60 protein-coding genes and 1 tRNA gene (2 of these 61 cut by a window edge) are annotated in these 56,298 nt (G+C 47.0%); 17 read left to right on the forward strand and 44 right to left on the reverse strand.

Features of this window, described 5'->3' with window-relative positions; translation table 11 throughout:
- Positions 1-650, reverse strand: partial view of a glycerol-3-phosphate dehydrogenase/oxidase gene (locus tag B5D42_RS06450; RefSeq protein ID WP_245825590.1) — the beginning only. The gene continues 934 nt to the left of window position 1, outside the view; only the first 650 of its 1,584 coding nucleotides appear in the window; the start codon lies at positions 648-650; its stop codon lies off the left edge, out of view.
- Positions 651-907: 257 nt separating this feature from the next.
- On the opposite strand from B5D42_RS06450, the gene B5D42_RS06455 reads away from it, so the two are divergent.
- From B5D42_RS06455 to B5D42_RS06470, 4 genes are all read left to right on the forward strand, one after another.
- Positions 908-1,672: a DeoR/GlpR family DNA-binding transcription regulator gene (locus B5D42_RS06455; RefSeq protein ID WP_078830645.1), complete on the forward strand. Its 765-nt coding sequence runs from the start codon at positions 908-910 to the stop codon at positions 1,670-1,672.
- A gap of 15 nt (positions 1,673-1,687) precedes the next feature.
- Entirely contained in the window at positions 1,688-2,131 is a 444-nt protein-coding gene (locus B5D42_RS06460; protein ID WP_078830646.1) for a nucleoside deaminase, read from the forward strand.
- Positions 2,132-2,256: 125 nt separating this feature from the next.
- The gene (locus tag B5D42_RS06465; RefSeq protein ID WP_078830647.1) at positions 2,257-2,862 is read left to right on the forward strand and encodes a superoxide dismutase; all 606 of its coding nucleotides are present in this window, start codon (positions 2,257-2,259) and stop codon (positions 2,860-2,862) included.
- 90 nt (positions 2,863-2,952) lie between these two features.
- Positions 2,953-3,552 carry a hypothetical protein gene (locus B5D42_RS06470; RefSeq protein WP_078830648.1) on the forward strand — a complete coding sequence of 200 codons (600 nt, stop codon included), beginning with the start codon at positions 2,953-2,955 and terminating at the stop codon, positions 3,550-3,552.
- 53 nt (positions 3,553-3,605) lie between these two features.
- On the opposite strand, the gene yidD is transcribed toward B5D42_RS06470, so the two are convergent.
- The 19 genes from yidD to B5D42_RS06565 all read right to left on the reverse strand — a co-directional run bounded on the left by yidD (position 3,606) and on the right by B5D42_RS06565 (position 20,700).
- Positions 3,606-3,836 (reverse strand): membrane protein insertion efficiency factor YidD, encoded by a 231-nt coding sequence (gene yidD / locus B5D42_RS06475; protein ID WP_078830649.1) that lies wholly within the window; start codon positions 3,834-3,836, stop codon positions 3,606-3,608.
- On the reverse strand, positions 3,820-4,212 hold the full coding sequence (gene rnpA / locus B5D42_RS06480; protein WP_078830650.1) for a ribonuclease P protein component: 393 nt from the start codon (positions 4,210-4,212) through the stop codon (positions 3,820-3,822). The genes yidD and rnpA overlap by 17 nt, the downstream gene beginning before the upstream one ends.
- Before the next feature lie 90 nt (positions 4,213-4,302).
- Positions 4,303-4,458, reverse strand: coding sequence for a 50S ribosomal protein L34 (gene rpmH / locus B5D42_RS06485; RefSeq protein WP_078830651.1), 156 nt, complete (start codon positions 4,456-4,458; stop codon positions 4,303-4,305).
- Positions 4,459-4,632: 174 nt separating this feature from the next.
- Positions 4,633-5,493: a glutamate racemase gene (murI, locus tag B5D42_RS06490; RefSeq protein ID WP_078830974.1), complete on the reverse strand. Its 861-nt coding sequence runs from the start codon at positions 5,491-5,493 to the stop codon at positions 4,633-4,635.
- 70 nt (positions 5,494-5,563) lie between these two features.
- A complete protein-coding gene (locus B5D42_RS06495; protein ID WP_078830652.1) occupies positions 5,564-6,181 on the reverse strand; it encodes an OmpH/Skp family outer membrane protein in 618 nt (205 codons plus the stop codon).
- A gap of 33 nt (positions 6,182-6,214) precedes the next feature.
- Complete coding sequence (locus B5D42_RS06500; protein ID WP_078830653.1) at positions 6,215-6,730, reverse strand: OmpH/Skp family outer membrane protein; 516 nt, start codon at positions 6,728-6,730, stop codon at positions 6,215-6,217.
- Positions 6,731-6,751: 21 nt separating this feature from the next.
- Positions 6,752-9,475: a BamA/OMP85 family outer membrane protein gene (locus B5D42_RS06505; protein WP_245825607.1), complete on the reverse strand. Its 2,724-nt coding sequence runs from the start codon at positions 9,473-9,475 to the stop codon at positions 6,752-6,754.
- A 173-nt stretch (positions 9,476-9,648) separates the two neighbouring features.
- Positions 9,649-10,416 (reverse strand): undecaprenyl pyrophosphate synthase, encoded by a 768-nt coding sequence (uppS, locus tag B5D42_RS06510; protein ID WP_078830655.1) that lies wholly within the window; start codon positions 10,414-10,416, stop codon positions 9,649-9,651.
- Between the two features lie 94 nt (positions 10,417-10,510).
- A complete protein-coding gene (gene porG, locus B5D42_RS06515; RefSeq protein ID WP_245825591.1) occupies positions 10,511-11,299 on the reverse strand; it encodes a type IX secretion system protein PorG in 789 nt (262 codons plus the stop codon).
- A gap of 130 nt (positions 11,300-11,429) precedes the next feature.
- Positions 11,430-12,308, reverse strand: coding sequence for an NAD kinase (locus B5D42_RS06520; RefSeq protein ID WP_078830657.1), 879 nt, complete (start codon positions 12,306-12,308; stop codon positions 11,430-11,432).
- 37 nt (positions 12,309-12,345) lie between these two features.
- The gene (locus tag B5D42_RS06525; protein ID WP_078830658.1) at positions 12,346-13,794 is read right to left on the reverse strand and encodes a POTRA domain-containing protein; all 1,449 of its coding nucleotides are present in this window, start codon (positions 13,792-13,794) and stop codon (positions 12,346-12,348) included.
- Positions 13,795-13,828: 34 nt separating this feature from the next.
- Positions 13,829-14,488 (reverse strand): CBS domain-containing protein, encoded by a 660-nt coding sequence (locus B5D42_RS06530; RefSeq protein ID WP_078830659.1) that lies wholly within the window; start codon positions 14,486-14,488, stop codon positions 13,829-13,831.
- Positions 14,489-14,517: 29 nt separating this feature from the next.
- Positions 14,518-15,297 carry an alpha/beta fold hydrolase gene (locus tag B5D42_RS06535; protein ID WP_078830660.1) on the reverse strand — a complete coding sequence of 260 codons (780 nt, stop codon included), beginning with the start codon at positions 15,295-15,297 and terminating at the stop codon, positions 14,518-14,520.
- Positions 15,298-15,451: 154 nt separating this feature from the next.
- Positions 15,452-15,979: a CvpA family protein gene (locus tag B5D42_RS06540; RefSeq protein ID WP_078830661.1), complete on the reverse strand. Its 528-nt coding sequence runs from the start codon at positions 15,977-15,979 to the stop codon at positions 15,452-15,454.
- A 13-nt stretch (positions 15,980-15,992) separates the two neighbouring features.
- Positions 15,993-16,445, reverse strand: a complete 453-nt coding sequence (locus B5D42_RS06545) for a GatB/YqeY domain-containing protein (protein WP_078830662.1) — start codon at positions 16,443-16,445, stop codon at positions 15,993-15,995.
- A 7-nt stretch (positions 16,446-16,452) separates the two neighbouring features.
- The gene (gene gldC / locus B5D42_RS06550) at positions 16,453-16,797 is read right to left on the reverse strand and encodes a gliding motility protein GldC (RefSeq protein ID WP_078830663.1); all 345 of its coding nucleotides are present in this window, start codon (positions 16,795-16,797) and stop codon (positions 16,453-16,455) included.
- A 59-nt stretch (positions 16,798-16,856) separates the two neighbouring features.
- Positions 16,857-17,978 carry a glycosyltransferase gene (locus B5D42_RS06555; protein ID WP_078830664.1) on the reverse strand — a complete coding sequence of 374 codons (1,122 nt, stop codon included), beginning with the start codon at positions 17,976-17,978 and terminating at the stop codon, positions 16,857-16,859.
- Positions 17,979-18,010: 32 nt separating this feature from the next.
- The gene (locus B5D42_RS06560) at positions 18,011-19,798 is read right to left on the reverse strand and encodes a DUF885 domain-containing protein (protein WP_245825592.1); all 1,788 of its coding nucleotides are present in this window, start codon (positions 19,796-19,798) and stop codon (positions 18,011-18,013) included.
- A gap of 35 nt (positions 19,799-19,833) precedes the next feature.
- The gene (locus tag B5D42_RS06565) at positions 19,834-20,700 is read right to left on the reverse strand and encodes a 3-hydroxyacyl-CoA dehydrogenase family protein (RefSeq protein ID WP_078830665.1); all 867 of its coding nucleotides are present in this window, start codon (positions 20,698-20,700) and stop codon (positions 19,834-19,836) included.
- A 96-nt stretch (positions 20,701-20,796) separates the two neighbouring features.
- Here B5D42_RS06565 and B5D42_RS06570 point away from each other — a divergent pair, with 96 nt between their 5' ends.
- Both B5D42_RS06570 and B5D42_RS06575 read left to right on the forward strand, forming a co-directional pair.
- A complete protein-coding gene (locus B5D42_RS06570) occupies positions 20,797-21,537 on the forward strand; it encodes a MerR family transcriptional regulator (RefSeq protein WP_078830666.1) in 741 nt (246 codons plus the stop codon).
- A 16-nt stretch (positions 21,538-21,553) separates the two neighbouring features.
- Positions 21,554-22,087, forward strand: a complete 534-nt coding sequence (locus tag B5D42_RS06575; protein WP_078830667.1) for a thioredoxin family protein — start codon at positions 21,554-21,556, stop codon at positions 22,085-22,087.
- Here the strand turns inward: B5D42_RS06575 and B5D42_RS06580 are convergent.
- From B5D42_RS06580 to rsfS, 5 genes are all read right to left on the reverse strand, one after another.
- Positions 22,084-23,193 carry a mechanosensitive ion channel family protein gene (locus B5D42_RS06580; RefSeq protein WP_078830668.1) on the reverse strand — a complete coding sequence of 370 codons (1,110 nt, stop codon included), beginning with the start codon at positions 23,191-23,193 and terminating at the stop codon, positions 22,084-22,086. The genes B5D42_RS06575 and B5D42_RS06580 overlap by 4 nt on opposite strands.
- Positions 23,194-23,214: 21 nt before the next feature.
- Positions 23,215-23,967: a UDP-2,3-diacylglucosamine diphosphatase gene (locus B5D42_RS06585; RefSeq protein WP_078830669.1), complete on the reverse strand. Its 753-nt coding sequence runs from the start codon at positions 23,965-23,967 to the stop codon at positions 23,215-23,217.
- Positions 23,968-23,985: 18 nt separating this feature from the next.
- Entirely contained in the window at positions 23,986-24,609 is a 624-nt protein-coding gene (locus B5D42_RS06590) for a LutC/YkgG family protein (protein WP_078830670.1), read from the reverse strand.
- Between the two features lie 2 nt (positions 24,610-24,611).
- The gene (gene ftsH / locus B5D42_RS06595) at positions 24,612-26,621 is read right to left on the reverse strand and encodes an ATP-dependent zinc metalloprotease FtsH (protein WP_245825593.1); all 2,010 of its coding nucleotides are present in this window, start codon (positions 26,619-26,621) and stop codon (positions 24,612-24,614) included.
- A 103-nt stretch (positions 26,622-26,724) separates the two neighbouring features.
- Entirely contained in the window at positions 26,725-27,129 is a 405-nt protein-coding gene (gene rsfS / locus B5D42_RS06600; protein ID WP_078830672.1) for a ribosome silencing factor, read from the reverse strand.
- A 132-nt stretch (positions 27,130-27,261) separates the two neighbouring features.
- Between rsfS and B5D42_RS06605 the strand changes: the two genes are divergently transcribed.
- The gene (locus B5D42_RS06605) at positions 27,262-28,020 is read left to right on the forward strand and encodes a biotin--[acetyl-CoA-carboxylase] ligase (protein WP_245825594.1); all 759 of its coding nucleotides are present in this window, start codon (positions 27,262-27,264) and stop codon (positions 28,018-28,020) included.
- A gap of 17 nt (positions 28,021-28,037) precedes the next feature.
- On the opposite strand, the gene B5D42_RS06610 is transcribed toward B5D42_RS06605, so the two are convergent.
- From B5D42_RS06610 to B5D42_RS06620, 3 genes are read right to left on the reverse strand one after another with little or no spacing between them, the layout of a single operon-like run.
- Positions 28,038-28,268 (reverse strand): 4a-hydroxytetrahydrobiopterin dehydratase, encoded by a 231-nt coding sequence (locus tag B5D42_RS06610; RefSeq protein WP_078830673.1) that lies wholly within the window; start codon positions 28,266-28,268, stop codon positions 28,038-28,040.
- Positions 28,269-28,302: 34 nt separating this feature from the next.
- Positions 28,303-28,737 carry an IPExxxVDY family protein gene (locus tag B5D42_RS06615; RefSeq protein WP_078830674.1) on the reverse strand — a complete coding sequence of 145 codons (435 nt, stop codon included), beginning with the start codon at positions 28,735-28,737 and terminating at the stop codon, positions 28,303-28,305.
- A 24-nt stretch (positions 28,738-28,761) separates the two neighbouring features.
- Positions 28,762-30,405, reverse strand: a complete 1,644-nt coding sequence (locus B5D42_RS06620) for a M28 family peptidase (RefSeq protein WP_078830675.1) — start codon at positions 30,403-30,405, stop codon at positions 28,762-28,764.
- Between the two features lie 139 nt (positions 30,406-30,544).
- Here B5D42_RS06620 and feoB point away from each other — a divergent pair, with 139 nt between their 5' ends.
- Positions 30,545-32,752 (forward strand): ferrous iron transport protein B, encoded by a 2,208-nt coding sequence (gene feoB / locus B5D42_RS06625; RefSeq protein WP_245825596.1) that lies wholly within the window; start codon positions 30,545-30,547, stop codon positions 32,750-32,752.
- 47 nt (positions 32,753-32,799) lie between these two features.
- On the opposite strand, the gene B5D42_RS06630 is transcribed toward feoB, so the two are convergent.
- Positions 32,800-32,961: a hypothetical protein gene (locus tag B5D42_RS06630; protein ID WP_176112926.1), complete on the reverse strand. Its 162-nt coding sequence runs from the start codon at positions 32,959-32,961 to the stop codon at positions 32,800-32,802.
- Between the two features lie 450 nt (positions 32,962-33,411).
- Between B5D42_RS06630 and B5D42_RS06635 the strand changes: the two genes are divergently transcribed.
- The 3 genes from B5D42_RS06635 to B5D42_RS06645 are packed head-to-tail and all read left to right on the forward strand — an operon-like array spanning position 33,412 to position 35,325.
- On the forward strand, positions 33,412-34,725 hold the full coding sequence (locus B5D42_RS06635) for an AAA family ATPase (RefSeq protein WP_078830676.1): 1,314 nt from the start codon (positions 33,412-33,414) through the stop codon (positions 34,723-34,725).
- Positions 34,725-35,024 carry a hypothetical protein gene (locus tag B5D42_RS06640; RefSeq protein WP_078830677.1) on the forward strand — a complete coding sequence of 100 codons (300 nt, stop codon included), beginning with the start codon at positions 34,725-34,727 and terminating at the stop codon, positions 35,022-35,024. The genes B5D42_RS06635 and B5D42_RS06640 overlap by 1 nt, the downstream gene beginning before the upstream one ends.
- 43 nt (positions 35,025-35,067) lie before the next feature.
- Positions 35,068-35,325 (forward strand): hypothetical protein, encoded by a 258-nt coding sequence (locus B5D42_RS06645; RefSeq protein ID WP_078830678.1) that lies wholly within the window; start codon positions 35,068-35,070, stop codon positions 35,323-35,325.
- A gap of 11 nt (positions 35,326-35,336) precedes the next feature.
- Here the strand turns inward: B5D42_RS06645 and B5D42_RS06650 are convergent, their stop codons facing one another.
- Positions 35,337-36,200: a serine hydrolase gene (locus B5D42_RS06650; protein ID WP_078830679.1), complete on the reverse strand. Its 864-nt coding sequence runs from the start codon at positions 36,198-36,200 to the stop codon at positions 35,337-35,339.
- 102 nt (positions 36,201-36,302) lie between these two features.
- Here B5D42_RS06650 and B5D42_RS06655 point away from each other — a divergent pair, with 102 nt between their 5' ends.
- Entirely contained in the window at positions 36,303-37,010 is a 708-nt protein-coding gene (locus B5D42_RS06655; protein ID WP_176112927.1) for a DUF4197 domain-containing protein, read from the forward strand.
- On the opposite strand, the gene bcp is transcribed toward B5D42_RS06655, so the two are convergent.
- A complete protein-coding gene (gene bcp / locus B5D42_RS06660; RefSeq protein WP_078830681.1) occupies positions 37,011-37,475 on the reverse strand; it encodes a thioredoxin-dependent thiol peroxidase in 465 nt (154 codons plus the stop codon).
- Positions 37,476-37,646: 171 nt separating this feature from the next.
- Between bcp and carB the strand changes: the two genes are divergently transcribed.
- The 3 genes from carB to B5D42_RS06675 all read left to right on the forward strand — a co-directional run bounded on the left by carB (position 37,647) and on the right by B5D42_RS06675 (position 41,213).
- Entirely contained in the window at positions 37,647-39,293 is a 1,647-nt protein-coding gene (carB, locus tag B5D42_RS06665) for a carbamoyl-phosphate synthase large subunit (protein WP_078830682.1), read from the forward strand.
- 131 nt (positions 39,294-39,424) lie between these two features.
- Complete coding sequence (locus B5D42_RS06670; RefSeq protein ID WP_078830978.1) at positions 39,425-40,084, forward strand: (4Fe-4S)-binding protein; 660 nt, start codon at positions 39,425-39,427, stop codon at positions 40,082-40,084.
- A gap of 49 nt (positions 40,085-40,133) precedes the next feature.
- On the forward strand, positions 40,134-41,213 hold the full coding sequence (locus B5D42_RS06675) for a 3-oxoacyl-ACP synthase III family protein (protein WP_078830683.1): 1,080 nt from the start codon (positions 40,134-40,136) through the stop codon (positions 41,211-41,213).
- A 75-nt stretch (positions 41,214-41,288) separates the two neighbouring features.
- On the opposite strand, the gene B5D42_RS06680 is transcribed toward B5D42_RS06675, so the two are convergent.
- The 10 genes from B5D42_RS06680 to B5D42_RS06725 all read right to left on the reverse strand — a co-directional run bounded on the left by B5D42_RS06680 (position 41,289) and on the right by B5D42_RS06725 (position 52,998).
- The gene (locus B5D42_RS06680; RefSeq protein ID WP_078830684.1) at positions 41,289-43,136 is read right to left on the reverse strand and encodes an amidophosphoribosyltransferase; all 1,848 of its coding nucleotides are present in this window, start codon (positions 43,134-43,136) and stop codon (positions 41,289-41,291) included.
- Positions 43,137-43,190: 54 nt separating this feature from the next.
- Positions 43,191-43,754, reverse strand: a complete 564-nt coding sequence (locus B5D42_RS06685) for an NADPH-dependent FMN reductase (protein ID WP_078830685.1) — start codon at positions 43,752-43,754, stop codon at positions 43,191-43,193.
- Positions 43,755-43,789: 35 nt separating this feature from the next.
- Positions 43,790-44,317 (reverse strand): YceI family protein, encoded by a 528-nt coding sequence (locus B5D42_RS06690; protein ID WP_078830686.1) that lies wholly within the window; start codon positions 44,315-44,317, stop codon positions 43,790-43,792.
- 57 nt (positions 44,318-44,374) lie between these two features.
- Positions 44,375-45,244: a pirin family protein gene (locus B5D42_RS06695; protein ID WP_078830687.1), complete on the reverse strand. Its 870-nt coding sequence runs from the start codon at positions 45,242-45,244 to the stop codon at positions 44,375-44,377.
- A gap of 1 nt (position 45,245) precedes the next feature.
- Positions 45,246-45,965 carry a pirin family protein gene (locus tag B5D42_RS06700; RefSeq protein ID WP_078830688.1) on the reverse strand — a complete coding sequence of 240 codons (720 nt, stop codon included), beginning with the start codon at positions 45,963-45,965 and terminating at the stop codon, positions 45,246-45,248.
- A 54-nt stretch (positions 45,966-46,019) separates the two neighbouring features.
- Positions 46,020-46,478, reverse strand: coding sequence for a MarR family winged helix-turn-helix transcriptional regulator (locus B5D42_RS06705; RefSeq protein WP_176112928.1), 459 nt, complete (start codon positions 46,476-46,478; stop codon positions 46,020-46,022).
- A 99-nt stretch (positions 46,479-46,577) separates the two neighbouring features.
- Positions 46,578-47,969 (reverse strand): peptidylprolyl isomerase, encoded by a 1,392-nt coding sequence (locus B5D42_RS06710; protein ID WP_078830690.1) that lies wholly within the window; start codon positions 47,967-47,969, stop codon positions 46,578-46,580.
- Between the two features lie 145 nt (positions 47,970-48,114).
- Positions 48,115-51,075: a translation initiation factor IF-2 gene (gene infB / locus B5D42_RS06715; RefSeq protein ID WP_078830691.1), complete on the reverse strand. Its 2,961-nt coding sequence runs from the start codon at positions 51,073-51,075 to the stop codon at positions 48,115-48,117.
- Between the two features lie 150 nt (positions 51,076-51,225).
- Positions 51,226-52,476, reverse strand: coding sequence for a transcription termination factor NusA (gene nusA / locus B5D42_RS06720; protein ID WP_078830692.1), 1,251 nt, complete (start codon positions 52,474-52,476; stop codon positions 51,226-51,228).
- 51 nt (positions 52,477-52,527) lie between these two features.
- Positions 52,528-52,998 carry an LSm family protein gene (locus tag B5D42_RS06725; RefSeq protein ID WP_078830693.1) on the reverse strand — a complete coding sequence of 157 codons (471 nt, stop codon included), beginning with the start codon at positions 52,996-52,998 and terminating at the stop codon, positions 52,528-52,530.
- Positions 52,999-53,200: 202 nt separating this feature from the next.
- Here B5D42_RS06725 and B5D42_RS06730 point away from each other — a divergent pair, with 202 nt between their 5' ends.
- Positions 53,201-53,455: a DUF4834 family protein gene (locus B5D42_RS06730; protein WP_078830694.1), complete on the forward strand. Its 255-nt coding sequence runs from the start codon at positions 53,201-53,203 to the stop codon at positions 53,453-53,455.
- Between the two features lie 20 nt (positions 53,456-53,475).
- Here the strand turns inward: B5D42_RS06730 and B5D42_RS06735 are convergent, their stop codons facing one another.
- Positions 53,476-54,090 (reverse strand): HAD family hydrolase, encoded by a 615-nt coding sequence (locus B5D42_RS06735; protein ID WP_078830695.1) that lies wholly within the window; start codon positions 54,088-54,090, stop codon positions 53,476-53,478.
- Between the two features lie 101 nt (positions 54,091-54,191).
- On the opposite strand from B5D42_RS06735, the gene B5D42_RS06740 reads away from it, so the two are divergent.
- Positions 54,192-54,265: transfer RNA gene (locus B5D42_RS06740), tRNA-Ile, on the forward strand.
- A gap of 160 nt (positions 54,266-54,425) precedes the next feature.
- Here B5D42_RS06740 and B5D42_RS06745 read toward each other — a convergent pair.
- Together B5D42_RS06745 and B5D42_RS06750 are read right to left on the reverse strand one after the other, a co-directional pair.
- Complete coding sequence (locus B5D42_RS06745; protein WP_078830696.1) at positions 54,426-55,859, reverse strand: AAA family ATPase; 1,434 nt, start codon at positions 55,857-55,859, stop codon at positions 54,426-54,428.
- A gap of 289 nt (positions 55,860-56,148) precedes the next feature.
- Positions 56,149-56,298: the final stretch of a VOC family protein gene (locus B5D42_RS06750; RefSeq protein WP_078830697.1), read on the reverse strand. Its footprint extends 282 nt past the window's final position; the window shows 150 of its 432 coding nt (coding positions 283-432); the start codon falls outside the window, past its right edge; the stop codon is at positions 56,149-56,151.

Raw genomic sequence — 56,298 nt, forward strand, 5'->3', positions numbered from 1 at the left:
TCCGTGTCCTGCGCTTTAACGCCTGTGATCTTATCACCGGTTTTGAGCAGGCCGGTTACTTTTATATAATTAATGGCATAACCCCCTTTTTCAAAAATGGTCTGGGCAAGGTTGATAGCCAGTCGCGAGTCATCAAATTGCCCGTCGTGATAAAGCACCCCGCCTACCAAACCCTGTTGTTTGATGCTCGGAAGTCTTTCAATGGTTTCTTTGCGGGAAATGAATATGGAAGAACCCAGGCTTAACCTGCCCGAGATCCAATCGTATAATTTAAGACCGATGGTGTACTTGATCTTGTCGAAAAAACTGTAGACAGGAATAACGAACGACTGGTTACGAACCAGGTGCGGTGCATTTTTATACAGCAATCCGCGCTCTACGCTTGCTTCACGCACCAGTGCAATATCGCCCTGGGCAAGATAACGCACACCACCGTGTACCAGTTTGGTGCTTTTGCTGGAAGTGGATTTTGCAAAGTCTGACTGTTCGAGCAATAAAACCTTGTAACCTCTTGAAGCGGCTTCCAGTGCAGCTCCCAGCCCGGTAGCCCCACCGCCGATCACAATAATATCCCATTCTGTACCGGTGTTCTCCAGTACAGGGATGCATTCCTTACGAATCATTCTTTCTCCCTGCAGCAATCTTGTCATTACCTTTCGTTTATTTCACTTCGTTTCGATAAATCACAAATCGAAACAAATAAAAAGTAGAATGAAAGTAAAAACAATTATTCAAAACAAATAGAAAAACAAAAAAATAATATTACGAAGCACGACAAAAAGAATTTTCCAGGACTATTATTGTATGTTTTCATATTGATAATCAATTAATTAACAGACAATTATTACCCGCAATTCGCCTTTTTCGGAATATATAGCTAAGTTTGACGGGTTAACGAGTGCCGCTTATGAGTAATCTTACGACCCGTCACCAGCACATTCTTGCGAAACTTAAAAAAGTAGGCAGTGTGGAAGTGCTGGATCTCTGCGAAGAACTGAAAGTCTCTTCAGTAACCATCCGAAAGGACCTGAAACTGCTGGAAGACAAGAACCTCCTCTACAGGACCCATGGCGGCGGCACTTTAAAAAACCCTTATGCCGGAGATCGCTCCGTAAATGAAAAGGAAAAGATCAATGCTTCCGAAAAGGAAAATATCGGCAAGGCAGCAGCCGCACTGATAGAGCAGAACGACTGTATTGTGATCGGTTCCGGAACCACCGTGCAGGCACTGGCCAGGCATATACAACCGCAGGGAAGTCTTACGGTGATCACAGCTGCGCTTCCCGTAGCAGCTACGCTCATTCATCATCCCGAAACGGAAATACTGCAGTTGGGCGGTGTATTGCGTAAAAGCTCGCTCTCTGCCACCGGCTCTTACGCAGAGAAAATCCTGGATGATTTTTCCTGCAGCAAGTTCTTCCTCGGTGTAGACGGGATCGATGTTGAGTTCGGTCTCACTACTACCAATGCCGCCGAAGCACAACTGAACCGGAAGATGATCAAGATTGCACAGAAGACGATCGTACTGGCCGATTCATCCAAATTCGGCAAACGCGGTTACGGAAAGATCTGCCGCCTCGAAGATGTACAGCAGATCATTACAGATAAAGGTATTTCCCCGCATACTGCCGGCGTGCTCAAGAGCATGGGCATTGAAGTAACCATCGTATAACCAGGCGCTCATTACATGCAATACGACGATACATATTATATGCAGCAGGCCCTTAAGGAAGCGCAGCAGGCCTACGATGCGGGAGAAGTTCCCGTAGGCGCGATCGTGGTGATGAACAACCGCATTATTGCACGCGGACATAACCAGGTAGAAATGCTGAACGATTCTACTGCCCATGCGGAAATTATTGCCCTTACTTCGGCCTACAATTATCTCGGTTCAAAATATCTTCCCGAAGCAACATTGTATGTAACCGTTGAGCCCTGCCTTATGTGCTGCGGCGCGCTGTACTGGGGGAAGATCGGAAAGATCGTTTATGGTGCCGATGATGAGAAGAACGGCTATAAACACATTACACAGGAGAATTGGCCCTTCCATCCCAAAACAGAACTGGTTAAAGGGATCCTGGCCGGCGAATGTGCAGAACTGATGCGCGCTTTCTTCCGGGAAAGAAGATAACCCAGGCTTTCGTGACACGGAAGATTTCATTTAATAACACGCATTCTTAACGGTAAGCATTAAATTTGTGTACAGTTAAGATGTACGCATCTCTATTCTTTAATCATCCTTTTAAAACTTACGTTATGGCTTTTACATTAGCACCTTTACCTTATGCATATGAAGCGTTAGAACCGCATATCGACACTACTACCATGCAGATCCACCATGGTAAGCACCACCAGGCTTATGTAGATAACCTGAATAAAGCTGTGGCAGGTACTCCCAACGAAGGAAAATCCCTCGAAGAACTGGTTGCAGCTGCAGGCAGCATCAGTCCCGCTGTACGTAACAATGGCGGCGGTCACTGGAACCATACTTTTTTCTGGGAAAGCCTTGCGGCTAATGCAGGCGGTACTCCTTCAGGTGCACTGGCCGATGCAATCAATGCAGCTTTCGGTTCTTTCGATGCATTCAAAGAAAAATTCGCTAACGCAGGTATGACCCGCTTCGGAAGCGGCTGGGCATGGCTGATCGTTAAAGACGGCAAACTCGAAGTATCTTCAACACCTAACCAAGACAATCCGCTGATGGATGTTGCTGAAGTAAAAGGTACTCCTATCCTCGGCGCAGATGTTTGGGAACATGCTTACTACCTCAAATACCAGAATCGCCGCGCTGATTACCTGGCTGCATTCTGGAATGTGGTGAACTGGAATAAAGTGGCTGAACGTTTTGCTGCCGCAAAATAACCAGCTCTCCGAAAAATAGTTTTACTTTGAAGTCCTGCTTAACCGCAGGGCTTTTTTTATAATTGCTTAACCATCATCAAACCTTAAGAAATGAAACAGCTGACTGCATGCCTGTTCCTGGTTGTACTGTTATCTGCCTGTGCCGGTAACCAGAAAAAAGTAACTGTGCTGAGTAAAGGCGCTGCGGATGTAAATACCGACGCCAAAACAATTGTTGCCACCGATGGCAGCGGACATGAAGAAAAAACCGTGACCGTTTCCGGCGACAAAGTGGTGTTCAAACTCCAGTCGCCGGCGGGTGATGCAAGTGTTGAGCTCAAGGAAAATGGTTATTATATCATCAACGTGAAAAACGATACCATCATCGGCAGTTATGTACCTTACAATGCGCCAAAGCAAACACAGGATGTGATCTCACAGGATGTGCTGAAGCAACGTATCGATTCTCTCAACCAGTTGATAGAAAACAAGAATGTAAGTGCAGCCAACAGGAATTTCTATATCCTTCCTAACACTGCTGTGAGGATCAGCGATAACCTGGATGCTATTGTTGTTACCCCTTATCACCAGATGCGCTCTATTGAAAAGACCGGCGATAAGGATCCTGAAGTTTACCGCTTCTACAGCATCAAGGAAATGCGTGAAAATATCGCCAAGTTACAGGCGCTTACCGTTCCTGATAAAAAATAAACACTCTGTTCTAAAATACCGAAGCGTGGATGCAGCAATGTATCCGCGCTTTTTTATGGTACGGGGTCATACCCGCTGCCGCCTCCGGGTCTGCACCTGCTGATTCGTTTTGCAGCGAGCCAGGTTCCCCTGAACACACCATGTTTTTTCAGCGCTTCCGAGGCATATTGGGAGCAGGTTGGTGTAAAGCGGCACTTAGGCCCCATCATTGGCGAGATCACCAGCTGGTAGATCTTGATGAGCAGGATAAAAGGATATGCAAGTATTTTAAGGATGCTTTTCATTGCCCAGTTCTTTTATAAGCCTGTTAAGCACTTGCGGCATTTTCTGACCGAGCAGGTCTTTCTCAGGCAGTTCCCTGCCGATGTACAGAAAAAAAACAGCCACACCATAAGCCTGCGTTTCCATAAATGTATGCAGTTCCTGTTTGTTGAGCCTGTAATGTTCACGCAGCAAACGTTTGATCCGGTTACGTTGTACTGCCTTTTTGAAGTTCCGCGCGCTAACGCCCACACCCGCATTGACCCCGGTATGTTCCTGCTGCATGTAAAAGACCTTTACCGGGAATACCAGGAAGCTTTTCCCGCCCGCAAACAGGCTTTCCAGCTGCTTGCGGCTCTTGAGCTTTTCTTTACGGTTATAGGAGAATTGAGATGCCATTTATGCTACGAAACTAAAAAAGTCCCGATCCGCAGGAGCGGAACGGGACTTATATTTTTTCATGATCTGTTCCTTTAACGGAACGATCGCTTATTTTAATCCTTTTTCGCTGGAAACCGTGAGTTTCTTGCGACCTTTCGCACGGCGGCTTGCCAGTACTTTACGGCCATTCGCTGTTGCCATACGTTTGCGGAATCCGTGAACGGATTTACGGCGGCGCTTATGCGGTTGAAATGTACGTTTCATAATTACGTTGTTTAACTAACCCAAAAAAATTGTTTCATTTCAATGCTGCAGTCACCATACTGCTGCCTGTGAAAGGACGGCAAAGGTAAGGGAATCCCATTAATATCCGTATCAGAAACAGGCGATTTTTAGGTGCTGCGGGACCGTTATTTAGAAAATTTCTATATAATGGCCTTACAAAACGGCTTTTATCCCGTTTCCGGCCGTCAGATCAACCTGGCTGGCTGCAATTTCCCGGCCCATAAAGATCCGGCCATGCCTGTTGAAATCACTGGCCGAATCCGTCGTGTAGTACCTTACAGCAGCGTTCCGGCCACATTTTTCAGCCAGTTCCGGGTGTCTTTGCAGGTATTCTGCCAGGCTTGCAGCCACGATCTCACCTTGGGAAAGTATGGTTGTCCCCGGCGCACTGTACTTCCGGATCTTATCGATCAGCAGCGGGTAATGTGTGCAGGCCAGCAGTAAGGTATCGATCGAAGCTGATTTGGCGAGCAGTTGCTGCAGGTGCTGCTGTATAAAATAATCTGCCCCCGGCTTGTCGTATTCGTCATTCTCTACCAGCGGCACCCACATGGGACAGGCTTCCTGGTACACCTTCAGTCCGGGGAAAAAACGGGCTATTTCTATGGGATAACTTTCACTCAGAACGGTTCCGGCAGTACCAAGTACGCCTACATGGCCTGTTTTCGAATAGTTGCCTATTACTTCCGTAGTAGGCCTGATCACTCCAAGCACTCTTTTACCGGGACCGATCTTTGGAAGATCATTCTGCTGAATCGTACGCAATGCTTTTGCAGAAGCCGTATTACAGGCAAGGATCACCAGTTCGCAGCCCTGCCTGAAAAACCACTGTACACATTCAAGCGTATAGTGATAAACCGTTTCGAAAGACCTTGGGCCATAAGGTGCGCGGGCATTGTCGCCGAGATAGATATAATCGTAATCCGGCAAGGACTTAACGATTTCCTTCAGAACAGTCAGGCCGCCATAGCCGCTGTCGAACACACCGATCGGAGCCTTTTGTTTTTCCTGCATAGCCATCAAAATTACGGCCCTCACCGTTAATGATGAGGGCCGTAAACAATTCTTTTATGACGGGATCAGATTATCCGCGTGGTTTTGTGCCGGCAGGAGCAGAAGTTGCTGGTTTGGCAGCACCACCGCCTGACTGACGTTTCCACTCGTCTTCCAGTTCTTTAGGCAGCTGGAGTTTCAGTTTCATTGCAACCCTTACCGTTACGTTATCCAGCAGGGGAGCGTTCACATAAGGTGATAATGCATCCTGACGCAGTACGTAAGTGTATTTCTGTTCTGCAACTACTTCATTCAGTGCAGTTACGATCTTCTGCATGAAAGGAGCCAGCAGTTCCTGTTTTTTGTTCTCTTCCAGTTCTGCCTGGTAATCCTGCCACCTGAGCAGTTTGTATTTCAGCTTGTTGATATCGTTCATCGCCATTTCCCTTGCTTTAGGAGACATGGTAGCAGAATCTCTTTTGAACAGACTATCACGATGCTGATAGTCGCTCAGCGTATAGTCGTATTCACCTCTCAGAGAATCCATCCTGTAGCTGTTCAGCAGGGTATCAATTTTCTGGATGCCTGGCATTGCGCCGAGCAGCTGCTGCTCATCAAAATAACCTATTTTGAGTTGCTGTGCCTCTGCCTGGTTAACCATCAGGAAACTTGCTGCAAAAGCCACACACACAAATAATACTTTCTTCATTGTTGTGAGAGTTTATGTTTGTTTTTGTTTTACTTATCTTATTCCCAGCTCCCTCAGCACTTCGTCGCTCTTATCCAGCTTGGGGTCGGCAAATATAACGGTAATTCCTTCACTTTTATCCAATACAAAATCATAAGATCTTGCCAATGCCAGTTTCTGAACAGCATTGTAAACCCTGTCCTGCACAGGTTTAACAAGTCTTTGTCTTTCTTTGAAAAGATCCCCTTCATAACCGAAGCGTTTTTTCTGGAGATCGCGGATTTCCTTTTCCTTCATGAACAGTTCGTCTTCCCGTTTCTTTTTCAGGTCTTCGGTAAGCATAAACTGTTCTGCTTCGTAATTCTTGTACATTTTGTCCAGTTGTGCCTGCTTATCATCTATTTCTTTCTGCCACTGTTCCCCTATCTGCTGCAGTTTTTTATCTGCATCCCTGTACTCAGGTATTTTTTCCAGGATGTACTTGGTATCGATAATAGCGTAACGTTGTTGCGCCTGTGCGGCAACTGTCATCAGCATCAGCACCAGCGGGAGGATCAGTGTTTTTTTCATAACAGATGTTTAGGTTTTCGGTTATTCCGGTTCAAAACCGAGCATAAATGTAAATCTTGCTGCGTCTTTTAACGCGCTTCCGGGGGTAAACCTATCCAATCCTATGCCATAATCAAATCCAAGCAGACCGAACATCGGCAGGAAGAACCTCATACCAAGACCCACTGAACGGCGTAACTGGAACGGGTTATAATCTTTCATGCTGTACCAGCCGTTGGCCGCTTCAAAGAAGCCAAGGGCAAAAATGGTACTGCTCGGGTTGAGGCTGAGCGGGTAGCGCAGCTCCATGCTGTACTTATTGAATATTGTAAAATACTGGCTCGCGTTCTGCTTGTCAGGATTCACTTTCGGATTCGAGTTGTCGTATACCGGGTAACCTCTGTGGGCGATGATATCATAACCCAGCAGCGCAAACTGGTTGCTCAGACCCGCATCACCCACCTGGAATCTTTCAAACGGAGAGATCTGCAGATCCGGGTTGAACCTGCCCAGGAAACCGAATTTAGCGGAGGTCTTCAGTACAAACTGCTTGTTGCGGTCTTCCCCGTGCGGTTTGCCGAGCGGCACATACCACTCACCATTGAATCTCCATTTGTGGTATTCGATCCAGTTATACGGATTTTCTTTTGATCCGATGTTCTTGTCGATCAGCGAGTACGGCGGTGTTACCTGCAGGCTCAGCAGGAACGTTGAACCCGAACGGGGGAACAGCGGCTGATCCACAGATGAACGCTGCAATGCCACCCTGAAGTTCAGGTTGTTTACAATGCCGTTGTCGAAGCCCGGCAGGTTGGTCGGGTCAATGGCATAGTTGCTCAGCTTATACCTCGTATAGTTGATACCCATCGACAGTGAGAAATAGTCATCCGGCCATTTCAGCTGTTTTGCCAGGCTCAGTGTTGCACCGGTAGTGGAAATATATCTTGTATTCGCTACGTCCGGATCATATGCTCCAGTTGTAGGATCATAAGTCTGGCCATACTTCGTATTGAAGATGCTGAAAGTAAGCGCATTCCTTTTCTTACCGCCCAGCCATGGTTCGGTGAACGAGAAGTTATAGGAACGGAATGCTTTACCGTTACTCTGTACACGTACGCTGAGTTTCTGGCCGTCTCCCATTGGTAACGGATCCCAGGCCGATTTCTTCCAGATATTACGGATTGAGAAGTTGTTGAAGGTTACACCCAGTGTTCCCGTAAGACCAATGGCTCCGCCCCAACCTGCACTCAGTTCAAGCTGATCGCTCGATTTCTCTTCCACGCTGTAGTTGATGTCCACAGTTCCGTCGTCCGGATTGGGAACGGGTGTGATACCGATCTTTTCCTGGTTGAAATAATTCAGCTGCGCGATCTCACGCTGTGAACGAACCAGCATCTGGCGGCTGAATTTATCACCCGGGATAGTACGGATCTCCCTGCGGATCACGTGCTCCTTGGTACGGTCATTACCACTGATGCGGATATTTTTGATGGTCGCCTGCGGACCTTCAATAATACGGATCTCATAATCGATGGTATCACGGTATACCGCAGTTTCAACCGGGTCTGTACGGAAGAACAGGTAACCGTCATCCTGGTAAAGTCCGCTGATATCGCCACCATCCGGAGATGCGGATTTACCCAGTTTTTTATTGAGCAGTTCCAGGTTATAGATATCCCCCTTGCGTATGCCGAGGATCAGTGTAAGTTGCGAATCGGAATATTTGGTATTCCCTCTCCAGGTGATATTACCGAAATAGTATTTATTCCCTTCGTTCATCTTGATATCGATGTTCAGGTCACCTTTTTCGGTATGATACACCGTATCCTGCTCGATCATCGCATCACGATAACCCATCGAGTTATAATATTCCAGCAGGTTCTCTTTATCCTGCTCATATTTTTTCTCGTCGAATTTCGCAGATGAAAGTTTAAGCCTCACATAAGGATCCAGTATTTTTTTGGTTTTAGCGGGGATCAGGTAACCATATTCTTTCAGGTATTCATTGAACGTATAACGTTTTACCGGAACGATCTGGCCTTTATCGAATGTAGGATGGAGCGTGAAGCGGGATTTTTCCTTGGTATCTTTCAGTTGTTTTTTCAGTTTACCCGCATCTACTGTATTACCGCCAAAGTTGATATTATTGATCTTTACCTTTGAACCTTTCTCTACAATAAAGTTCAGCGAGATGGTATTGTTATCGCGTGTGGTATCCAGTTTCTCGATCACCGTAACCCTTGAATCGCGGAAACCTTTTTCCGCATAGAACTTCTTGATCGCCTCCACCGCAGATATTTTCATATTCTCCGTTACCACGCGGTTCGGAACCAGGCCGGTCTTACCCTGCAGGTCTTCCGCCTCTCCTTTTTTCACTCCTGTAAAATGGTACGTTGAAAGACGTGCACGTTCCGTTACCGCTATCTCGATTTCGATGTCTTTACCCTGGAGCTTTGTGATGTAAATCTCTACATCAGAGAAATAATTCTGCCCCCAGAGCTTGGTGATCGCTTTTGAAAAGTTATCGCCGCCGGGAATAGTCAGTTCATCTCCTACATTAATATTCGCGATTGAAATAAGCAGGTTCTCATCGAAGAAACGGTTACCGGTTACCTTAACCGCTGCTACTTTATATTTTTTCGGTGTTTTCTGATTGAAGATATTCAGCAGATCTGCATCTATTGAAGTGATGACGGTATCGGGCTCTGATGTTGTTTGTTGTGACCAGGCCGAGGAACTCACCAGTGATGTTACTAAAGCCAACACTAAAATTTTGTACACTTTCTGCATCCGTTTCGGTTTGTGATATTGCTGGCTGAAAGTACAGCACAAGTAGCTTCCAGCAATGGGTTCGGTTATTTTAAGCGGGGCAAATTAACGGGAATTATTAAAAGTCTTTGTTAAAACAACCACCTATTTTATATTATAATATTTTAATATTATGAAGCCAGTTCAGTTTCCTCCTGTATCTGGTGACCGGTTTTGCCGAATCTGCGCTGTCTCGACTGGTAATTCACAATGGCTTCGTACAGGTTTTCCTTCCTGAAATCGGGCCAGCGCGTATCGGTGAAATAAAGTTCTGCATAAGCCAGCTGGTACAGCAGGAAATTGCTGATCCTGTACTCCCCGCTGGTGCGGATCATCAGTTCCGGATCGGGGAACTGGCTGGTGGAAAGGTATTGCTGCAGTGTTTCCTGGCTGATCGATTCCGGGTTGATCTTACCGGCTTTCACATCCAGGCCTATATTTTTTACAGCATTCACCAGCTCCCACCGGCTGCTGTAACTGAGCGCCATGATCAGGTTCAGACCGGTATTGGCTGCCGTCATATCCAGTGCTTCCTGCAGTTCCTGCCTCGCGTAATCCGGGAGCATGTTCAGGTCGCCGATCACATGCAGACGGATATTATTCTTATTCAGTACGGGAACTTCCTTGCGGATGGTATCTACCAGGAGTGCCATCAGACCCTGCACTTCGTTCTCCGGCCGGTCCCAGTTTTCTGTGCTGAATGCATAGAGCGTTAAATAGCCGATGCCCAGTTCTGCTGCACCTTCCACAATATTGCGAACGCTTTCCACACCGTGAAAGTGACCGTATAAACGGTCCTGGCCCTTCTCCTCAGCCCAACGGCCATTACCATCCATAATGATGGCTATATGTTTTGGCAGCTGTGCTTTATTTATCCTGGCAAGGAGGTCTTCTGACATGGTCTTCCCTTCATTTAGGCAGCGAAATTAACAAAATCAATGGGTTGGCGCGTGGCATCCGGTAGAAAATATATTAGCTGCGGGATTCATGAAATCAGCGTTTAACCGCTGTCGGGCACCTGTACGACTGCAGATTGAAGGATATTCCTACTTTAAATGTAGCATAAGAATCTTTCTTGAGGCTGTTTCCGCGCTGGCGTCCCTTGATGCCGATAGAAGTTCCGGTTTCGTAACTTCTGTCCTGCAACAGCTGTGCCGGCGACGGTGAACCATCCGGTAACGGTGAAAATGCATCCGGTGCGTAAAAACCGCTTACATCATCCAGATAATCCGTATTGGTAAAACGGTATGTGAATTCGGTATAGATATTGGTCTTTGCGGTAATGGCATATTTAAACCCAAGGGTAAACGGTATGCTGATCGCGATCGGATTGTAGGGTTTCAGATCGGGATAAAGCGCGCTGCCCTGTCCTTCTGTACCGAGCGGACGGAGCAGGTATTTTTCCCCGGCCAGGTACGCATAAGGTTCATAGGAAAATACCCCAACCCCCAGGCCCACATAAGGCGTATAATTATACCCTTCAAATGCCGGGTTGAAGTTGAAAAAGTTGAAATCACCGGCTATGCTCAGCTCCCACACATTGCTGTTGAAGCTCAGGTTACGTGTACGCTGCACATCGTTTTTGCTGAGCGCATCGGTATAACCGAGCATGGCATAATCCCCGGAAATCCGGAGACCGATATAATTGGTAAGCTGTTTTCTGAAAAACACACCGGCCGCAATTTTAGGCCTGTTGATGTTCATATCCGGGTTAAGATCCCCGAAATAATGGCCTACACCAACGGATACACCTATCTCGCCCTGGTGGCTGAAGCTTTCCATTAACTGCGCATCAGCCTTTTGCCGGTTTAAGACAGTACATAATAACGAACAGACAATGATCTTTTTAAGCATAGTTGATCCAGGCGTAAAAGTGTGTGTGAAAATAGCACCTAATTTGATACTATAAAAGTTAATTTCTTTTATCCAGTCCCCAGGTCAGCTTGGTTCTCAGCGTAGAAAGGAAACTGTTTTCATTCAGCCTGACAAGGCTCACACAGAATTTTTCTTTTTTTACGGCAAGCTGTATTGTCCGGCTTACGATCTCTTTCCGGGCATCCATCACACAGATAAACTGGTCGGTACGGCCTTCCACTTCAAAGGAAATGATGCTGGTATCGGGTACTATGATCGATCTCACGTTCAGGTTATGCGGTGCCACCGGGGTAATGACGAAGCTGGCCGATTCCGGGAAAAGGATCGGTCCGTTACAGCTCATATTATAACCTGTAGAACCGGTTGGTGTTGCCACAATGATGCCGTCGGCCCAGTAACTGTTCAGGAATTCTCCGTTCAGGTAAGTGTGGATCTTGATCATGGGAGAAGTATCCCGTTTGTGGATCGCAAATTCATTCAGCGCAAAGGGAGCATCGCCGAAAAGGGAATCGTTCGAGTCGAGATGGATCAATGTCCGCCTGTCTACTACAAAAGTGTGGTTTACCAATGCATCTACCGCGCTGGCGAGCTCGTCTTTACTGATACTTGCCAGGAACCCGAGGCGACCGAAATTGATCCCCAGTATCGGAATATTATAATCCCGCACAAGAGTAATGGAATCGAGCATGGTGCCGTCGCCGCCTAAACTGATCAGGCAGTCGATCTGCTGGTTCAGGTCTGCCGGTTTTTCGAACGGAATGATGCTTGTTACCAGGTGCTCCGGCAGGGCAAACTGCTGGAACAGCGGATTATACAGGTAAATAGTAATATCATGCTTTGCCAGTTCACCCAGCAATACCACTAACGGGTTCTCCTGTTCCGTATCCAGTCCGCGGCTATAGATAGCTACTTTCATTCCTCTTAATTGTTTAGCTGCCTTGTTTTATCCTGCATCAGAAATCATTCCTGCTTTGTAAATATAGGCCATTGCGTCCCAGCTGGTTAAAGCTGTATTCTATTTTAAATACAAAATCATAGATTGATACTACGTCTATACCGATCCCGCCTGTTCGTAACAGCCTGTTATTGAGCGTATTGGATATATCCGGGCGGCTGTTGTAGCCATAACCCAGGTCTCCGTAAACCTTCAGGAAGATCCTGAAAGGGATTTTATCGTGTGTTTTGCTGGGAAAAGGGTTCCGTAACACAAAATACAGCAGTTGTTTATGGACCGCTGTTTTGAATACGCCGCCGGCTACACCATCCACTACATTATACTCCAGGCCACGCATCTGGAAAAAGCCATAGCCGATCATGCGTTCGTTGTAATAATAATGATTGAACGGCAGTTTTACCATCGCCATTCCTTCCAGGTGAAGGAAGCTGTTCCTGGTAATGGGATGCGCATATACCGCACGGGCACTGGCCTGCCAGAGATCGGTCGCTTTGGTCAGTCCGCGTTTATAGAGATTGGTTTCAAGCATAAACCCTTTAGACGGATAGGGTATATAATCGATCTTATAATATTTATACTGGTAAGAGAAATCCACGTATTCGAAAGCGGATTTGCCTTCGGGGAAATACAGCGGGTTGATCTTAAGTACCGTATCCGCCACTTCCTGTTTGTTATACGATACCCTGAAATAATGCCTTTGTTTTACATCCGGGCGATAAGAATAGGTGAAATCAAAACGAAGATTTCGCCTTGCAACATCATTCTGCTTATAAAAAAGCTGTTTGTTATTGCCCGTGCCATAGTTCACTTCTTTCTGTGTGCCATAAATAAAACCCACATTGAACCCGCTTTTCAGCTTGCGGTCGAAGAAAGGCATATCGTAGCGGAGCGTTACCTGCTGTGTATAACCGGTGATCAGCCAGACATCCAGGTTATCGTTTCTCCCGGTTACATTGTTCTGGATGAATTTGATCCCGTAATTCACACGCTCCAGGCTTCGGTGCTGGTCTACCCACCATTGGTTGAAATTGCGGTCTACCAGCTTGAAATAAGGTAAAGGAAAAAAATACCAGCGTTCTTTCAGATCGATCTTTATGTCGGCTATGTTGCCGTACAGATCAGAAATATAAACATTCACATCCACAAACAGCAGTGTATTCATGATCTGCTGTCTGGCAAGCTCCAGTTGTTTGCCCAATTGTTCCGTACCAAGCGTATCGCCTTCGCGGAAAGGAACTTCGCGCATAACGATAAAATCCCGGGTACGCTTGTTTCCCGACATGCTGATCTTCCTGATCACGATCTGTTTTGCGGGTACGGCGATACTGTCTGCTTCTGCCGCTTTTGTTTCCTGCGCTGCAGCATCGAGGCCTGATAAGAGAAGGAATGTGAAGAGGAAAATAACCCTGTGCGTGTATTTGCTGTATTTCTTTTTTTCCTCGGTCATAATAAATGCTGCGTCACCTGAACATGTAGACGTATTATATATTCAGGTATGCAATAAGATGGTTGTAGTTTTCTTTCAGTTCGTTGGCGTATTGCTCTTCGCCGAAATAATAGCGTACAACATATTCGTACCGCTGGAAAGTTGCTACGATATCGGATATTTCTATCCGGTTGATCTTTATGGTTATAATAACCATGCCCGTTTCTGGCTCGGTATATGTATTCAATTGCGTGATATAGGCATCGTTGGTTTCCACCAGCCTGCTGATCTCACCAAAGGAAAAATTTCTTTTATCCGTTTCCAGCACAATCACACCGCCCTTGTCGTTATTGCCTACAAAAGCCGAAAGATGACGGAGCAGATCATGTTCTGAGATCACACCTGCCAGTCCGCCCTGCTCGTTCAGCACCGGCACCAACGATAACTGGTACTCCGAAGCGATCTTAAGCGCCACCAGGAAGTGCTCTTCGGCCCTCACTGCTGCTTTCAGCAATGATTGCTGTATGGCTGCTATGGGTCCTTGTTCGTCGGCATCCAGCAACTCTCCCTTCTCTATCAGCCCGGCATATTTATCTTCTGCCAGCACCGGCAAATGCATTACGTCGTAGTCCTCCATCAACTGCAGGGCAAGCGAAACCTTGTCGAACAGGCCGACAGACGGAAAACCCGTATTTGCCAATTGTGATGCCAGCATGTGCTGTTTCTTTTCAGTTACGTTAAAAACTAGGCAACAGATTCTGCAGGCTGCTTCATTTTGTTAAGGAAGCCATCCAGGATCTTGTTGAATTCGTCAGGAACCTCCATCATGGGAGCGTGACCGCATTTGTCTACGAAATGCAGTTCACTGTTCGGTATAAGCCGGTTAAATTCACGGCCGACAAACGGCGGGGTGATGGTATCGTTATTTCCCCAGATCAGCAGTGTTGGCTGTTTGATCTGGCTCAGTTCTTCACCCAGGTTATTACGGATGGCACTTTTGGCTAAGGCAATGATCTTGATCACTTTGATCCTGTTGCTGGTAATTTCGAATACTTCGTCTACCAGTTCTTTGGTGGCTTTTGCCGGATCGTAGAAAGTGACTTCGGTCTTTTTCTTGATATACTCATAATCACCTCTCTTCGGGTAGCTGTCGCCCATACCGTTCTCAAAAAGTCCGGAACTGCCTGTCAGGATCAGTGATTTGATCTTTTCAGGATGTTTGAGGATATGCACCAGCGCCACATGGCCGCCCAGCGAGTTTCCCAGCAGATGTATGTTCTTATACCCCCTGGTCTCAATGAACTTCTGGACATATTTTTCCAGTCCGCCCACCGAAGTGTGAAAAATATCAAGGTCGAACAGTGGCAGCATCGGCACTACCACTTTATAATTTTTCTTAAAGTGTTCGATCAGGTCCATGAAATTACTCAGCGCGCCAAATAACCCGTGCAGCAATACCAGAGGCTCTCCTTCTCCTTCTTCGATGAATCTGAACTTATCTTGTTGTTTTATCTCGTAATTCATGTAATCTGTTTCTTATGCAGCAGCATTGGTTGGATACAAATAAAAGGAAATCCGTTCAATAAATAACCAATTGCAAAAAAGCATCATGGATACATAATGATGCATGCTAAAATACTGATTTTACGGCATAAAAATTCCGTTTATACCCGGCCGTTTACTTTACATGGTCCGCTACGCGTTCAAAGAATTGGGTCAGCTGCTCAAACAACCCTTTGAATGCGGGTATTACCACGCCGAATGCATCGATGGCTTTGGGCCCCCATGGTTGTACAAAAGGATAACATGTAGACCCTGCGATTGTTTCCTGCCCCACCAGATGCGTGTTTACCGCAAAAAAAAGTACCACGCTGAATACCGTGGTATATAAGCAAGCATACAGCAGTATCCCGAATAAACTGTCTGCCCAGCCGAGCATAGCCAGCTGCAGTCCTGCCTTTACCAGCCTGGCACCAAGCCTTACCAGCAGGATCACTACCAGCATTACCAGCGCAAACGACAGGAACGGCAGCCATGCATTACCCGTTGCACCCAGTTTCCCGGCTACCACTGCAGATAATTTCATGGCCGCCGCCAGTCCTATAACAATGCCCACCAGCGAAAATGCTGCCACTACCAGCCCGTTCCGGTAACCTTTTATTACCGCCAGGGCCATCAGTACAATAAAAATCGCATCGATCAGCATGAATATCCTGCGCTTATTTGCTTAAAAGTTCTTTTACTGCGGCTGAAATAGCTTTTCCATCTGTTTTGCCTGCCAGTTGTTTGGTTGCTACGCCCATTACTTTCCCCATATCCTGCGGACCGGCAGCACCTACCGTACTGATGATAGCGGCAATGGCTTCCTTCAAGGCTTCTTCACTCAATTGTTCGGGAAGGAACTTTTCTATTACACTGATCTCTTCCATTTCTTTCTGCGCCAGGTCGGGGCGGTTCTGCTGCTGGTAGATCTCCAGTGAGTCGCGGCGCTGTTTTACCAGTTTCTGCAACAGTTTCACTTCATTTTCTTCCGGCAGCTGTCCGTTGGCACCCGGTTCGGTCTTGGCTTTGATGATCTCGGCCTTGATCGCGCGCAGCCCACGCAGCAATGCTTCTTCCTTGTTTTTCATGGCATCTTTCATGCCTGCCATTACTTTTTCTTCTAAACTCATGCTGTGTTTATTTATTTTCTTTCAATTGGATATCACGGAATTTCTGGTAAAATGATTTGGCAAAATTCCTGAGATCATCCACCAGTTCTGTCTGACCGGTTGATCTGCCATAGGAATCTGCCATGCCCATAAAGGTCTGGTAATAGAAATCGGCCATTTCATCCACCATCATTTCTTTTGTCCACAGATCGATCCTTAATGCAGATTTGTCTGCCGCATCCCAAAAAGACACCATCATGGCTTTTGCAGGCTGCATGGCATCTGCAGTACTGTTGGAGGCCGACCAGCTGATGGCCTGTGGTACCTTGGTTTCATCCAATTCTACGTTGATCGATATTGTTGAGTTGTTCATATTTGTTTTTTAATATTCCGGCTATAAAAGGCAAAAATAAGATGAAACGGGCAGGACGCCTATTTTTGACCGGAGACAACCCGTGTAAGGATTACCGCAAGCTGATCCGCTGCCGACTGCCAGGTATGCGTTTCAGCCAGTTCTTTACCGGCCCTTACAAAGCGGCTTCGCAGTACTTCATCCTTGTACAGGGCCAGCATATGTTTACCGATGATTTCCGCGTTCGCGGGATCGGCATATAACACGGCTTCGGCGCCGATCTCCCTTGCCGATGCATGATCCCTGCCAATCACCGGCACTTCACTCATCATGGCGTTCAGCATGTTGATGCCATTGGTGTCGGGCAACCCTGCATCAACAAAAGCATAGGCTCCCGCCATCACAGCGCTCAGCTCTTCTCCGGAAAGCTGGCTGAGGAGCACTACGTCTTCACGGTATTTGTAGCTTTTCAGTTTTTCGGGAAGATCGTGAGGTGCCTGGTGCAGGTCCCCGGCGATGAGCAGTTTCATACTGCTGTGCTGCCATTTCTTAAAAAAGGAAAAGCCTTTGAGGATATTCAGCAGGTTATTCTGCGGTAAGGATCCGCCGGGACAGAAAAAATATTCCATGCCGGATGCATATTGTTCTTTTATGGTTTCTTTTTCCTGCCAGTTCAATACCACACAGCCCGGCGACGGCGCGGCGTGGATCACAGAGAATCCGGCATCTGCTATTTTATATTGCTGTACAAGCTGGTCTTTGATACTTTCTGCAGGCACGATGATCGTTGCCGCTTTACGCATGAACAGCGGCAGGAACCAGCGCCGGTAGCTTTTCTTCAGCCAGGAGAGCGGTACTGTTTGCTGCCCGTCTGCAAATAGCACCTGCGGTATCCGGCTTTTAAGGCTGCAGTTTCCGTCTGCCTGGATCCATACATCCGGCCGGAAGGCTTTCAGCGCAAGCGGTATTTTTACATCGTACCAGTATTTTAGTGCAAGCGGATGTTCCTTTCTGAGCGGAACAACAAGGCTGGTCACGTTCGGCGCCTGTATGGGCATAACATGTTCGGGGTGCCGGAAAATAAAAACAAATTCATGTTCCGGGTGCTGCAGTACCAGCCCGGCAAAAAGCTGCCTGGCATATTCAGCATTTTCATTCAGGAATGATGATCCTGGTATTGCACTGTTAACGGCTATCCGCATCCGCAAATGTACCGCCAATAAGCCAAGTTGCCTTAATTATCCCATTTGGCGGCCCATTTGTCCATTTTCTTTTCCAGGATATTCAGCGGCATATTGCCATCTTTCAGGATTGCATCGTGGAAAGCAGAGAGTTTGAATTTCTCGCCGCCCATTTTCTCGTACCGGCTCCTCAGCTCACGGATCTTCAGTGCACCGATCTTATAACCAAGTGCCTGCGCCGGGATGCTCATATATCTTTCTATTTCTGCAGTTGCACCTTCTTCACTGATCTGTTCGTTTGCCATCATGTAAGCGATCGCTTCTTCACGGGTCATGCCTTTTGTGTGCATGGCCACATCCACCACAAGCCTGATGGCACGGTGCATTTCATCGCCAAGGGCGCCCATATACTGGTACGGATCTTTGTACAGTCCCAGCTCACTTCCGAGGCTTTCGCAATACAGTGCCCAGCCTTCCGCATAAGCATTATTACCGCCGAAACGCCTGAATCTGGGCAGCTGTTTATTTTCCTGTTGCAGGCTGATCTGGTAATGATGTCCCGGGATCGCTTCGTGCAGGAAAAGACTTTGCATACCGCTGGTGGTATTGAACTGTGTGGGATCGAGGATCGGAATATAGAAAATACCCGGACGTGTTCCGTCTGCGCCGCCCTGGTTGTACTCTGCACTTGCACTTGCCGCCCGGAATGCTTCCGTTTGCCTGATCTCGAACGGTGTTTTCGGTTTCAGCCCGAAGAGTTTTTTCAGGTAGGGGTTCATGGTCTGGTGGATGCTGTCGAACGCCGCCAGTATTTCACCGGCTGTTTTATATGGCGTAAAGCGATGGTCCGTTTTCATGTAATTGAAAAAAGCAGCGAGATCTCCCGTAAAACCGGTCTCTGTTTTTACACGTTCCATTTCTTCTTTGATACGCTGTACTTCCGAAAGTCCAGTATTGTAGATCTCTTCAGAGGTTTTATCTGTGGTTGTCTGCTGACGTATCAGGAAACGGTAGAATTTTTTACCGTCCGGGATTTCGCTGATGCCGGTAGTAGTTCTTGCTGCGGGCAGGTATTCTGTTTGCAGAAAGTCTGCCAGGCGTCTGTAGGCCGGTGCCAGTTGTTCCTGTATCAGTTTTGTATAGGCTGTGGTCAGCGATGCTTTATCTGCCGCGCTGAACGATGCCGGCAGGTTGGTTACGGGTCCGTAAAACACACTTGCCGTAACGGTTGTATCCATTGCACGCATCTGGGGGATCATTTTTTCTACCAGTTTCTTCGGCAGCACCGTTCCTTCTTTCATACCCTTTCTGAAGTACACGATCGCGCTGTCTGCATAGGCCGGAAAAACGGATGCCCGCTGCAGCCAGTCGTTATAATCCTTTACTGTTTTAAAGGGCTGTATCACTGTACCGCTGCCCAGTTGTGCAAACAGGAGGTGCATGCTCTGGAACTGGTTCAGGGGCATATAATTATCATGGTAGCTTAGTCCTTCGATATTGATCTGCATTTCTCTTTTGAAGATATCGTAGCTCAGCTGGTCGTTTGCATTGAGATAATCCCGGTTGAAACGGGTGAGATAAGTGAGATTGGTGCTGTAAAACTCTTTCAGCTTCTTCCGGTAACTGTCTGTGAAATCGATGTACAGCAGGTTATTGTACCGCTCGTCTCCGTTCAGGGTTGCTTCAACGGGAAAAAGCTGCAGGCGGTCTTCGTAATAGGTATCGAATAAAGCCGCCAGTTCGCTATTGGCCGCTCCTGTAGGGTTGGTATTGCTCAGGTTGCAGGCTGCCGTTAATAAAACCACTGCGGCCGTTCCTAACTTTTTCATCATGCTGTTCATAGGGAGGTGTTGATAGGTAAACAGTTTTTTGAATATTATTTTGATGACTGGCTTTTGTAACTGTAAAAGCCTTTCCCGCTTTTCCGTCCGAGTTCGTTTGCATCCACTTTGCTTTTCTGCAATACCGATGGCGTTAGCCGTTCCGGCTTTCCGAGTGCTTCCCATACGATATTACTCACACTGTAGTTGATGTCCATCCCGATCAGGTCCATCAGTCTGAATGGACCCATTTTAAAGCCGGAAGCTTCCATCACCGCATCTACATTTTCAATCGTTGCAATACCCTGTTCTACCATCCGCATGGCTTCCAGGTAATAATGTCTTGCCACACGGTTTACAATAAAGCCGGGGGCATCTTTACAGATCACGGGGGTTTTGCCCATGCGTTTTGCAATAGCGGCTACCAGCTCCGTTACTTCATCTGTGGTTTGCTCGCTGCGGATCACTTCCACCAGTTTCATCAGGGGCGCAGGGTTGAAAAAGTGCATGCCTGCGAGTTGTTCCGGGTACTGTAAACCTGCAGCAATCACGTGCACGGGAATAGAAGATGTATTGGTAGCAAAAACCACTGTTGGTTTATTATACCCGGCAAGCTCTGTAAACAGCGCGATCTTGGCTTCGGGCTTTTCAATAATGGCTTCGATGATGAGGTCGGCTACACAATCTTTGCGCTGCGCCGTAAAACTGAGCCGCTCCAGTACCTGCATTTTTTCTGCTTCGGATAACCGGCCTTTTTGTACAGAGAGGCTGAGATTTGCGGTAATCGTATTCCTGCTTTTTTCAAGCATCTGTTCATTCACGTCGAACTGGATGGTGGTAAAGCCGGCCTGTGCCGCAACCTGGGCAATGCCGCTGCCCATGGTTCCTGCACCGCACACGCAAATTGTATTTACAGCAATCATAATGCAGTGGTTGGTATAACTGCAAGATACTTACATCTTTTCCACTTACCGCATCATTAACAGGATGTACTTTACAGGAAGCCGTACTTTTACGGCATGCGAAAGAGTGCACAGCAACTGGACCTGTTCGGTTTTTCCGAAGAACCGCCCGTTACCAAAACGGAGCCGGAAGCTGTGCCATTGCCCGAACAGCCAGCCAAACCTGCAGATCCGGTAGTATTTGCAGATGCAAGGATCGTGGTGAAGATTAAATCCAAACCCGCACTACCTACGCCTCCTGCAAAGCTTTCTCCCTTCGCTGAAACTACAGCAGACAAGCCTGTGATGCCCTCTTTAGTTCCGGAGCCAACTGTGGCTACTACAGAGCCAGCTGCCGCTGAGGAAAAAGAACAACTGGTGATATCGCAAACCGGAACGGTTGCTGCTGTTTTGAAGACTCCAGGCAAGCGGGGGCGTAAATCTTTCCGTGAAATCGATAACGAGGCAGGGCTGGTGGACATTCCTTCGGATGAAGTGCTGGAGCAGAAATTATATTATTCAATCAGCGAAGTTGCAGGCTGGTTCCATGTGAACACGTCTTTGCTCCGCTACTGGGAAAATGAGTTTGATATTCTCAAGCCACGCAAGACCAGGAAGGGCGACCGGCTTTTCAGGGTTGAAGATATCCGCAATCTGCAGCTGATCCACTATCTTCTCCGTCAGCGTAAATTTTCGATTGAAGGTGCGCGCAATTACCTGCGCCAGAACCGCCAACAGGCCGATATACAATCGCAGCTGGTGCAATCCCTCACAAAATTCAGGTCTTTTTTATTGGAATTACGGGCTAACTTAGATTAGCATATACGCTTTGACTATGACGATAAAAACCCTTACAGGATACTTTATTTTATTCCTGGTGCTGGCTTCATGTGCAGCATCCAAACGAACAACAGGCATGAATTACGAAGTTGTAAGCGACAGTGAAACAAAAGTATTAAGGGGTATTATCAGCAGGCAGGTTATTGAAAATGATACTGCATTTGCCTGGTTCAAAAACAATATGCAGTTGGGCATGGTTGATGAAGAAGCCGCTGCCATATTTAAAGAGAAAGCCAGCAGCGGTATTTCGCTGATGATCTTCGGCGGTACCTGGTGCCATGATTCACAGAACCTGCTGCCTAAATTTTACCGCATGATCGACAAAAGCGGTTTTCCTGAAAAGAATATTACGCTTGTTGTGGTTGACAGGAACAAAACTGCGCCGGATAATCTTCATGTGAAATACAATATTACCAACGTACCCACTTTCATCGTACTCAAAAACGGGAAAGAAACCGGGCGCGTGGTTGAATATGGTAAGACCGGCAATATTGAAAAAGAGCTGGCCGATATTGTTCAGGGATCCTAAGCCTGTTTCGGCGGTGGCGGCTGTGAAAGCGTAATACTGGTACTTCCGGCTGCCGGCTCTATGTGATTTACTTCCAGCGTTTCAATGATATCCAGGTTTACCTGCTCACGCAAGTTGTTGAATGCTTCCACGGTCTGGTCCATGGAAGTAAAATAATCTACTGCCATGATATGTGCCGTGCGTCCTGTATCCATCAGGAATACTGCTTTTGCTTCGATCTCCGGTTTTTCCAGGCACTTTTTAATAGCAGGTATCACTGTTTTCAGTTGTTGTGCTGTTGCCCCCAGGGAAAGCTCCAGCCTTAATTCCACTTTCCGCTGGGTTCGCAGGCTGATATTATCTACAATGGTATCTACCATCTGCTTGTTAGGCACCGAGATATAAGTTTTATCTGCCGTACGGATCCTTGTACTGCGCAGGCCGATCTTTTCAATATTTCCCGTGAACCCGTTCACCCGCACCAGGTCGCCGGTTGTAAATGGTTTATCAAAGAAAATAATAAACGATGCGATCAGGTTTTCCATGCTTTCCTTGGTAGCCAGCGCAATCGCTGCACCCACCAGGCTAAGTCCTGTGAGCAGGCTGCTGACATCCTGCCTGAACACCGTTTTCAGGATCAGCATTATGCCGATGATGATCAGGATAACCTTGAAGAAATCTTTAAAGAATACGATCAGCTGGTTATCGCGCATATCTGTGGTGCGGTTCACTTTTTCTTCCAGCACCAATGCAATGAAGTCGATGATCCGGAGGCATAGCCAGATAAATACTATGATAATGGTTCCGGCTGCCAGTGCATCTGCCAGCTCTTTGGATGTGATCTTATAAACACGGAATTCCAGCTGATGCGGGAACGTAAGCTTATCGAGACTGATGAATGCGATGAGTAACACCAGGAATGTATCCAGCGGCGCTACCACCAGGTTCAGAAAGGATTCCCTGCCGATGTTGCGGCTCGCTTTTGCAATCGCCAGGTTATAAATCAGCCGTGCAAGATATTTGGATATGATACGTTTGAAAAAAAGTGCAACAAGAATGGTCGCACCCACCATCAGGTAAAGTTCAAGGGTATTATCGAGGAATTGCTGCTGCAGTATCTTATCCATACCGCAATTTACGAATAACCCTTATTTCTCCCATTTATGCAGCTGCATATCACTGCCATCGAATGTGGCATAAGTGAAGTTGCGGATCCAGTCGCCCAGGTTGATATACCTGCTGGTATCGCTTAGCCTGTAATCAATCGGGTAGTGCCGGTGACCGAAAACAAAATAATCATAATGCTTTGTTTCAAGCACTTCTCTGGAATAAACGATCAGCCATTCATTTTCCGCACCCAGGAAATGAGCATCCGCGTTACCTGTTTTTTCCCTGCTCTTCCTGCTGAAATAATTGGCCAGACCGATGCCCCAGGTTGGATGCAGCTGACCGAACAACCATTGACAAAGCGGATTACGGAAAATCTTTTTCAGGAATTTATAACCATGATCGCCGGGACCCAGGCCGTCGCCATGGCCGATAAGGAACTGTTTCCCGTTCCACTGAAACTCTTTGGGTTCGTAATAGACTGGAATATTCATTTCTTCTTCGAAATAACCACGCATCCACATATCGTGGTTGCCGATGAATACATGTATACGGATACCGCTGTCTGAAAGATCGGCCAGTTTGCCCAGTAAACGCACATAGCCTTTAGGCACTACTTTGCGGTATTCATACCAGAAATCGAAAATATCACCCACGATGAAGATCTCTTCTGCATCGTGACGGATGCTCTCCAGGAAAGCCACTACTTTTTTCTCCCGAACCAGGCTGCTGGCTGCGTCCGGCGCGCCGAGATGGAAGTCTGAAAGAAAATATATTTTTTTACCTGCGGTCACCTCTTATTACTTTAATGATTATCGTTCAACCAGGAAGCAGAATACTTCTTTAGGTCCGTGAACGCCTACAACCAGTGTTTTTTCTATATCCGCCGTACGGCTCGGTCCGCTTGCCAGCGTGATCATGGATGGAAGTTTTGTTCCATCACCGAATCCCGCAAAACCATCCGCTATATCGTATACCAGCTGGTCTGTATATGCGATACAGATATGTACGGGTGCGTACACGCTTACCGTGCGGCCGCTGGGCTGGCGGCTGCTCATCATAATACTGCCTGTTCTGGCAACCAGGTATTCGCAGCCGGTAATGGCTGCATCACAGGTACTCAGGTCGGTAGCGCCGGTAGCATAACCTGCTGTTGCTAGTTGTTCTTTTAACCCTGTTTCACGGCAGTAGAGGGATTGCCAGTTTCTGGTTCGGGTCAGCTCCTGCAATTGTGCAGCAAGTTCCGCTTCATTAGCACAGAAGGAAAAGCGGCCCTGCAGCTTTACAAAGTTTTCAGCGAACTCCAGTTCAAGTTCCTGGCGGCCGGGCTGGTATACGCTGGTTTTATCCGTATTACCGGGAAAGGGAACAGGCACTGGTTTACCCAATGCCTGTTTTATTTTCTTCAAGATGTTCTCTCTTGCTGAATTTGCCATAATTAATCCACAACAGTTGTTTCAGGTGGAGCAATAGTGCCTCCGCCCAGTCCATGCTCTTCATTTTCCGGTGCAGCATTCGGATCTACTTCCAGGATCTTTTTCTCCTCGAAAGGTCTTTTGCCGATCAGTTGTTCCACATCGCTCTTATGCAATACTTCCTTATCCAGCAGCTCTTTCGCCAGTATTTCCACTTCATTGCGCTTCTCCGTCAGGAGCTGCAATGTACGCTGGTAAGCATTGTCGATAATGCCGCGTACTTCTTCGTCTATGATCTTGCCGGTCTCTTCGCTGAACGGTTTGGTGAATGTGTTTTCCTGCGACGGATCGTAGAAACTCACATTACCGATTTTATTGTTCATACCATAAGCCGTAACCATGCTGTAAGCGATCTTGGTGATCTGCTGCAGGTCATTGGAGGCTCCGGTAGATATTTTACCGAAGAAGATCTCTTCTGCCGCACGGCCACCCAGTGTCATACAGATCTGGTCCATCAGCTGGTCTGTATTGTACAGGTATTGTTCTGTTGGCGTGTATTGTGCATAACCCAATGCCGCGGTTCCGCGTGGTACGATGGTCACTTTCAGCAGCGGGTATGCGTGTTCCAGGAACCAGCCACAGATTGCGTGACCTGCTTCGTGATACGCGATCACTGCTTTTTCATGCGGTGCGATGATCTTGTTCTTCTTCTCCAGTCCTCCGATCACACGGTCTATCGCATCCTGGAAATCGCTCATATCTACTGCGTCTTTTCCTTTACGTGCTGCGATCAGCGCTGCCTCATTACATACATTGGCGATATCCGCACCCGCAAAACCCGGTGTTTGTTCGGCCAGTTTGAAGAGATCCAGCGATTCTGATATTTTGATCGGGGCAAGGTGTACCTTGAAGATCGCCTGGCGACCTTTTACATCCGGCCTGTCTATCGAGATCTGGCGGTCGAAACGTCCGGGTCTGAGCAGGGCGCTGTCGAGTACATCCGGCCTGTTCGTTGCAGCGAGGATGATGATTCCTGTATCGCCGCCGAAACCGTCCATTTCCACGAGGAGCTGGTTCAGGGTATTTTCCCTTTCATCGTTGCTCATGATCGCATTTCTGCCGCGGGCACGGCCGATCGCGTCGATCTCGTCGATGAAAATGATACAAGGCGCTTTTTCACGGGCCTGCTTGAACAGGTCACGCACACGGCTTGCACCCACACCCACGAACATTTCCACGAAATCACTTCCGCTCAGGCTGAAGAAAGGCACCTGCGCTTCTCCGGCCATCGCTTTTGCCAGCAGGGTCTTACCGGTTCCCGGAGGACCTACCAGCAACGCTCCCTTTGGAATTTTACCACCGAGCGCTGTATATTTTTTAGGATTTTTCAGGAAATCCACGATTTCCATCACTTCCACTTTCGCTTCATCCAGTCCGGCTACATCTGTAAACGTGATGTTCACTTTTGTGCCCTTTTCAAACAGGGTTGCTTTTGATTTACCGATATTGAAGATGCCGCCCGGACCACCACCACCGGCGGGTCCGCCCATTTTACGCATCAGCAGTACCCATGCTACCACAATGATCAGGATAGAAAGTACGCCGTTGAAGATCGGACCAATCCAGTCCGGATCGTTTTCTATGAAAGAATCCACTTCCTTCATATTATTCGCTACATACACATCTTTCAGCGATTCATTGAAGCTCTTCCAGTCGGTTACCTGGAATTCAAACAAAGGAGAGTTCTTTGCTTTTTCTTTTGAGATCTGCTGTTTAAACTGTTTTACATAAAACTCCTTGTATAAACTGTCTGGTTTGATGTATACACGTACAACTTCCTTGTTTTTTACGAGCACCATCTTCTGCACATCGCCTTTTGCCAGCATGTTTGTTCTGAATTCCTGTTCGCTGGTGCGTGCAACGTCCGGCGGCAGTTTCATGAACTGAGTTGCCAGCAGAATCACTGCAATGATGGCATAGATCCAGTAAAGATTGAACCGTGGGCCTTTTCGCTGGCCGTCTCCCTTATCCATATTTGACTTTAAATTCTTGTTTTCCTGTGACATATCTGGGGTTCCTCTTGATAAATATAATGTTTCTTAATGGCAAACGATTGTCGGGCCGTTTTATTTTAGACTACAGGTCGTGCATCATCGCCGATGCATCGCTCCACATTTCCTCCAGGCGGTAAAATTTACGCGCTTCGGGGTGCATCACATGCACTACAATGTTCACATAATCGATCAACACCCATTGCAATGCCTGTTTGCCTTCGTGTTTATAAGGCGTTTCGCCGCAGGTGATTTTCACCTGATCTTCCACATAATCACTGATTGCTTTTACCTGTGTGGTGCTGGGTGCATCGCATACAATAAAAAAATCGGCAGAGGCTTCCGGTATCTTTTTCAGATCGAGACTCAGGATATTTTCTCCTTTTTTATCTTGTATAGCTTTAATAATAGCTTTGAAGATCTTCGAATTACGCGATAATTTGGTCGAAGCAGTTTTTTCGCGGGTTTTTAAAACAGAAAGCGGTTCCAATAATCTATCAGGTTTAATGATTTAATGATATCTGCACAGCACATCCCAGCCACCCGGTATCAATATATTTTTTATTGTTCGCTGCTGAAAGACTTTCTCTGCTGAATTAACTTCGTCAAAAATACTAATTCTTTGTCACGAACAGCAGTCAAAAGTCCCGTAGGAGAACCGTTTGTGGAATTGCCTGAAGTGGATAGTACCAACATTTATGCCATGGAGCAGCTGCAGGCAGGTAAATCTGCTCACGGAACTGCCTATTTTGCTCATTACCAGTATGCAGGCAAAGGGCAAAGGGGCAAAACCTGGCATGTGGAACCCGGTGAAAATATTACCATGACCGTGGTGCTGGACACGTCATTTCTCCTTATTACACAGCAGTTTCTGCTCAGCGCCGCCGTGGCTGTTGCCTGTCATCGCTTTTATGCTAAATATGCGCTCGATGAAACCCGTATCAAATGGCCTAATGATATTTACTGGCGTGACAGAAAGGCAGGCGGCATCCTTATCGAAAACCAGGTTCGCGGCAGTAATTGGCAGCATTCCATTGCCGGAATGGGCATAAATGTGAACCAGGCCGTATTCCCCGCACATCTTGTAAGGGCCGTTTCGCTGAAACAGATCACCGGCAGGAACTTTTCTGCAGCAGAACTTGCAAAAGAACTGTGTACTTATTTACAGGAAACGTATCAATTACTCGAAAACGGCGGAGCAGAAGAAATCCTTGCTTATTATAATGCGCATCTTTTCAGGAAGGGAGAACAGACCAGGTTGAAAAAAGACAATACCATTTTCACCTGTACTGTTTCAGGTGTTGATGCTTCCGGCGCGCTGCTGGTATCGGACAGTGTTCACAGCAGCTTCCGTCATGGAGAAGTGGAGTGGGTCTTTTAACAAAACGCCAACAATTATCAGGCGACAGCATCTATCCTTGCAGCAAGCTTGTGGTCGTTTTCGGTCACTTTGTGTCCGGAATCGTGCGTATTCAGCCAGATCTCAACCGTATTCCAGGTATTGGTCCATTTAGGATGATGGTTCATCTTTTCCGCTTCAAAGGCAACCCGTACCATAAAAGCAAATGCTTCAGAGAAATCTGCAAAAACAAATTTGCGGTAGAGCGCGTTATTTTGTTCTTCCCACATAAGACCGGTTTGAGTTTATGATTGATCAGTGTTCTTAAAACACCATATTGCCTTTGTTCCTGATCTGTTCATTGGTGAGTTCCGCTACCAGCTGCACGCCGCTTATTTTTTTCACCGCCTGTTTGATCCAGTTACATTTTTCGTCGTCTACCAGGTCGCCCTTCATCAGCCATAAAAAGTCCATATGCCTGAATTCGGGTAGCAGGTATTCTCCGTCGAACTGGTTATGATAGAGATAATGCGTGAGAAAACTGTTGGGTTCTTTCGATTCGTATACCGTAAAATAATAACTCCTTTCTTTTTTTCTCAGGTGGATCTCTATACCCGGGTTCAGCCTGAAATTATAACCCATCAGATTATTCAGCTGCAGGCAGAACTGGTAATTCTTCAAAGGCGCCGTTATGCCGAGCAAACGGGTGTCTTCAAAAAAGTCGTCGTTCAATTCCTCTATGTTCAGGCGCAGTTTCATGCTGGTTGATCAGGCTTATAAAGGTCAGAATTCGATATCTATTATTTTCTCTTCCGTTCCTCTTTTTATTTTCAGCTTTGTTTTATCTCCTTTTTTGAATTTCCCGAGCGATTCCATGTAACTCATCACATCCACAAATTTATACTCACCCAGCTGTAAAAGGATATCTCCCGCCTGCAAGCCTGCTTTTTCGCCTGTTTTACCCGGACTTACCCCATCAATACGCATGCCAGTACCAGTGAACCCGTAATCCGGCATTACACCTAATGTTACCTGAAGTTTGGTGCTCCTCCCCATAGCCGGCTCGGCGGTTTTAGCAAATGGCAGTTTGCCTTTTGCATCTGTAATACCGATTATATTATAAACGAGCTGCACGATGTCTTTCTGCGCGGTATAATTGATCCGATCCCAGTCGTCGGTTACTTTATGATAATCCTTATGACTACCGGTGAACAGGAACAGCACCGGAACATTTGCCCTGTAAAAACTCGCATGATCGCTGGGGCCGCTGCCTGTACTGTCGAAGTGGATTGCCAGTGGCGGGTTGGCGGCTTTCAATACTTCGCCCCATACCGGTGAAGTGCCATAGCCGCCTATTGTCAGTTTCCGGGCAGTATCGTAGCGGCCAACCATATCCATATTGATCATATAATTAAGACTGGTTTTCAGTGTAGGATGCTCTACCCAGTATTTGCTGCCCAGCAGTCCAAGCTCTTCGCCTGAAAAATGAATGATGAGGTAATTGTTACTGGCCGGTGCCTTTTTCTTCAGCATCCGCGTCAGTTCTATCAGAGCGGCGGTTCCGCTGGCATTATCGTCGGCACCGTTATGTACCTGGTGAAAAGTATCGATCGCGTTTTTGTCTTCCCCGAATCCCAGGTGATCATAATGCGCGCCCAGTACTACGGTTGTTGCTGCATGGTTATCGATATAGCCTACGATATTGTGTGCAATCCTTTTCTTTTCTGCAAACCCTGTATTTATTTCAACCGCTACGGTAGCCGCATGATCGGCACAATACTTTTTGGCTGCGGCCGCAGTCAGGTAGAGAACAGGAATTTTTACCGCTTCCGACCGGTCGTTTTTATTGAAGCGGATATTATCTGTCAGTGCCGAACTGTTATACAGGATCAATGCTGTTGCGCCTTTGGTAATGGCTTTATCGGCCATTTTGCGGATCGCGTCTTCAATATCGAAATGCGGGTTATTCTTGTTTTCTTCCAGCAGGTCTTTCAGGTCTTTGAACCAGGGTTGCCCGTATTCATTCAATGCGGGAGCTGCAGAACCGGAGGCACTGCCTGTGCGGCTGAAGGCCAGCGGAAAATATTCTTCCGTGAGTGCGAGTGAATGATCCCCGATCTTCAGGAATGAGCCCTGGGTTACATATTTTCCTTCATCTATCTCAAATGATTGTATGTAACCATCCGTTCCTTTGGGTTCGAGGCCCATCTGTTTGTACTGGTCTGTGATATAGTCCATCGCCAGTTTTTCCCCGTTGGTGCCGCTGCGTCGTCCTTCCAGTTTATCATCTGAGAGATAGCGTACATGCCCGGTGAGTGCGGTTACCAGTTCGGCAGCAGCTTTTTCTTCCACCAGGCGTTTTTTTCTTTTACTCTGGGAATAAGATAACAGGGGGAGCAGTAAAATGATCAGCAGCGCTTTTTTCATTGCAGGTTTTTTGCAAGGCAAAAGTACATCAGACCGGCAGGCGATCAGCCGTTCCTTGATAAATATTATCCTGTTCCAGGCCACTGAACGCGGGTGTTGATAACCATTTGCGCGATTACAGCAACAGGTTTACTTTTGTATGGGCGGTAAGGATGACGGGGATTCTCTTCCCGATATCGTAAATACCTGCTTCCTTTTGCAGCTACTTTTGCGCAACTTCATGGTAACATTGGCAGGAAAAAAATTACATATCGCACTGGTTGGCAACCCTAACAGCGGGAAAACCTCATTATTCAACACCCTTACAGGGTTAAATCAGAAAGTGGGCAATTTCCCGGGCGTTACGGTTGATAAGAAAACCGGTTCCATTTCACTCGATCATACGCAAAAGGCAGAACTGATCGATCTTCCGGGCACTTATAGTCTTTACCCGCGCAGGGCAGATGAATGGGTGGCTTATAAAGTGCTGATGAATGCGGATGAAGATGTGAAAGCCGATGTGGTGCTGCTGGTGGCTGATGCCAGCAACCTGAAGCGGAACCTGCTTTTCTGCAGCCAGATCATCGATCTGAAGATCCCGGTTGTGATGGCACTGACCATGAACGATATCGCGGCCAGGAAAGATATCCGCATCGATATCCAGGGCCTGGAAGCAGAACTCGGCATACCGGTAGTTGCCGTAAACCCCCGTAAAAACAAAGGTATTGCCGAGCTTAAGAAAGTGTTGCTGCAGGTTTCCAGGCAGCAGGGCACCGTACATACCCGGGAATTCATCGATACACGAAAACTGGCGCCTGAATCGGTTGAGCAGGTACAGCGGATACTGCCCCAGCTCAGCGATTATGCCACCATCCACCACCTCATCAACCACGAGCAATTCCCGCTGGAACAGCAGGTGCAGGATGCCATTGAACAGGCAGAGACCGAAACCAGGTTCAACCCTACCAAAACGCAGGCAGAAGAGATCATGCAGCGGTACCACCGTATCCGCCAGATCATGCAGCAGAATGTGCTGGAACCCGGACCGCTTGAGAAAAAGCTGTTCACTGAAAAACTCGATGCCGTACTGCTGCACAGGGTCTGGGGTTATGTGATCCTGCTCGCGGTATTGTTCCTTCTTTTCCAGAGTATTTTCTGGCTGGCATCTTACCCGATGGATGGTATAGAATGGACATTCTCGCAAGTGACCGGCTGGCTCAATAATACATTGCCCGCTGCCTGGTGGAGCGATCTGCTGGTGAACGGATTTGTGGCCGGCCTTGGCGGGATCGTCATCTTCATTCCGCAGATCATGATCCTTTTCGGACTCATCACCCTGCTGGAAGACACCGGTTATATGGCCCGTATCAGTTTTCTCAGCGATAAACTGATGCGAAAAGTAGGACTCAACGGTAAAAGCGTAATGCCCATGATCAGCGGTTTCGCCTGCGCCGTACCCGCCATCATGAGCGCGAGGAGCATCGAGAATAAGAAAGAACGCCTGCTCACCATACTTGTTACACCGCTGATGAGCTGCAGTGCAAGGCTACCCGTTTATACCATTCTTATTTCACTGGTGATCGATGATAAATATTATTTCGGTTTTCTCAGCCTGCAGGGGCTTGTGATGATGGGACTTTATTTCCTCGGCACAGCTATGGCGCTGATTGTAAGCTATGTAATGAAATGGTTCATCAACATCAAAGAAAAAAGTTTCTTCATTCTTGAACTGCCCACTTACCGCGCACCACGCTGGAAAAATGCGGGCATCACCATGATCGAGAAAGCGAAGATCTTTGTAACCGATGCCGGCCGCGTGATCATCGTGATCAGTCTCCTGCTCTGGTTCCTCAGCACCTACGGACCAAAAGACCGCATGGAGCAGGTGGAAAATAAATATGCTGCGCTGATCGCGAAAGAGCCACAGCATGAAGATTCGCTGCAGAAACAATTATCGTCTGAAAAACTCCAGCATTCTTATGCAGGCATTCTCGGCCAGGCCATTGAACCCGCTATCCAGCCGCTGGGTTACGACTGGAAAATAGGCATCGCCCTGATTACCTCATTTGCTGCACGCGAGGTTTTTGTTGGCACCATGGCAACACTTTACAGCGTAGAAGAATCGGACGACAACAGTTCCCTGCGCCAAAAAATGGAAACCGCACGCCACAAAGACGGAACCAAAGTTTATTCACTTGCCGCTGCGCTTTCGCTCATGGTATTCTATATGCTGGCCATGCAGTGTATGAGCACACTGGCCATTGTAAAACGGGAGACCAAAAGCTGGAAATGGCCTGCATTCCAGTTCGTTTACATGACTTTACTGGCTTATGGGATGAGCTGGATTACTTACCATATATTCAGCTAGTATTAAAAGTTTTGTGAAGGTAGGATGCACCTGATCCCTCTGTTGGTTTAATCTATTGGGAATTTTTCATCCTCGTACTTCTCAATCAACAAGCTTAATTTTTCCAGTTCATCTCCTTTTGCCGTTCCTTTTTTCGCATCAAACAAATTCTCAAGGCGTATCATCGCCTGATCATAATCTTCCTTTGTCCTTATGGGCTTGATGTTCATATTAAATTGATTTGCGTTTATCATGTGCGGTATGTGTTCCGCTAAAACCGGAACTAAATCATTTTGTTGTCGAAGTTAGTGTGTGTGTTTATCAAATAAACGTATTCACTTAATTCTTCGCCTATCGAGCAGCTATTATCGAAATGAAGGAAATAGAATTCTCTCCGCTCCGGTTAACTGATGTTGAGAAAAAGCTATTTCCTTGTGTCGATACATTGCTAGCGCAACGCTTATACCGATGTGGCTGCATATCACTAATAAGATAAGGTCATTCTGGACTGGTGGACGCATAATGAGCAAAAAGTTGAAACAAGTCTTCAGCCAGCCTGCACTTTTCACAATACCATATTATTAGCTTTTTTACTAAAACGAAACGATTATTTGCTTATTTATAATAAAAGGCCTTATTTTGGAATTATAGTTATTGCCTAACGCAACAAATACTTTCGTATGGAACTTAAAAAAATTAAATTGTCTGGGTTTGCGAATATCGAATCCATTGATATAGAACTCGGCAAGCTGAATGCCTTAGTGGCATTAAATAACTACGGAAAATCAAATGTATTAGATGCGATTGAATTTGGTATTGACTTTATAATTCAACCTTTGCCAGTCAAAAGTCGGATGATGGCATACCGACCTGTAATTCCAATTAACAGCCATATTGATAAATTGCCATTTTCTTTCGAAGTGGGCATAAACTCTAATTTCCAAAATGAAGAGCATTCAATTGTTTACGGCTTTTCATTTGAATGGATTAAAAATGATAAAGGGAAAGGACAAAAAATCAAAGAAGAATATTTAAAAGTTAAATCTAATAAGGTTGATTCAAAGTATAAGACAATTTTAAATAGAAATCTTGAGAAAACTCTTTATCTATCTTCTCAAACCGGTAGATGCGATAAAATATTAAAGGTTCAAAAAAATGAACTTGCAATAAATAAGCTTTTAAATTTCGATGACTTGTTTTACTGGGATGTTATTAAAGCTATAAATACATTATCTATTGCACAAGTTGATACTTTACAAAATCCAGATGGAATTTTTGGGAGCATAGTTATTAAAGGAAAAGAAGATGACATAGTTAAGAATGATTACTCTGTTTCCTTAGGCGAGACGTCAAATGCTGGATTCTTTATTTATAGTTTAATGAAACGAAATCCATCAACTTACGAACTATTTAAAGATTCTGTAAAAACTCTCTTACCAAGCATTGAAGACTTTGAACCAATTGAGATTGATTTAAAAAGTAGTGTTACGTTTAAAAATGAGAAACCAAAAATTCCATTAGACTTTCCTGAAAAGCTATATGACATACGAGTTAAGGAAACAAATACTAATCAACAAACTAGTATTGGCAGGCTATCCTCTGGGTCGCAAAAGCTTTTTTACGTATTAGCATTAACAATAGCTGCGGAACATAATAAAACTCCACTTATTACTTTCGAAGAATTAGAAAACTCAATTCATCCTGGCCTATTACAAAAACTTTTGATAATTATTGATGGACTAACGGATAAAACAAAAGTTCTTTTGAGTAGTCACTCCCCATATCTTGTTCAATACCTTGATATTAACAAAATCAAAATTGGATTGCCGAATTCGAAGGGATTGGCGGTATTCAAAGAAATCAAAAAGACAAAGTTCACAAAGGTTATCACTATTGCTGAAGAAGAAGGAATCTCAGTAGGAGATGTGATCTTTGATAAAATGATTGAATCAGCAAGCGGTGAATCTGATCTGCTAAATGAACTTTGTAAATAATGGCTAATAAAAAAGACTGCATAGTATTATTTGTTGAAGGTGAAACCGAAAAAGAATTTTACGATGCTTTAATGAAATTCTATTTTAAAAACTATAGTCCTAAAATTAAGGGCTATAAAGTTTTTAATGTCAGGGGAATATCGCGATTTGAAACAAAAGTAGCTACCAAACTAAAGTATGATGTTGTGCCCAACCACGATGTCTCAAATATCAAAGTTGTATGTTGTTATGACTCGGATGCTTTCGAATTAGCACAAAAGCCGCCCTACAAATTGGCAAATTGTAAAGAAAAAAGTTAATGAACTAGGTATATGTAGTTTCTCTGAAGTCAAAGCAGTGAGGATGATTGAAGACTGGTTTTTAAAAGACCTCAAAGGACTTTGTCAGTATTTAAAGATAGAAGAAACTAAAAGGGTCGAAGGAAAAGACGGACTTGAAAAAATTAAAACGCTATTCAAAAAAGGTAAAAAACCTAAAATCTATCAGAAAGGTTCCTATTCTCATAAATTTATTCCAAGTCTAAACCTGCTGGCAATAAGAAACTCTGTCAAAATAGAATTGTCGACTGTTGAGGATGCTTTGGGTATCACCATAAAATAGCCGCTAACACATCAATTATAATACTCCCAAAGCAACTTCGACAGTTTTTCAGTAAGCACCCACGCTTCGTTGGAACGGTCCCAGCTTTTGTCCTTGTTGTTCTTGGTGCAGATACAGAATATATAACGCGTTTTCTTTCCGTTCACGAATAATACTTCGCTGCGGCTGGCATCTACCGCGCCGTTCTTGCTTGCAACAAATACATCGGAAGGAATCTGGGAAATGGCATGTTCGTCCCAGAAATTACGTCCCAGCAAACGGAGCATTTTCTGGCTGACGCTGTCGCTGATGACCTTATTGTTCACGATCATTTCCATCAATGCCACCATTTCGCGGGGCGATGTTTGTCCCCAGCCGTATTGCAGGCGGTTGGGCTCACGGCCTGCTGTGCGGCTGTTCACCCGGGTTACTTTCAGTCCGAGGCTATCCATCAGTTCATTGATCCGTGTTCCTGTACCGGCAAGGCTTTGGAGCCAGAGGCTGGCGGTATTGTCGCTCGTGGTGAGCATGAGCATGATCACTTTACCAAGTTCTATCTTTTCATTGTTTTTGAATGAACCCAGGATATCTTCCCCCGCATAGAGTAAAGAGTCTTTATAGACAATTTTCTGATGATAGTCCAGTTCGTTGCGGTTGATCTTATCCATAATACCCGTCAGGATCTGCATTTTTACCATGGATGCTGTAGGGAATACGGAGTCTGCGTTGACGGCGATCACCCGGTTCTTCTGAAGATCATGAACATACACACCTACATCGCCGTTAAAACCATTGAGCAAAGCCGTCACCTGCGCCTGCAGGCGTTTATCGGTTTTCTGGGCGTAGCCGGTCAGAACGGTACCCAGGATACAAAAAGCCAGGAATATTTTTTTCATACGATGGAGTGTTTGGGAAGACAAGATAACTTTAAAAAATATTCGCCGCATCATTCCTGCCAGCGATCAGGCATGAAGATTGCAGAAAGCATGAAAAAGGTTATGAAAAAGATCTGCTACTCCCTGTTGCTCGTATTCACCTGTTTTTTCAGCAGCTGTGATTCTGTCAAAAACCTCGCCGGCAGCGTACTTTCCGAATACGATGCGGCCAATGCCATCCGCGAAGCGCTGATGCTGGGTACCAACAGTGGTGTGAACAGCCTTGGGCAGAAGGGATCTTTCAGCCGCGATGTACTGCTCAATGCGATCTTACCGCAGGAAGTGAATAAAGTGATCACGGCACTGGATAAGCTGGGACTGGCTTCACAGGTAAACCGCTTTACCAATACGCTGGATAATGCGGTGGTGGAATCAGTGAAAAGATCCGGTCCTATTTTCCTCAGCGGTATCAAACAGATGAGTATCCGCGATGCGATCGGTATCGTAAAGAATGGCGGCACTGCGGCAACAGATTACCTGCGCCGTACGGTTGGCGATACGCTTCGGGGTTCGGTACGGCCGGTTGTGAGAACAGCTTTGAACGAATACAATATTGCCAATGAATGGGATAAGCTGGTGAGCCCTGTGAAATCGATCATCGGCAATAACAGTATGCTGAATATAGACCTGGATAATATCCTGACCGTTATGCTCACCAACGAAATGTTCAAGCAGATCGAGATCCAGGAAACCGCAATCCGAACTCAGGCGGCAGCCCGCACCACGCCATTGCTGCAGCGTGTATTCGGGTCAGCGGCGGCGGCTAAATAATCAGGCTTCCCAGGCAGCGAGGATCTCTTCCGTATGATTTTTCGTATCAGGACGGGTGATGATCTTACGGATCACGCCTTTTTCATCGATCAGGAAAGTAGTGCGGATAGTGCCCATAAAAGTGCGCCCCATGAACTTTTTCTCGCCCCAGACCTGGTATTTGTTCACGATCTTCATGTCCTCATCGGCTACCAGCGGGAAAGGGAGCGTGAATTTCTGCTCGAATTTTTTATGGCTTTTTACTGTATCTGTGCTCACACCGATCACCTGGAAGCCCTTTCCGATCAGTTCAGAATAATTATCCCGAAGGTTACAGGCCTGGGCCGTACAACCCGGGGTATCGTCTTTCGGGTAAAAATAAAGCACAACCCTTTTCCCTTTATAATCCGCCAGGGAGATCGTATTTCCGTTCTGATCAACCCCTTTGAATGCCGGGGCTTTACCGCCTTCCTTAACTACTGCCATCGTGTAAGAAATTATATTTTTTTGCTATAAATACCTTCTAAAGCTGCAAATGTAGGTGTGAATCGCGCAGCAGATCTTTTATATTAACCCGAAAGACAGCTTTTTGTTTAAATAAGCTCCTGTTTTTTCGTTGCGCGGACGTACATTTGCACAATTTATTTTTTTGCAGCTATGCCCAAAGACAACTCCATCAAATCAGTACTTATTATCGGTTCCGGACCGATCATTATCGGTCAGGCCTGTGAATTCGACTATTCCGGCTCCCAGGCAGCGAGAAGCCTCCGCGAGGAAGGCATCAAAGTGATCCTGATCAACAGCAACCCGGCAACCATCATGACAGACCCGATGATGGCCGATAAAGTGTACCTGCTTCCGCTTACGGTAGAAAGTATCGAACAGATCCTCCAGGAGAACCAGATCGATGCCGTTCTGCCAACCATGGGCGGACAAACAGCCCTGAACCTCTCCAAAGAGGCCGATGAACTCGGGATCTGGGAAAAGTACAATGTACGTATGATCGGTGTAGACGTTGCAGCGATCGATACTGCCGAAGACCGTGAAAAGTTCAGACAGCTGATGGTGAAGATCGGAATGGCCGTGGCGCCGAGCCGTGTTGCGAACAGCTTCCTGGAAGGAAAGGAATTTGCACAGGAGATCGGCTTCCCGCTGGTGATCCGTCCTTCTTTCACCCTCGGAGGTACCGGCGGCGGATTTGTTCACTCTAAAGACGATCTGGATGCAGCACTGGACAGAGGTCTGAAAGCATCCCCTATCCATGAGGTACTGGTAGAAAAAGCAGTATTGGGCTGGAAGGAATATGAGCTGGAGCTGCTGAGAGACAAAAATGATAACGTGGTGATCATCTGTACCGTTGAGAACCTGGATCCGATGGGCGTTCACACCGGCGACTCGATCACCGTAGCACCGGCCATGACCCTCAGCGATACCGCGTTCCAGGAAATGCGTAACAAAGCGATCCTGATGATGCGCTCCCTCGGCAATTTTGCAGGCGGCTGTAACGTACAGTTTGCGCAGAATCCTGAAACGGAAGAGCTGATCGCTGTAGAGATCAACCCGCGTGTAAGCCGTTCTTCGGCGCTCGCGTCTAAAGCAACCGGTTACCCGATTGCGAAAATAGCAGCCAAACTGGCCATCGGTTATTCGCTCGATGAGCTGAAGAACCAGATCACCATGACCACTTCCGCTTATTTTGAGCCGGCGCTGGACTATGTGATCGTAAAAATGCCACGCTGGAACTTCGACAAATTCAAAGGTGCAAACGATACCCTCGGCCTGCAGATGAAGAGCGTGGGTGAGGTAATGGCAATCGGCAGAAGTTTCACCGAAGCAGTGCAGAAAGCCTGCCAGAGCCTGGAGAACGATGCTGTTGGCCTGGGTTATTATGGCAAAAGCCTGATGAAGAGCGATGAACTGATGGAGTATATCAAGACCCCGAAATGGGACCGTATCTTCCGCATCAAAGACGCGCTGATGCAGGGCACTACCATCAAATCCATTGTACAGGCAACCGGTATCGACCGCTGGTTCATCTACCAGATCCAGCTGATCTGCAATATGGAAAAAGAACTGGCTACTTATTCAATCGATACCATTCCTGCCGATCTGCTGAAAGACGCCAAGAAAAACGGCTTCTCCGATGCACAGATCGCTAAGATCCTGCACGGCGATTGTACAGACGACCAGGTATATGAAAAAAGGAAGGCCCTTGGTATCACCCGTGTTTACAAAATGGTGGATACCTGCAGTGCTGAATTCGAAGCGAAAACGCCTTATTTCTACAGCACTTTCGAAAACTAATCGGTTCTGTTCCTGATACGATAAGCCATCCCCGCAGGATGGCTTATTTATTTCCGGGGATGCCGGTTTTTATGCCTTGGCGGATTTGGTCTATATTTAAAGCATTATATTTTAAAAATGTTCCCCCGAATATGAAATACAAACTGGAAAAACCGCTTCATGGAGAGATCGGCACGGCAAAATACCAGTGTACCATCAGCTGGCGCAACGGCCAGTTCATCTCTGACGAACCGGTGAGCGCCGGAGGTAAGGACGAAGGGCCGGATCCGTTTACCCTGCTTTTATCCTCCCTCGCATCCTGCACGCTGATTACACTGCGGATGTATATCGACCGTAAAGGGATGGATATTCCGCAGATCTCTGTTAATGCCAATCTTTACCAGGAGATCAAAGAAGAAAAACTCGTTACTACCATCGACAGGGATATTGTATTTCACAGTGAGATCAGTGATGAAGTGAAGAACAAACTGGTTGAAATAGCCAAACTATGCCCCGTATCCAAAATACTGGAAGGCGATACACATATCAGAACTTTCGTTTTTAAAGACGATGTGAACGCCAAAACCATCAACTACAAAAACGATGAGATCACGGTAGACTGGAAGCCGGAGTTCTGCCAGCACTCAACGCGTTGCTGGAAAGACCTGCTGCAGGTATTTGATCCGAGAGTGAAAAAGTGGATCAATGTAGACGGAGCCAGCGCGGAAAGAATTAAAGAACAGGTAGAGCGTTGTCCTTCGGGTGCACTCAGCTTCCGGTACAACGAGGACAAACCTGAAGTTCCGGTATAATTTTTACAGGTAGCAAGCAAATATTCCCATACCCACAAGAACAGATTTCATGACACAAATTAGAACCGTTATCACCGGTATAGGCAGCTATATCCCTCCTCATATCAAAACCAATAAGGATTTTGCTGCGCAGGAATTTTATTCTGAAGATCATGAACAGATCCTTACTCCCTCTCAGGAGATCATTGAAAAGTTCAGAGACATAACGGGTATCGAAGAACGCAGGTATGCAGGAAATGAGTTCAATACTTCCGATATGGCTACCATTGCCGCAAGACATGCCATTGAAGATGCGAAGATCGACCCTGAAACCATTGACCAGATCATCGTGGCGCATAATTTCGGCAACGTGATCAAGGATACCATCCAGACCGACATACTTCCATCACTTGCATCCCGCGTAAAACATGCATTGGGTATCCGTAACCCGGCCTGCGTTGCCTATGATATACTGTTCGGTTGCCCGGGCTGGATACAGGGTGTGATCCATGCCGATGCATTTATCAAAGCAGGCATTGCCCAAAGATGCCTCGTGGTTGGTGCCGAAGCACTGAGCCGTGTACTTGATCCTTATGACCGCGACAGCATGATCTTCAGCGATGGAGCAGGCGCTACCGTGGTGGAAGGTATTGATACAGGTGAAAGCGGTGCAGGCATTCTCGGTTCTGCAGTACAAAGCCATTGCATAGATGAGGCTTTCTATTTATACATGGGAAAATCCAATTATCCCGATTCCGACCCAAGAGTGCGTTATATCAAAATGAAAGGCCGGAAAGTATATGAATATGCCATCAAACAAGTACCGCTTGCCATGAAATCCTGTCTGGACCAGTGCGGCATTCATGTTACCGAAGTGAAGAAATTCTTCCTGCACCAGGCCAATGAAAAAATGGATGAAGGCTTTATTAAAGTATTGTATAAACTCTACGGATTAAGAGAAGTTCCCGCCGAAGTAATGCCAATGTGCATCCACAAGCTGGGCAACAGTTCCGTAGCCACCATTCCCACCCTGCTCGATCTCGTAAAACGCGGTATTTTAGATGATCATTCTTTAAACAAAGGCGATGTGATCATGTTTGCATCGGTTGGTGCAGGGATGAATATAAATGCGATCTGTTATCGGATCTAATGAGTTATTTAACCAATAAAAAGCCCGTCCTGACTATATCAGACGGGCTTTTCTATATCTGTTTATTTCATTCGGTTAATATCCCCTTACATTTCTTCCTTCGAGGTAATTCAGGAATGCTTTGTTTACTACGCGGTTACCACCCGGTGTAGGGTAATTACCGGTGAAGTACCAGTCGCCGGTATTGGTAGGGCAACTGTCGTGCAGGTCTTCGATCGTCTGGTAGATCACCTGAACTTCGGTAGTTACATCTGCAGGCGTGATCAGTTGTGCGATCTTGTCTGAGATCTCCTGGGTTGTAAACGGCTTATAGATCTGCCTTACTACGTTCTCTGTATGCAGTTGATTGGAGTCCTGCAGTTCTTTGATCCTGTCCTGCACTTCCGTGAGCACATGTTCCATATTCCTTTCTTTCAGCAGGGCAATGGCTGCGCGGAAAGCGATGAAATCACCGAGTTTACTCATATCGATACCATAGCAATCCGGGTAGCGGATCTGTGGTGCTGAAGAAACAACGATGATCTTCTTCGGGTGCAGGCGCGACAGCATCCGTACAATGCTTTCTTTCAGTGTGGTTCCGCGAACAATACTATCGTCTATTACCACCAGTGTATCTTCTCCTTTCTGAACGGTACCGTAGGTGATATCGTATACGTGCTGCACCATTTCGTTGCGGTTGGCATCTTCGGTAATGAAAGTGCGCAGTTTCACATCTTTAATGGCAATCTTTTCCTGGCGGATCTTACGGTTGATCATTTCCTCGAGCTTGTCGGGCGTAAAATCATTACCCCAGCTGAGAATTCTTTCAAGCTTGATTTTATTCAGGTATTCTTCCATTCCCTTTACCAGTCCGAAGAATGCTACTTCAGCGGTATTCGGGATATAGGAGAAAATCGTTCTTTTCAGATCGTAGTTGATGCTTTCCAGTACGGTTTTGCTGAGATGGTGCCCCAGTGCGATCCGTTCGCGGTAGATCTTTTCGTCGCTGCCGCGTGAAAAATAAATCCTTTCAAAGCTGCAGGCCCTGCGTTCGCGGGGTTCGAGCACCTGTTCTATGCGGTAGCTGCCGTCTGCATCAACGATCAGTGCATTACCCGGCATCAGTTCCATCACTTCATTCTCGCCAACATTAAACGTAGTGCGGATAGCGGCGCGTTCACTGGCGGCTACGATCACTTCGTCATTAATATAATAATAGGCAGGGCGGATACCATGTGCATCACGCATTACAAAGCTGTTGCCATTGCCGAGCAGACCACCAATGGTATAACCGCCATCGAAAAGCGGGGTTGCTTTTTTCAATACCTGCAGCACATCTGCGGTATCGGGGTTCAGGTCGTCTTCTTTTACGAGAAAATGGTGGATCACTTCCAGCATGGCAGCCAGGTCGCTCTGTTTCTGGAACTCGCCCGGTGTCATGTTGATCATTTCGAACAGTTCGTCCGTATTCACGAGGTTGAAATTCCCGGCGAGCGCTATATTCTTGCCCGGACCGATATTCCTTTTTATGAAGGGGTGACAGAACTCAACATTATTCTTACCCTGTGTACCGTACCTCAGATGCCCCAGGAGTAATTCGCCGAGGTAAGGCAGGTGACCTTTCATGAGGCCCGGGTGCTGCCGGATATCCGGCTGGTGCCTTTCCAGTTCTGCCAGTTCCTGGCCTACTTTGAAAAAGATGTCCGCTATCGGTTGCGGGGCATTGCTGCGCATACGGTGGAGAAAGGGGTAACCCGGCTCCGTGTTCAGTTTAACGGCAGCGATTCCGGCGCCATCCTGGCCGCGGTTATGCTGTTTTTCCATTAAAAGATACAGCTTGTTAAGGCCGTAAGTGACTGTTCCGTGTTGCTGCAGATAATAGGAGAAGGGCTTTCTCAATCGAATATAGGCAAGGCCACACTCGTGTTTGATCTCGTCGCTCATGATGGTAATTAAAAAGAAGTGGCGAAGTTACAACTCCGCCACGTTTTACAAAGGTTAATTATATGCAGGATTCATTTCAGGATGCAGCGACTCTGCCAGCCACAGGAATTCCTTCATAAACACGTCTACATTCTTCCTGAAAGCCTCGTCTGTCAGACGCCCGCTCTCATCAAATTTCTTATCCACAAAGGGCGTGATCAGCATATTCGGCGATGCTACACCGAAAAGCGCCGCAATGAGCAGCAGCAACTGCTGGCTCGAGCGCATTCCGCCCAATGCTCCGGTAGATGCGGTTACCACGCCGAAAGCCTTGTGCGACTGCTTGGGAAAATGATCCAGCAGGTTCTGCAGGGCCGGCGAATAACTCGCATTATATTCCGGTGTTACCAGGATAAAAGCATCTGCCGCAAACATTCTTTCCGCTAAAGGTTTGAACGGATCCGGGGTTTTGTCAACGCTGGTGAAAACGTCCTGCAGCAAAGGCAGGTTCCAGTCGCGCACATCGATCACACCAATATTGTGGCGGGTATGCGCGGCAAGGTGCTTTTCCAGGAAAAGGGTCAGCCTGTTCGTTACACTATCCTTTCTCGGGCTGCCTGATATTATCTCTATGTTCATGGGCCATGATTTTAGCCTGCAGAACGATCAGCGGCTTAAGCCTGTTTGATCATCTGTACAGACAGGTGCAGCTTTACATCGTCGCTCACTACCACACCACCCGCTTCGGTTACCGCGCCCCAGGTAAGACCGAATTCCTTACGGTTGATCTTGCCATTGATCTCGAAACCAGCTTTCACATTTCCCCAGGGATCTGTCATTGTTCCGCCGTATTCTACGTCCAGTTCAATGGTCTTTGTTACGTCGCGGATGGTAAAGTCGCCGGTGAGTTTGTATTCATCTTCACCCAGCTTTGTAAAGCTTTTCGATACAAAACTAAGTTTTGGAAATTTATCAGCCGCAAAGAAATCTTCACCTTTCAGGTGTGCGTCGCGCTGTTCATTGTTGGTGCTCACGCTGTCTGCATCTGCTTCGAAAGTGATTTTAGCATCGCTGAAATCTTCTTTATCGGCTTCCATAGTAGCATCAAATGCTGTAAAACGGCCGGTAACATTGGTGATCATGAGGTGTTTCACTTTAAAAGTGATCTCGCTGTGTGCTGAATCGATTTTGTAGGTTGACATTTTTATTGTTTTTTAATTTTTGACGAATAAGATAATCTGATCTATAAGTTACGTATTCTATTCTTCAATCAATACGCCCATTTTTCCCAGCTGGTAGTCACGGAAAGCTTCCATCAGCTCAGTCTGGCTGTTCATCACGAACGGACCATGAGAAACGACCGGTTCATTCAGCGGCTCTCCCGAACCCAGGAAAAACCTGGTATCTTCCAGCGCTTCCAGCTCAATGCCTTCACCGTCTGTATCCAATACCGCTGTAAAATGCGCATCCAGTTCTTCTTTGCCTGCTGCAAACAGCTTGCCATCCAACAGGTAGATAAATGCATTGTGATGCTGAGGAAGCAGGAAATAATAACGGCCGCCTTTCTTCATATCCACTGTAAACGTATTTACCGAAGTATAGCTGTGAATCGGACCTTTTACGCTGTTGAGTTCGCCGGATACAACACGGATGGTTGTGCGGCCGTCTTCCGAAACAATTACGGGTGTTGCTTCCGCGGTGAGTGGCTGGTAAGCGGGCGCATCCATTTTATGTGCAGCAGGTGTGTTCACCCATAACTGAAGCAATTCCTGTCTGCCGCCCAGTTCTTCTATATTAACCGGAGGTCTTTCACTGTGGATCACACCCATTCCTGCATTCATCCATTGGGTACCACCGGCATAGATCACGCTGTTGTTACCGCGGCTGTCGCGGTGATGCACACCACCTTTGAAGATAAAAGTAACCGGCGAGAATCCCCTGTGCGGGTGCGGACCAACGCCCGCCTGCATTACAGGAACATCCGGATCTACTTCCAGGTTAGCGTGGTGCAACAAAAGGAAAGGATCTATCTGTTCCGCCTTGCGGGATGGAAAAGCCTGCCTCACCGGAAAGCCGCCCATATCCATCTCGTTGGCGTATACAATTGTTTTAATGGTTCTGTTTTTCATATCAGGCCTCCCTGAAATTCATGGGTACATCAATTAATAATATTTCTGCATCGGTGCCGGCTTTTATATCAAGGGCTTCAGTTTCCCAGATACCCAGTCCGTCTCTCATTTCCAGTTCCTGTCCGTTAATGGAAACCTGACCCTTGATAACAAAAGCATACACGCCATTTCCTGCCTTACGTACCTTATATCCTGTTTCGAAACCGGCTTCCAGGTTGGCCAGGGAAAACCAGGCGTCCTGGTTAATCCACACTGCCTTCTCATCATCGGGCGCCACTACGGTAAGCACCTGGTTCAACCTGTCTTCCGGTTTGAAAGATTTTTGTTCGTATCGTGGTTTGATATTGATCTCTTTGGGGAATACCCAGATCTGCAGGAATTTCACCGGCCGATCCTTGTTGGCATTCATCTCACTGTGTGCGATACCGCTGCCCGCGCTCATGATCTGAACATCGTGCTGGCGGATGATCTCGTTACGACCCGTACTGTCCTGGTGATGCAGATCGCCCTCCAGTGGTATGGATACGATCTCCATATTCTCGTGCGGGTGTTTGCCAAAACCCAGTCCCTGCGCTACCGTATCATCATTCAATACCCGCAGCGCTCCGAAATGAACCCTTTCAGGATCCTGGTAACCGCTGAAGCTGAACGTGTGGTAACTGTTGAGCCAGCCATGGTTGGCATGTCCTCTTGTTCCGGCTTTGTGCAATACTGTTTTCATTTTTTCTCCTTTTTTAAATGTACGTGTACGTACATGTATTTATCTAAAAAAATTTTACTCCTCGTTTTCCCTTACTTTTTCAAGCAGGCTGTTCAGCGCGGCACCTTCCTCTTCGCTGATGGTGAGCACTTCCCCGAACAGACGATCAATTTTCACAGAGCTTTCGGCAAGCAAACGCATTCCCCGTTCTGTTAAGGTGATCACCGTTTCGCGCTTATCGAATGCCGATGTGGATCTTTCCACCAGTTTCTTCAATTCCAGCCTGTCGATAATACGCGGCACATTCGAGTTCTTTTCGATCATCCGGCAGGCAATGTTCTTTACGCACATCTGTTCCGGATAACTACCCTTCAGGATCCGCAGCACATTGTACTGTTCATGTGTAAGGCCGAACGCCTTCAATTCCTTGCTTGTTACTGTTTTCAACCACCAGGCCGTATACAGAATATTAAGTCCTGCCTTCTGCACTTCACTCTTGAATTTTGTACTTTGTATGGCTTGCTCCAATTTCACTACACAAATGTATGTACATACATCTAATTTTCCAAATTCTTTTTGCAAAAAAAATCCTCCCGGGTTGCGGGAGGATCTATCTGGCTGTCATTCAGTGAATTAGTTTTTAGACGTATGAACGGTTTCTGCTGCTTTTCTCCACTCGTCGAGGCCTGAACAGCCTGCGAACTGCTTGTCGATGTTCACATAATAAGTCGGGATATGCTCTTTGAACCATTTTTCGAGCGTGCTGTTCTTTTTCTCTTCCAGCGCTCTTTTGGCTACGCGGTCATAATCTTCTTTCAGGTTTTCCCGGTGTGGCTCTGTACGTGTTTTCAGGTATACGATCCTTACCACTTTGCGGCCTCGCTCGTCTGTGATCACCTGTGGTTTTGAATATTCACCAGGTTTCAGGTCTTTCAGCGCCACTACCATGTCTTTATCCAGCTGGTCGATGGTGAGGAAAGTTGATCCGTCCATAGGTGAAGTGATGGAACCTGCATTGAATTTACTGTTCTCATCATCACTGTATTTGCTTACGCCTTCGCCGAAGCCAATAGCGCCGCTGATCAGTTTGGTACGTACAGAATCTGCCCGCTGGGTTGTTTCTTTGATCTCATCATCTGTTACCGGCGGAATACGCAGGATATGACGTACAACAGCTTCATCGCCGGAACGGCTTACCATCTGTATGATATGCAGACCGAACTTTGATTTTACCACGGGTGAAACCTGGCCTTCTTTCAGACGGAAAGATGCTGCCATGAATGCAGGATCCCAGTTTTTATCGTTACGGTTAAGTGTGTACTGACCACCGGTTTCTTTACTTCCCGGATCTTCTGAGTAAAGTTTTACCAGCTGCTCGAATTTCTGTGCGCCTGTCTCTATCCGCTTTTTATAATCGTACATCTGCTTGGACACATATTCTTCCACATCGCGGTTGGCTTTGGGGTGGAATACGATCTGGCTTACTTCCACTTCACTTTCGTAGAATGGGAGGCTGTCTTTTGGTGTACGGCTGTAATAAGCTTTTACTTCATTCGGTGTGATCTTGATATTTTCGAGGATCTTGCTCTGCATCTGTTCGGAAAGCTTTTGTTCCCTTACTGCGTCTTTTGCGTCTTCCTTGATCTGGTAAACTGTTTTACCCGCGATCTCTTCGAGCACGTCTTTTGATCCGTATTGCTGAATGGCCCGGCGGATCCTGTTATCCAGGTCGCCTTCGATCTCTTCATCAGATACGGTGAGTGAATCTTTCTGTGCCTGCAGCATGAGCGCTTTGCGGATCAGCTGACCTTCCAGCACCTGGCATTCGGTTGGGAGAATTACTCCTTCCTGACCCTGGGTCTGGCGTTTGATATCTGAAATTGCGTTGACAATATCTGAATGCAGGATGATCTTGTCGCCCACCTGGCCCACGATCTTATCTGCCACCACTTTCTTGGTTTGCGCCGTAACCGATACAGTGGTTACTCCTGCGGCGAGTAATGCCAGTAAAAATGCCTTTTTCATACGTTTCAATATCTTTCAAAAATAGGCAATAGCCTGTGGTTTCGCTTTTTGTGAAGGGCTTTTAACAAAATTTATGTTCCTGCAGAAACAGAGAAGGTATGAATATTTCGTTCATACCTTCCCCGGCGGTCAAAAATTGTCTTTATTATAATGTTCTCTTTACTTCTTCTTCTTCGAACGCTTCTACGATATCGCCTACTTTCAGGTCGTTGTAGTTTTTGATGGTCAGACCGCACTCCATATTGGATGCCACTTCCTTCACATCGTCCTTGAAGCGTTTCAGGCTGCCAAGTTCGCCGCTCTGGCCCTCGCCTTTGGGATATTCCACGATACCATCGCGGATGATCCTGATCTTGCTGTTGCGGGCGATCTTTCCTTCCAGTACATAACAACCGGCAACCGTTGCCTTGTCGAACTTGTACACTTCGCGTACTTCCACGTTGGCAGTGATCTTCTCCTGGAATTTCGGTTCGAGCATCCCTTCCATCGCGCTTTTAACCTCGTCGATAGCGGTATAGATGATCGAGTACAGTTTGATCTCCACGCCTTCTGTTTCTGCCAGCCTGTTGGCCTGCATAGACGGACGGACGTTAAAGCCCACGATGATGGCATCTGATGCTGTTGCCAGCAATACATCACTTTCGGAGATCTGACCCACGCCCTTGTGTACAACGCGTACCGCGATCTCTTCGGTTGAGAGTTTCTGCAGTGAATCGCTCAATGCTTCCACAGAACCGTCCACATCACCCTTGATGATAATGTTCAGTTCCTTGAAGTTTCCGAGCGCCAGTCGGCGTCCGATCTCATCCAGTGTGATATGTTTACGTGCACGGAGACCCTGCTCACGCACGAGCTGCGCACGTTTGGTTGCTACTTCCTTCGCTTCTGATTCGTCCTCGTACATCCTGAACTTCTCACCAGCCTGCGGCGCTCCGTTCAGACCCAGTATCACTACCGGTGTTGATGGCGGCGCTACTTCGATACGCTGGTTACGTTCGTTGAACATGGCTTTTACACGACCATAATACTGGCCCGATACGATCAGGTCGCCCTGTCTGAGGGTTCCGTTCTGTACCAGCATGGTGGCCACATAACCACGGCCTTTATCGAGTGATGCTTCGATGATGGTTCCGGATGCATCCCTGTTCGGGTTTGCTTTCAGATCCAGCAATTCGGCTTCGAGCAATACTTTTTCAAGCAGCAGGTCTACATTCAGCCCCTGTTTTGCAGAGAGTTCCTGGTTCTGGAACTTACCGCCCCAGGCTTCCACGAGGATGTTCATCTGCGACAGCTGCTCGTATATTTTCTGCGGATTTGCTCCGTCTTTATCGATCTTGTTCACCGCGAAGATCATCGGTACACCCGCTGCCTGTGAGTGGCTGATGGCTTCTTTGGTCTGTGGCATCACAGCGTCATCCGCTGCTACCACGATGATTGCGATATCCGTTACTTTGGCACCACGTGCACGCATCGCTGTAAACGCTTCGTGACCCGGGGTATCCAGGAAAGTGATGGCTTTTCCGTTTGGCAGGGTTACCTCATAGGCACCGATGTGCTGGGTGATACCTCCGGCCTCACCGGCTACCACATTTGCATTACGGATATAATCGAGCAATGAAGTTTTACCGTGGTCGACGTGACCCATGATCGTTACGATCGGCGCACGTGGTACCAGTTCTGCTTCATCATCTTCATCCTCTTCTTCCTCCATTTCGGTGGCATCTTCAAGGCCGATGAATTCCACTTCAAAACCATATTCACTGGCTACCAGCTCAATTACTTCCGCATCGAGACGCTGGTTGATCGATACCATGATACCGAGGTTCATACACTTGCCGATCACATCAGCGAAGCTTACGTCCATCAGGTTGGCCAGTTCACTTACCGTTACAAATTCCGTTACCTGCAGCTTGTTGTCGTCGGTCATTTCGCCCATCGACTCAGCGGCCTCGTCTCGTTTTGCACGGCGGTATTTTGCTTTCAGGCTCTTTCCGCGTCCGCCCGTTCCGGCCAGTTTGGCCTGGGTTTCACGTATTTTCTCCTGAATTGCTTTCTGATCTATTTCTTTCTCTTCCGGCGTACGGCGTGGTGCATTACGATCGTTGCGGTTTCCGCCACGGTTATTACCACCCGGTCCGCGGTTATCGCGGTTGAAACCTCCGCCCTGCTGGTTGCGGTTGTTGTTGGCCGGAACGATCGGCCTGTTTGGTCCGGTTGTTGGTCTGCCACTGGCATCGCGCTGTACATTCGCACCTGGCTGTCCGCCACCGTCTTTTTTATCCAGCGGAATACGCTTGCGTTTGCGTTTCTCGTCCCTGGCCATTGGTTTGGGGCGGGTATCGCTGTTTACGGGTAATTCTATTTTACCAAGGATCTTCGGTCCTTCAAGTTTCTCGGCCTTGATATTGGTGATCACCGGTCCTGCTTCTTCCGTTGTTGTTTCCGGAGCTGGGGCTGCGGTTACAGGTGCGGCCGGAGCTGCTACCGGTTCTGCCGGAGTTTCCGCCACAGGTGCAGGTGCCGGAGCGGGTGCAGGCTGTGGTTTTTCTTCGGCTGCAGGCTCTTCTTTTTTCTTCGCTGCCTTTTTAGGCCTTGTTGAAGAGTCTATCGCAGAGAGGTCTATTTTATTAATGACTTTCGGCGCTTCAATCTCAGGTGCTTCGATCTTCACCGTATCTGCCGGGGCAGGCGCTGGTTCTGGTGCCGGAGGGGCTACCGGTTCTGCAGGCACTTCTGCTACAGGAGCGGGAGCCGCAGGTGCAGGCGCAGGTTGCGGTTCTGCCGGTTTAGGCGCTTCTTCTGCCGGTTCTTCTTTTGCAGGCTTCTTCTCTTCTTTCTTGAATACGATCTCCTCTTCGTCCTTCCTCTTCTTTGCATCCGCCTGTGCGGCTTTGGGTATCTCTACCAGGTCTGCCTTGTTCTTAGCCACTTTGTCGCTCTGGAACTCTGCCTGAAGCGCATAGTACTGCTCTTCCTGCAGCTTGGCGGTGGGCTTCAGGTCATCTCGGTTAAATCCTTTCTTCACAAGAAATTCAATCAGGGTGTCCTGCCCGATATTGAACTCCTTGGCGGCTGCTAACAGTCTGGGTAATTTCAGTTCTGACATTAAATGTTTTTTAGTCCGTAGGCCAGGGCTTATGCCGATGACCTTTTTTGTTGCTGCCCTTATTCAGGGACTTATTGAAACAATTTTGCCGGCGACTTTTTTGTTTGCGTTTTTCAAAGCCTTCGACAAAGATAGTCTCTTAATAGCTGCTTATTGCTCGCTGTCAAATTCTTCCTGTAAGATTCTTCTTACGTCTTCGATCGTTTCTTTTTCCAGGTCGGTCCTTCTTTCCAGTTCTTCCGCTGTCAGGTTGAGGATGCTGCGGGCAGTATCGCAACCGATGCGCTTGAACTCATCGATCACCCATGGCTCGATCTCATCGCTGAATTCATCCAGGTCGATATCGAATTCATCCACCACTTCTTCATCTTCGCGGTACACATCAAGTTCATAACCAGTCAATTCGCATGCCAGTTTGATGTTTACGCCCCGGCGGCCGATGGCCAGTGATACCTGGTCTGCCTTGAGGTATATCTGTGCATGTTTTTTCTCGTTGTCCAGTTCCATGAAGCTGATCTTGGCCGGCGTGAGTGAACGCTGGATCAGCAGCTGGATATTGGTGGTATAGTTGATGACGTCGATATTCTCGTTCTTCAGTTCGCGTACGATACCGTGGATACGGCTTCCCTTCATACCCACGCAGGCACCCACGGGGTCGATACGGTCGTCGTAAGATTCCACAGCCACTTTTGCACGCTCTCCCGGATCGCGTACGATCTTTTTGATGGCGATGAGGCCGTCGAAGATCTCGGGTACTTCAATCTCGAGCAGCTTGGCCAGGAACAGCGGGCTGGTACGGGAAAGAATGATCACCGGGGTATTGTTCTTGAGGTCTACCCTTGCTACTACGGCACGGATATTCTCTCCTTTTTTGAAATAATCCTGCGGGATCTGCTCAGATTTGGGGAGGATCAGTTCATTGCCTTCCTCATCCAGCAGCAGCACTTCTTTTTTCCATACCTGGTACACTTCGGCACTGATGATCTCGCCGATACGGTCACCGTATTTCTTGATCAGCACATTCTTCTTCAGATCGCTGATACGGCTTGCCAGGGTTTGTTTGGCGGCCAGGATGGCACGGCGACCGAAGTCGAGTATGTCCATTTCCTGGTACAGTTCTTCACCAACTTCGAAATCGGGCTCGATCTTCACTGCTTCGCTGTAAGCAACTTCGGCCAGCGGGTCCATTACTTCACCATCTTCAACGATCATTCTTCTGCGTATGATCTCAAGGTCACCTTTCTCGGCGTTTACGATCACATCGAAATTATCATCGCTGCCGAATTTTTTCCTGAGCAGTGTCTTGAATACATCCTCTACCACTTTCATCATCGTAGGACGGTCGATATTCTCCGCGTCCTTGAAATCCTGGAATGCTTCAATGAGGTTGATACTTGCCATATCTCGATTTTTAATACTTTACCTGTAGAGCAGCAATAAGCTGCTTTCCGGTTAAAATTTAATTTGAACGGTTGTTGTTTTTATATTACTGAATGGTATAACCAATTGTTGTGTTACCGCTTTTTTGCCCTTGCCTTCCGTATGCTCCAGCAGGATATCTGCCTCGGCCACTTCCAGCAGTTTGCCTACGCGGGTTGTTCCGTCTGTGAATACCACTTCCACATTGCGGCCGATATTCTTATGGTACTGGCGCAGGAGTTTCAGGGGTTCGTCCAGGCCAGGCGATGAAACCTCCAGGGAAAATTCACCTTCGGGGTACATGCCGGCTTCTTCTATCATTTTGTACAGCTGGCGGTTGAAGCGTACGCATTTGTCGATAGCGATGCCATTGTCCCCGTCGAGGTACACTTTAATATTGTTAGTAGGCTTGATGCGTGCCGACACGAAAAAATAGGCCGGTTCATCTGCCAGCAGCTCGCCGATCATCTGCTCAATAGCTGCCAATTGTGTTTCATTTGCCATACTCGCTGTTCCTTTGTTCAGGTACGGAAAAAGGAGAAGGGAACGCTTCCGTTCCCTTCTGTTGTTCTTTTCCTGCTGCAAATGTAGTAAATCCGGCGATTATTTTCAAATTTTCAATGCAGGCTGTCCGTGCGCCCCGTTTTAACATTTCCACTTGCGTGGTGCGGCCTGCATTTTTGGATTTATTATACCTTTACGGGCTATGTCGAAGATATTATTATACGCCCTGCTGATCTATCTGCTGTACAGGTTCATTACCCAGTTTGTGGTACCTGTGAGCAGGGCAACCTCCCAGATGAAGGATAAGATCCGCGAAATGCAGCAGGTACAGGAGCAGCAGGCCCGCCAGGCACAACAGGCGCGGGACGCAGCCCAGGCACAGACCCAGGCGGCACAGCCCAAACCGGGTACAGGCAGCCGGGCCGGCGACTACATCGACTTTGAAGAGGTGAAATAAGCAGTCTCCTTACTATAATATTATAATTCCAGATCGAGCACGGTGCGTGGCGCAACCAGGTGGATGGTTTGCAGTCCGGCCTGTTTGGCGCCTTCTATATTAACGGCGGTATCGTCTATAAAGAGGGTTTCTGCCGGCTCGAGGTTTTCCAGTTCCAGTATTTTCCGGTAGGATGCCACATGCGGTTTACGCAGGCCCAGCTCCTGGGAATAATAGGCTTTGATGAAATAATCGTTGAAATGCCGGCCCGTATTGAGCTGGCTGAACTGGTTGAGGAAATGATCTGCATGGATCTGGTTGGTATTGGAAAAAAGGAAGATGCGGTATTTTTTGCCGATCTCCTCCAGCCAGAGCAGGCGTTCTTCCGTAAAATCGAGCAGCAGGGCGTTCCAGGCATCGCGAATCTCGAGATCTGTGATAACGGTGCCGGTGGCCTGGCGGAAAGCGTTGTAAAAACCTTCCGGACTCAGTTTACCGGTTTCCAGGTCTTCGAACAGCGGGTTGGAATGATGCTGGGCGAACATGCTCCTGAAATCTTTGATACCCAGGGCTTCGAAAGCTTTTTCTGTACGGGTATAATCGAGGTTGAGAAAGATACCACCGAGGTCGAATATGATGTTACGGACAGGATTCATGGTACAAACTTAAGGCACCCGCGGTAAGCCGTAATTTTTTTAGCTTTTTGCACACGCATAGTTTAATTTCTCTATTTTTGCCGCCCAAGATCGTAAGATCAGGGCCTATAGCTCAGTTGGTTAGAGCACCTGACTCATAATCAGGGGGTCCCAGGATCATGCCCTGGTGGGCCCACAGTAAGAAACCGTTAGACAGCAATGTTTGGCGGTTTTTTGTTTTGGGAATGTTATTCATTACGGTTCATGCCTGATAGTTAATGAGAAGCAAAGTCGGCGAAGAGTCCCCCTTTTACTTTGATTGGCAACATTCAGTATTCAAGCACCTGCAACCCCTATCACGAAAAAAAAGTATCCATTGTCAGATCCTGTTGTACAAGACCAAGATAGTTTTGATTTTTCTTTACTCCATGCGTTGTGATCATCGTTACAAACAAGGTCTTCCTTGTTTTGGTTTTACTTCTGAAAACAGCCACTTTGTTTCTTAACTCTTTGGCGTAGGCGGGGTCAATTGTAAATTCGGCTGTGGAATATTTCATTTCGCAGATGTTGATGCAGTTGTCCTGCCTGTCGATTAAAAGATCTATCTGCGCGCCGTCTTCTCCTTTCCCAGGTACGTAACGCCAGGCTGATTCCTGGGTTAATACCGCCGGTATTCCCAGTGCGCGCTTAATCTGTTCAACATGCTTAAGGCAAATACTCTCAAACGCATACCCGCTCCATGCTCTCCACGATGGGCTTCCGCTCATCTTGTCCCATGTATCCTTCGCTGTCGCACTCCTGCCTGTCATAAATTTCAGATAGAACAGTGAAAACTCATCTGTGACCTTATATATGCTTTCACGTACGTCCTTTTTGAAGGGAACATATTGTGTAATGAAACCTGACTCGATCAATTCCTCCATTATTTTTGAAGTGGTTCCTCCTGAAGACAGATTACAGGCACTGATTATTTCATTGCGTGTCAGTCCACTTTTATTCGATGCCAACGTTTTGATAATGTTGATATGATGATCAGCTTTGTCAAACAAGGATTGGTATAAATTGCTAAACTCTCCGCGTAGCAATCCGTTTTTTGTGAAGCATAATTCGTTAATGGCATTGACAGCGCTTTGCCCTGGCTTGATATTTTTCAGATACTGAGGAATACCACCGATTGCCATATAAATCTGAAGGATTTGATAGCGATCCAGGTTAACATGCCGGCTTTGCAGGTATGCTTCGGTTTCTGCGAGTGTGAAAGGCATCAAATGAAGCTTTTGGCTGATGCGATTATGCAAACCGCCCTTGTTATTGATGACATGCTTAATCATCCAGGCAGCGGCCGATCCGCAAATAACAACTATCAGGTTTTTTTGATTTACGCACCAATTATTCCAGAAATGGGCGAAAGTTTCAAGAAACCCCGATCGCGGAGAATTAATCCATGGGAACTCGTCAAAGAAAATAACTGCCTTCCGTTTCCTAAGCCTTGGTGTCAGGAATGTCTCCAATTGGTTAAACGCCTGTATCCAATTGGCAGGTCGCATCAACGGAACGGAGGTATTACTCGCCTTCTGGAGCGATACTGAAAAGTTCTCCAGTTGCTGTGACATGTTCGCACCGTGGATCCCCACAAAATCGAATACAATCTCCTTCCTGAAGGTTTCGCGGATCAGGAATGTTTTACCTACCCGTCTCCGTCCATATATGGCAACGAGTTCAGCATCACCTGAAAACATTATTCTGTTAAGAATTTTCTTTTCCTCAAGCCTTCCTATTACATTTTCCATGAGATTATATTCAGCCACAAGTTGAAAAAAAATATGGTTATGGACAAATATAAAAAAATATATTCAGCCACAAGTCTGGAAAAAAAGAACTTGTGGCTGAATATACTGTGTAATAAATATAAAATCAATGGGCCAAGGAATCCCCGCAGAGGTACTTGCCGAGAGCGTTACCGCGTCGGGAGGCAATGGAAGTCTTTGCCATCTAACCATATAAGAGGAGTGTTGATTAGCTTCATCCAATGAAATCGGCCCCTTGTAAGAGGCCGATTTCAACTACATTTATATCCAGCTATTTATAATCCGGATCAAACTCCACAATCCACTCAATCCCAAACTTATCCCTGAACATCCCGGCATAAGTACCCCAGGGGCCTTCGCCCATCGGGCCTTCCACATTTCCGCCGGCTGACAGGCCGTTGAAGATTTGGTCGGCTTCTTC

The organism is Sediminibacterium ginsengisoli (genome assembly GCF_900167075.1).
GTDB lineage: Bacteria > Bacteroidota > Bacteroidia > Chitinophagales > Chitinophagaceae > Sediminibacterium > Sediminibacterium ginsengisoli.

What these genes read in the sequence shown, in the direction of transcription:
- B5D42_RS06455 (WP_078830645.1), top strand. Translation starts at nt 908, where the DNA reads ATGAGTAATCTTACGACCCGTCACCAGCACATTCTTGCGAAACTTAAA.
- B5D42_RS06460 (WP_078830646.1), top strand. Translation starts at nt 1,688, where the DNA reads ATGCAATACGACGATACATATTATATGCAGCAGGCCCTTAAGGAAGCG.
- B5D42_RS06465 (WP_078830647.1), top strand. Translation starts at nt 2,257, where the DNA reads ATGGCTTTTACATTAGCACCTTTACCTTATGCATATGAAGCGTTAGAA.
- B5D42_RS06470 (WP_078830648.1), top strand. Translation starts at nt 2,953, where the DNA reads ATGAAACAGCTGACTGCATGCCTGTTCCTGGTTGTACTGTTATCTGCC.
- yidD (WP_078830649.1), bottom strand. Translation starts at nt 3,836, where the DNA reads ATGAAAAGCATCCTTAAAATACTTGCATATCCTTTTATCCTGCTCATC.
- rnpA (WP_078830650.1), bottom strand. Translation starts at nt 4,212, where the DNA reads ATGGCATCTCAATTCTCCTATAACCGTAAAGAAAAGCTCAAGAGCCGC.
- rpmH (WP_078830651.1), bottom strand. Translation starts at nt 4,458, where the DNA reads ATGAAACGTACATTTCAACCGCATAAGCGCCGCCGTAAATCCGTTCAC.
- murI (WP_078830974.1), bottom strand. Translation starts at nt 5,493, where the DNA reads ATGCAGGAAAAACAAAAGGCTCCGATCGGTGTGTTCGACAGCGGCTAT.
- B5D42_RS06495 (WP_078830652.1), bottom strand. Translation starts at nt 6,181, where the DNA reads ATGAAGAAAGTATTATTTGTGTGTGTGGCTTTTGCAGCAAGTTTCCTG.
- B5D42_RS06500 (WP_078830653.1), bottom strand. Translation starts at nt 6,730, where the DNA reads ATGAAAAAAACACTGATCCTCCCGCTGGTGCTGATGCTGATGACAGTT.
- uppS (WP_078830655.1), bottom strand. Translation starts at nt 10,416, where the DNA reads ATGTCAGAAGACCTCCTTGCCAGGATAAATAAAGCACAGCTGCCAAAA.
- porG (WP_245825591.1), bottom strand. Translation starts at nt 11,299, where the DNA reads ATGGAAAGCTTCAGCCACCAGGGCGAGATAGGTGTATCCGTTGGTGTA.
- B5D42_RS06520 (WP_078830657.1), bottom strand. Translation starts at nt 12,308, where the DNA reads ATGAAAGTAGCTATCTATAGCCGCGGACTGGATACGGAACAGGAGAAC.
- B5D42_RS06525 (WP_078830658.1), bottom strand. Translation starts at nt 13,794, where the DNA reads ATGACCGAGGAAAAAAAGAAATACAGCAAATACACGCACAGGGTTATT.
- B5D42_RS06530 (WP_078830659.1), bottom strand. Translation starts at nt 14,488, where the DNA reads ATGCTGGCATCACAATTGGCAAATACGGGTTTTCCGTCTGTCGGCCTG.
- B5D42_RS06535 (WP_078830660.1), bottom strand. Translation starts at nt 15,297, where the DNA reads ATGAATTACGAGATAAAACAACAAGATAAGTTCAGATTCATCGAAGAA.
- B5D42_RS06540 (WP_078830661.1), bottom strand. Translation starts at nt 15,979, where the DNA reads ATGCTGATCGATGCGATTTTTATTGTACTGATGGCCCTGGCGGTAATA.
- B5D42_RS06545 (WP_078830662.1), bottom strand. Translation starts at nt 16,445, where the DNA reads ATGAGTTTAGAAGAAAAAGTAATGGCAGGCATGAAAGATGCCATGAAA.
- gldC (WP_078830663.1), bottom strand. Translation starts at nt 16,797, where the DNA reads ATGAACAACTCAACAATATCGATCAACGTAGAATTGGATGAAACCAAG.
- B5D42_RS06555 (WP_078830664.1), bottom strand. Translation starts at nt 17,978, where the DNA reads ATGCGGATAGCCGTTAACAGTGCAATACCAGGATCATCATTCCTGAAT.
- B5D42_RS06560 (WP_245825592.1), bottom strand. Translation starts at nt 19,798, where the DNA reads ATGAACAGCATGATGAAAAAGTTAGGAACGGCCGCAGTGGTTTTATTA.
- B5D42_RS06565 (WP_078830665.1), bottom strand. Translation starts at nt 20,700, where the DNA reads ATGATTGCTGTAAATACAATTTGCGTGTGCGGTGCAGGAACCATGGGC.
- B5D42_RS06570 (WP_078830666.1), top strand. Translation starts at nt 20,797, where the DNA reads ATGCGAAAGAGTGCACAGCAACTGGACCTGTTCGGTTTTTCCGAAGAA.
- B5D42_RS06575 (WP_078830667.1), top strand. Translation starts at nt 21,554, where the DNA reads ATGACGATAAAAACCCTTACAGGATACTTTATTTTATTCCTGGTGCTG.
- B5D42_RS06580 (WP_078830668.1), bottom strand. Translation starts at nt 23,193, where the DNA reads ATGGATAAGATACTGCAGCAGCAATTCCTCGATAATACCCTTGAACTT.
- B5D42_RS06590 (WP_078830670.1), bottom strand. Translation starts at nt 24,609, where the DNA reads ATGGCAAATTCAGCAAGAGAGAACATCTTGAAGAAAATAAAACAGGCA.
- ftsH (WP_245825593.1), bottom strand. Translation starts at nt 26,621, where the DNA reads ATGGATAAGGGAGACGGCCAGCGAAAAGGCCCACGGTTCAATCTTTAC.
- B5D42_RS06610 (WP_078830673.1), bottom strand. Translation starts at nt 28,268, where the DNA reads ATGTGGGAAGAACAAAATAACGCGCTCTACCGCAAATTTGTTTTTGCA.
- B5D42_RS06615 (WP_078830674.1), bottom strand. Translation starts at nt 28,737, where the DNA reads ATGAAACTGCGCCTGAACATAGAGGAATTGAACGACGACTTTTTTGAA.
- B5D42_RS06620 (WP_078830675.1), bottom strand. Translation starts at nt 30,405, where the DNA reads ATGAAAAAAGCGCTGCTGATCATTTTACTGCTCCCCCTGTTATCTTAT.
- feoB (WP_245825596.1), top strand. Translation starts at nt 30,545, where the DNA reads ATGGGCGGTAAGGATGACGGGGATTCTCTTCCCGATATCGTAAATACC.
- B5D42_RS06630 (WP_176112926.1), bottom strand. Translation starts at nt 32,961, where the DNA reads ATGAACATCAAGCCCATAAGGACAAAGGAAGATTATGATCAGGCGATG.
- B5D42_RS06635 (WP_078830676.1), top strand. Translation starts at nt 33,412, where the DNA reads ATGGAACTTAAAAAAATTAAATTGTCTGGGTTTGCGAATATCGAATCC.
- B5D42_RS06640 (WP_078830677.1), top strand. Translation starts at nt 34,725, where the DNA reads ATGGCTAATAAAAAAGACTGCATAGTATTATTTGTTGAAGGTGAAACC.
- B5D42_RS06645 (WP_078830678.1), top strand. Translation starts at nt 35,068, where the DNA reads ATGATTGAAGACTGGTTTTTAAAAGACCTCAAAGGACTTTGTCAGTAT.
- B5D42_RS06650 (WP_078830679.1), bottom strand. Translation starts at nt 36,200, where the DNA reads ATGAAAAAAATATTCCTGGCTTTTTGTATCCTGGGTACCGTTCTGACC.
- B5D42_RS06655 (WP_176112927.1), top strand. Translation starts at nt 36,303, where the DNA reads ATGAAAAAGATCTGCTACTCCCTGTTGCTCGTATTCACCTGTTTTTTC.
- bcp (WP_078830681.1), bottom strand. Translation starts at nt 37,475, where the DNA reads ATGGCAGTAGTTAAGGAAGGCGGTAAAGCCCCGGCATTCAAAGGGGTT.
- carB (WP_078830682.1), top strand. Translation starts at nt 37,647, where the DNA reads ATGCCCAAAGACAACTCCATCAAATCAGTACTTATTATCGGTTCCGGA.
- B5D42_RS06670 (WP_078830978.1), top strand. Translation starts at nt 39,425, where the DNA reads ATGAAATACAAACTGGAAAAACCGCTTCATGGAGAGATCGGCACGGCA.
- B5D42_RS06675 (WP_078830683.1), top strand. Translation starts at nt 40,134, where the DNA reads ATGACACAAATTAGAACCGTTATCACCGGTATAGGCAGCTATATCCCT.
- B5D42_RS06680 (WP_078830684.1), bottom strand. Translation starts at nt 43,136, where the DNA reads ATGAGCGACGAGATCAAACACGAGTGTGGCCTTGCCTATATTCGATTG.
- B5D42_RS06685 (WP_078830685.1), bottom strand. Translation starts at nt 43,754, where the DNA reads ATGAACATAGAGATAATATCAGGCAGCCCGAGAAAGGATAGTGTAACG.
- B5D42_RS06690 (WP_078830686.1), bottom strand. Translation starts at nt 44,317, where the DNA reads ATGTCAACCTACAAAATCGATTCAGCACACAGCGAGATCACTTTTAAA.
- B5D42_RS06695 (WP_078830687.1), bottom strand. Translation starts at nt 45,244, where the DNA reads ATGAAAAACAGAACCATTAAAACAATTGTATACGCCAACGAGATGGAT.
- B5D42_RS06700 (WP_078830688.1), bottom strand. Translation starts at nt 45,965, where the DNA reads ATGAAAACAGTATTGCACAAAGCCGGAACAAGAGGACATGCCAACCAT.
- B5D42_RS06710 (WP_078830690.1), bottom strand. Translation starts at nt 47,969, where the DNA reads ATGAAAAAGGCATTTTTACTGGCATTACTCGCCGCAGGAGTAACCACT.
- infB (WP_078830691.1), bottom strand. Translation starts at nt 51,075, where the DNA reads ATGTCAGAACTGAAATTACCCAGACTGTTAGCAGCCGCCAAGGAGTTC.
- nusA (WP_078830692.1), bottom strand. Translation starts at nt 52,476, where the DNA reads ATGGCAAGTATCAACCTCATTGAAGCATTCCAGGATTTCAAGGACGCG.
- B5D42_RS06725 (WP_078830693.1), bottom strand. Translation starts at nt 52,998, where the DNA reads ATGGCAAATGAAACACAATTGGCAGCTATTGAGCAGATGATCGGCGAG.
- B5D42_RS06730 (WP_078830694.1), top strand. Translation starts at nt 53,201, where the DNA reads ATGTCGAAGATATTATTATACGCCCTGCTGATCTATCTGCTGTACAGG.
- B5D42_RS06735 (WP_078830695.1), bottom strand. Translation starts at nt 54,090, where the DNA reads ATGAATCCTGTCCGTAACATCATATTCGACCTCGGTGGTATCTTTCTC.
- B5D42_RS06745 (WP_078830696.1), bottom strand. Translation starts at nt 55,859, where the DNA reads ATGGAAAATGTAATAGGAAGGCTTGAGGAAAAGAAAATTCTTAACAGA.